At 33.9% G+C, this 57,671-nt stretch carries 51 protein-coding genes and 1 riboswitch (2 of these 52 cut by a window edge); of the genes, 25 read left to right on the top strand and 26 right to left on the bottom strand.

Annotated features, from left to right (window positions below):
• Positions 1-146: the start of a c-type cytochrome gene (locus tag AB671_RS08115; RefSeq protein ID WP_066675233.1), read on the bottom strand. The gene continues 148 nt to the left of window position 1, outside the view; the window shows 146 of its 294 coding nt (coding positions 1-146); its start codon is at positions 144-146; its stop codon lies off the left edge, out of view.
• A 133-nt stretch (positions 147-279) separates the two neighbouring features.
• Here AB671_RS08115 and meaB point away from each other — a divergent pair, with 133 nt between their 5' ends.
• On the top strand, positions 280-1,275 hold the full coding sequence (gene meaB / locus AB671_RS08110) for a methylmalonyl Co-A mutase-associated GTPase MeaB (RefSeq protein ID WP_066675230.1): 996 nt from the start codon (positions 280-282) through the stop codon (positions 1,273-1,275).
• A gap of 95 nt (positions 1,276-1,370) precedes the next feature.
• On the opposite strand, the gene AB671_RS08105 is transcribed toward meaB, so the two are convergent.
• The gene (locus AB671_RS08105; protein WP_066675432.1) at positions 1,371-1,916 is read right to left on the bottom strand and encodes a DUF4251 domain-containing protein; all 546 of its coding nucleotides are present in this window, start codon (positions 1,914-1,916) and stop codon (positions 1,371-1,373) included.
• Positions 1,917-2,021: 105 nt separating this feature from the next.
• Here AB671_RS08105 and AB671_RS08100 point away from each other — a divergent pair, with 105 nt between their 5' ends.
• The gene (locus AB671_RS08100; protein ID WP_066675228.1) at positions 2,022-2,828 is read left to right on the top strand and encodes a M48 family metallopeptidase; all 807 of its coding nucleotides are present in this window, start codon (positions 2,022-2,024) and stop codon (positions 2,826-2,828) included.
• 98 nt (positions 2,829-2,926) lie between these two features.
• A complete protein-coding gene (locus AB671_RS08095) occupies positions 2,927-3,244 on the top strand; it encodes a hypothetical protein (RefSeq protein WP_066675225.1) in 318 nt (105 codons plus the stop codon).
• A gap of 34 nt (positions 3,245-3,278) precedes the next feature.
• Here the strand turns inward: AB671_RS08095 and AB671_RS08090 are convergent, their stop codons facing one another.
• The 11 genes from AB671_RS08090 to AB671_RS08040 form a co-directional block, all read right to left on the bottom strand.
• Positions 3,279-3,917 (bottom strand): outer membrane beta-barrel protein, encoded by a 639-nt coding sequence (locus AB671_RS08090; protein WP_066675221.1) that lies wholly within the window; start codon positions 3,915-3,917, stop codon positions 3,279-3,281.
• Positions 3,901-4,716 (bottom strand): ABC transporter ATP-binding protein, encoded by an 816-nt coding sequence (locus AB671_RS08085; RefSeq protein WP_066675216.1) that lies wholly within the window; start codon positions 4,714-4,716, stop codon positions 3,901-3,903. Before AB671_RS08085 ends, AB671_RS08090 begins: the two co-directional genes overlap by 17 nt.
• On the bottom strand, positions 4,716-5,468 hold the full coding sequence (locus AB671_RS08080; protein ID WP_066675213.1) for an MlaE family ABC transporter permease: 753 nt from the start codon (positions 5,466-5,468) through the stop codon (positions 4,716-4,718). Before AB671_RS08080 ends, AB671_RS08085 begins: the two co-directional genes overlap by 1 nt.
• Positions 5,469-5,571: 103 nt before the next feature.
• Positions 5,572-6,942: an exopolysaccharide biosynthesis polyprenyl glycosylphosphotransferase gene (locus tag AB671_RS08075; RefSeq protein ID WP_066675211.1), complete on the bottom strand. Its 1,371-nt coding sequence runs from the start codon at positions 6,940-6,942 to the stop codon at positions 5,572-5,574.
• Positions 6,943-6,976: 34 nt separating this feature from the next.
• Positions 6,977-7,606 (bottom strand): 7-carboxy-7-deazaguanine synthase QueE, encoded by a 630-nt coding sequence (locus tag AB671_RS08070; protein ID WP_066675209.1) that lies wholly within the window; start codon positions 7,604-7,606, stop codon positions 6,977-6,979.
• A gap of 53 nt (positions 7,607-7,659) precedes the next feature.
• Positions 7,660-8,544: a bifunctional 5,10-methylenetetrahydrofolate dehydrogenase/5,10-methenyltetrahydrofolate cyclohydrolase gene (locus tag AB671_RS08065; RefSeq protein ID WP_066675206.1), complete on the bottom strand. Its 885-nt coding sequence runs from the start codon at positions 8,542-8,544 to the stop codon at positions 7,660-7,662.
• Positions 8,545-8,574: 30 nt separating this feature from the next.
• The gene (locus AB671_RS08060) at positions 8,575-8,865 is read right to left on the bottom strand and encodes a type II toxin-antitoxin system RelE/ParE family toxin (RefSeq protein ID WP_066675202.1); all 291 of its coding nucleotides are present in this window, start codon (positions 8,863-8,865) and stop codon (positions 8,575-8,577) included.
• Positions 8,855-9,073 carry a hypothetical protein gene (locus tag AB671_RS08055; protein WP_066675199.1) on the bottom strand — a complete coding sequence of 73 codons (219 nt, stop codon included), beginning with the start codon at positions 9,071-9,073 and terminating at the stop codon, positions 8,855-8,857. Before AB671_RS08055 ends, AB671_RS08060 begins: the two co-directional genes overlap by 11 nt.
• A 40-nt stretch (positions 9,074-9,113) precedes the next feature.
• Positions 9,114-10,754 (bottom strand): glucose-6-phosphate isomerase, encoded by a 1,641-nt coding sequence (pgi, locus tag AB671_RS08050; protein ID WP_066675197.1) that lies wholly within the window; start codon positions 10,752-10,754, stop codon positions 9,114-9,116.
• A 133-nt stretch (positions 10,755-10,887) separates the two neighbouring features.
• Positions 10,888-11,736 carry a hypothetical protein gene (locus AB671_RS08045; RefSeq protein WP_066675195.1) on the bottom strand — a complete coding sequence of 283 codons (849 nt, stop codon included), beginning with the start codon at positions 11,734-11,736 and terminating at the stop codon, positions 10,888-10,890.
• 194 nt (positions 11,737-11,930) lie between these two features.
• Positions 11,931-12,842, bottom strand: coding sequence for a DUF4349 domain-containing protein (locus AB671_RS08040; RefSeq protein ID WP_066675193.1), 912 nt, complete (start codon positions 12,840-12,842; stop codon positions 11,931-11,933).
• Between the two features lie 202 nt (positions 12,843-13,044).
• On the opposite strand from AB671_RS08040, the gene AB671_RS08035 reads away from it, so the two are divergent.
• Entirely contained in the window at positions 13,045-14,403 is a 1,359-nt protein-coding gene (locus AB671_RS08035; protein ID WP_066675192.1) for an acyl-CoA dehydrogenase family protein, read from the top strand.
• Between the two features lie 90 nt (positions 14,404-14,493).
• On the opposite strand, the gene AB671_RS08030 is transcribed toward AB671_RS08035, so the two are convergent.
• The 3 genes from AB671_RS08030 to lon form a co-directional block, all read right to left on the bottom strand.
• Positions 14,494-14,871, bottom strand: a complete 378-nt coding sequence (locus AB671_RS08030; RefSeq protein ID WP_066675189.1) for a MauE/DoxX family redox-associated membrane protein — start codon at positions 14,869-14,871, stop codon at positions 14,494-14,496.
• Positions 14,872-14,981: 110 nt separating this feature from the next.
• Positions 14,982-16,094, bottom strand: a complete 1,113-nt coding sequence (locus tag AB671_RS08025; protein WP_066675187.1) for an AI-2E family transporter — start codon at positions 16,092-16,094, stop codon at positions 14,982-14,984.
• A gap of 75 nt (positions 16,095-16,169) precedes the next feature.
• A complete protein-coding gene (gene lon / locus AB671_RS08020; RefSeq protein WP_066675181.1) occupies positions 16,170-18,578 on the bottom strand; it encodes an endopeptidase La in 2,409 nt (802 codons plus the stop codon).
• A 259-nt stretch (positions 18,579-18,837) separates the two neighbouring features.
• On the opposite strand from lon, the gene AB671_RS08015 reads away from it, so the two are divergent.
• The 11 genes from AB671_RS08015 to serS all read left to right on the top strand — a co-directional run bounded on the left by AB671_RS08015 (position 18,838) and on the right by serS (position 32,671).
• Entirely contained in the window at positions 18,838-20,979 is a 2,142-nt protein-coding gene (locus AB671_RS08015; protein WP_066675177.1) for a peptidylprolyl isomerase, read from the top strand.
• Positions 20,980-21,108: 129 nt separating this feature from the next.
• Positions 21,109-22,059 carry an MlaD family protein gene (locus AB671_RS08010; protein WP_066675175.1) on the top strand — a complete coding sequence of 317 codons (951 nt, stop codon included), beginning with the start codon at positions 21,109-21,111 and terminating at the stop codon, positions 22,057-22,059.
• A 13-nt stretch (positions 22,060-22,072) separates the two neighbouring features.
• Positions 22,073-23,404 (top strand): (Fe-S)-binding protein, encoded by a 1,332-nt coding sequence (locus AB671_RS08005; protein WP_066675173.1) that lies wholly within the window; start codon positions 22,073-22,075, stop codon positions 23,402-23,404.
• 90 nt (positions 23,405-23,494) lie between these two features.
• Positions 23,495-24,280, top strand: coding sequence for a (Fe-S)-binding protein (locus AB671_RS08000; protein ID WP_066675170.1), 786 nt, complete (start codon positions 23,495-23,497; stop codon positions 24,278-24,280).
• Between the two features lie 117 nt (positions 24,281-24,397).
• The gene (locus tag AB671_RS07995; RefSeq protein ID WP_066675168.1) at positions 24,398-25,528 is read left to right on the top strand and encodes a hypothetical protein; all 1,131 of its coding nucleotides are present in this window, start codon (positions 24,398-24,400) and stop codon (positions 25,526-25,528) included.
• 24 nt (positions 25,529-25,552) lie between these two features.
• Positions 25,553-26,041: a hypothetical protein gene (locus AB671_RS07990; protein WP_066675166.1), complete on the top strand. Its 489-nt coding sequence runs from the start codon at positions 25,553-25,555 to the stop codon at positions 26,039-26,041.
• A gap of 80 nt (positions 26,042-26,121) precedes the next feature.
• Positions 26,122-27,264, top strand: a complete 1,143-nt coding sequence (locus tag AB671_RS07985) for a glycosyltransferase (RefSeq protein WP_066675163.1) — start codon at positions 26,122-26,124, stop codon at positions 27,262-27,264.
• Positions 27,261-28,517 (top strand): polysaccharide biosynthesis C-terminal domain-containing protein, encoded by a 1,257-nt coding sequence (locus AB671_RS07980; RefSeq protein WP_066675161.1) that lies wholly within the window; start codon positions 27,261-27,263, stop codon positions 28,515-28,517. Before AB671_RS07985 ends, AB671_RS07980 begins: the two co-directional genes overlap by 4 nt.
• A 340-nt stretch (positions 28,518-28,857) precedes the next feature.
• Positions 28,858-30,759, top strand: coding sequence for an asparagine synthase (glutamine-hydrolyzing) (gene asnB, locus AB671_RS07975; RefSeq protein WP_066675156.1), 1,902 nt, complete (start codon positions 28,858-28,860; stop codon positions 30,757-30,759).
• Positions 30,760-30,793: 34 nt separating this feature from the next.
• Positions 30,794-31,300, top strand: a complete 507-nt coding sequence (locus tag AB671_RS07970; protein ID WP_066675154.1) for a hypothetical protein — start codon at positions 30,794-30,796, stop codon at positions 31,298-31,300.
• Positions 31,301-31,390: 90 nt separating this feature from the next.
• A complete protein-coding gene (serS, locus tag AB671_RS07965) occupies positions 31,391-32,671 on the top strand; it encodes a serine--tRNA ligase (RefSeq protein WP_066675152.1) in 1,281 nt (426 codons plus the stop codon).
• Positions 32,672-32,795: 124 nt separating this feature from the next.
• Here the strand turns inward: serS and AB671_RS07960 are convergent, their stop codons facing one another.
• The gene (locus AB671_RS07960) at positions 32,796-33,359 is read right to left on the bottom strand and encodes a hypothetical protein (protein ID WP_066675145.1); all 564 of its coding nucleotides are present in this window, start codon (positions 33,357-33,359) and stop codon (positions 32,796-32,798) included.
• A 291-nt stretch (positions 33,360-33,650) separates the two neighbouring features.
• Between AB671_RS07960 and AB671_RS07955 the strand changes: the two genes are divergently transcribed.
• Genes AB671_RS07955 through AB671_RS07940 form a run of 4 tightly spaced genes read left to right on the top strand, consistent with a single transcriptional unit; the run spans position 33,651 to position 42,550 of the window.
• Complete coding sequence (locus AB671_RS07955; RefSeq protein ID WP_066675143.1) at positions 33,651-35,285, top strand: T9SS type A sorting domain-containing protein; 1,635 nt, start codon at positions 33,651-33,653, stop codon at positions 35,283-35,285.
• A gap of 5 nt (positions 35,286-35,290) precedes the next feature.
• Complete coding sequence (locus tag AB671_RS07950; protein WP_157444165.1) at positions 35,291-38,473, top strand: hypothetical protein; 3,183 nt, start codon at positions 35,291-35,293, stop codon at positions 38,471-38,473.
• Between the two features lie 5 nt (positions 38,474-38,478).
• Entirely contained in the window at positions 38,479-41,922 is a 3,444-nt protein-coding gene (locus tag AB671_RS07945; RefSeq protein WP_082987261.1) for a DUF6443 domain-containing protein, read from the top strand.
• The gene (locus AB671_RS07940) at positions 41,891-42,550 is read left to right on the top strand and encodes a hypothetical protein (RefSeq protein WP_066675129.1); all 660 of its coding nucleotides are present in this window, start codon (positions 41,891-41,893) and stop codon (positions 42,548-42,550) included. The genes AB671_RS07945 and AB671_RS07940 overlap by 32 nt, the downstream gene beginning before the upstream one ends.
• Positions 42,551-42,921: 371 nt before the next feature.
• On the opposite strand, the gene AB671_RS07935 is transcribed toward AB671_RS07940, so the two are convergent.
• From AB671_RS07935 to AB671_RS07895, 9 genes are all read right to left on the bottom strand, one after another.
• Positions 42,922-43,938 carry an alpha/beta hydrolase fold domain-containing protein gene (locus tag AB671_RS07935; RefSeq protein WP_066675127.1) on the bottom strand — a complete coding sequence of 339 codons (1,017 nt, stop codon included), beginning with the start codon at positions 43,936-43,938 and terminating at the stop codon, positions 42,922-42,924.
• Between the two features lie 12 nt (positions 43,939-43,950).
• Positions 43,951-44,712 carry a sulfite exporter TauE/SafE family protein gene (locus tag AB671_RS07930; RefSeq protein ID WP_066675124.1) on the bottom strand — a complete coding sequence of 254 codons (762 nt, stop codon included), beginning with the start codon at positions 44,710-44,712 and terminating at the stop codon, positions 43,951-43,953.
• The gene (locus AB671_RS07925) at positions 44,703-45,155 is read right to left on the bottom strand and encodes a FixH family protein (RefSeq protein WP_066675123.1); all 453 of its coding nucleotides are present in this window, start codon (positions 45,153-45,155) and stop codon (positions 44,703-44,705) included. The genes AB671_RS07930 and AB671_RS07925 overlap by 10 nt, the downstream gene beginning before the upstream one ends.
• Positions 45,156-45,166: 11 nt before the next feature.
• Positions 45,167-46,621, bottom strand: a complete 1,455-nt coding sequence (gene ccoG / locus AB671_RS07920; RefSeq protein WP_066675121.1) for a cytochrome c oxidase accessory protein CcoG — start codon at positions 46,619-46,621, stop codon at positions 45,167-45,169.
• A gap of 94 nt (positions 46,622-46,715) precedes the next feature.
• Positions 46,716-47,594: a cbb3-type cytochrome c oxidase N-terminal domain-containing protein gene (locus AB671_RS07915; RefSeq protein WP_066675112.1), complete on the bottom strand. Its 879-nt coding sequence runs from the start codon at positions 47,592-47,594 to the stop codon at positions 46,716-46,718.
• Positions 47,595-47,604: 10 nt separating this feature from the next.
• On the bottom strand, positions 47,605-47,802 hold the full coding sequence (locus AB671_RS07910; protein WP_066675109.1) for a cbb3-type cytochrome oxidase subunit 3: 198 nt from the start codon (positions 47,800-47,802) through the stop codon (positions 47,605-47,607).
• A gap of 18 nt (positions 47,803-47,820) precedes the next feature.
• Entirely contained in the window at positions 47,821-50,079 is a 2,259-nt protein-coding gene (gene ccoN, locus AB671_RS07905; protein WP_066675106.1) for a cytochrome-c oxidase, cbb3-type subunit I, read from the bottom strand.
• A 5-nt stretch (positions 50,080-50,084) separates the two neighbouring features.
• On the bottom strand, positions 50,085-50,306 hold the full coding sequence (gene ccoS / locus AB671_RS07900; protein ID WP_066675103.1) for a cbb3-type cytochrome oxidase assembly protein CcoS: 222 nt from the start codon (positions 50,304-50,306) through the stop codon (positions 50,085-50,087).
• A gap of 109 nt (positions 50,307-50,415) precedes the next feature.
• Complete coding sequence (locus tag AB671_RS07895; protein WP_185114059.1) at positions 50,416-52,791, bottom strand: heavy metal translocating P-type ATPase; 2,376 nt, start codon at positions 52,789-52,791, stop codon at positions 50,416-50,418.
• A gap of 89 nt (positions 52,792-52,880) precedes the next feature.
• Here AB671_RS07895 and AB671_RS07890 point away from each other — a divergent pair, with 89 nt between their 5' ends.
• The 6 genes from AB671_RS07890 to thiC all read left to right on the top strand — a co-directional run.
• Complete coding sequence (locus AB671_RS07890; protein ID WP_066675097.1) at positions 52,881-53,594, top strand: Crp/Fnr family transcriptional regulator; 714 nt, start codon at positions 52,881-52,883, stop codon at positions 53,592-53,594.
• Between the two features lie 59 nt (positions 53,595-53,653).
• A complete protein-coding gene (gene panB / locus AB671_RS07885) occupies positions 53,654-54,469 on the top strand; it encodes a 3-methyl-2-oxobutanoate hydroxymethyltransferase (RefSeq protein ID WP_066675094.1) in 816 nt (271 codons plus the stop codon).
• Positions 54,469-54,792 (top strand): hypothetical protein, encoded by a 324-nt coding sequence (locus AB671_RS07880; protein ID WP_066675092.1) that lies wholly within the window; start codon positions 54,469-54,471, stop codon positions 54,790-54,792. Before panB ends, AB671_RS07880 begins: the two co-directional genes overlap by 1 nt.
• Before the next feature lie 6 nt (positions 54,793-54,798).
• Positions 54,799-55,476, top strand: a complete 678-nt coding sequence (locus AB671_RS07875) for an RluA family pseudouridine synthase (RefSeq protein WP_066675089.1) — start codon at positions 54,799-54,801, stop codon at positions 55,474-55,476.
• Between the two features lie 416 nt (positions 55,477-55,892).
• Positions 55,893-55,993: riboswitch (TPP riboswitch) on the top strand.
• Between the two features lie 57 nt (positions 55,994-56,050).
• Positions 56,051-56,257, top strand: a complete 207-nt coding sequence (gene thiS, locus AB671_RS07870; RefSeq protein WP_066675086.1) for a sulfur carrier protein ThiS — start codon at positions 56,051-56,053, stop codon at positions 56,255-56,257.
• Between the two features lie 11 nt (positions 56,258-56,268).
• Positions 56,269-57,671, top strand: the 5' portion of a protein-coding gene (gene thiC, locus AB671_RS07865; protein ID WP_066675083.1) for a phosphomethylpyrimidine synthase ThiC. The gene runs 409 nt beyond the window's last position; the window shows 1,403 of its 1,812 coding nt (coding positions 1-1,403); the start codon lies at positions 56,269-56,271; the stop codon falls past the right edge of the window.

Below are 57,671 nucleotides of genomic sequence, written 5' to 3'. Positions count from 1 at the left end.
GCGGTTTCGAAAATAGTTTTTCCCTGAGCGATCTGTTCTGCGGTACTTGTTGCTGATCTTGGAGCTTCGGCTACCGATGTTGCTTTCGGAGTACAAGATGCTAATAAAATAAGGGCAAATGTTGCTGCTGCAAATAGACTTTTCATATTGTTTTTTAATTGTTTAAAACAAAAATAACGAATTTTGCAGGTGGTTGGTGTTTAGATCTATAATTTAGAAGCATTAAAATTAATGTGCTTTTTCTCGGATTTTGCAGCTTATTTTTATATTTTTGAATGAATGAAAATTTCTACAGAAGACTTTATAGGGGGCATTAAATCAGGCAATAAACGTTTGATCGCAAAAGCGATTACTTTAGTTGAGAGTACAAAACCTGAACATCGAAGCCAGGCAGAAGAACTCTTAAAAAAAATTCTTCCATTAACGGGAAATTCAATTAGAGTGGGGATCACAGGAGTTCCCGGTGCCGGAAAATCTACTTTCATAGAAAACTTCGGAAGATTAGCGATTTCAAATAATAAAAAAGTTGCGGTTTTAGCCATCGATCCGAGTTCTGCGATTAATAAAGGCAGTATTTTGGGTGATAAAACCCGAATGGAAGAGTTGGCAAAAGAAGAAAATGCATTTATTCGTCCTTCGCCAAGTTCAGGTTTTTTGGGAGGAGTTGCCAATACGACTTTTGAAACGATGATGATTTGCGAAGCTGCAGGCTATGATTATATTTTAATCGAAACCGTTGGAGTGGGGCAGTCTGAAGTTTTGGTCTCAGATATTACCGACGTTTTTTTGTTTCTGAAAATTATTGGCGGTGGAGATGAGCTTCAGGGAATAAAGCGTGGAATCATGGAAATGGTGGATATTATTTTCATTAATAAAGTAGAAGAAAGCAATCTGCAAAAAGCTAAAAATACCAGGCTTGAACTGAAACGGGCATTAGATTTTATCCCAGCTAAAGAAAAAGACTGGAAAGTTCCTGTTTTGCTGGGGTCTGCATTGCATAACGAAGGGTTGAAAGAGGTTTATCAAAATATTGATGATTTTATTTCATTAAAAAAGAATACCAATCGCTTTGATGAAGTACGAACACAACAATCTGAAAAACGCTTTGAATATTGGGTTCAGGAATATATTTTAAGTATGATGAAAAAAGATAATTCGGTGGAGGAAGCTTATATTCAGCATAAAAAAAATGCTTCAGACCAGATTTCTAATCCAAGTACTGAAGCAAAATTATTTGTAGAAAAATTTTTAAGAGATTCAAGACCCGAGATTTGAGTTGCGAGTTTCAAGATCCGAGTTTTTGCAATTCGGAAAATATTTAATAATATTTTTTTGTATTTGAACCTCGTATCACGAAACCCGAACCACGATTAAAGCTTCTCTTTTTCTTTCGTTTCTTCGTTTTTAGAAATATATCCATCGTAAGAAATAGGCTGTCTGTCGTTACTTCTTATGGATGTTGATGCTCTTCCGTTTTTATAAATTTCAATATTGATATCAGAAATATTTTTCACATCATTGGGTTTGATTTTGTATACCCAATTTCCTTTTTTACTTTGGGTTTTCGTTACTGCGTAATCTTTTGAAGTAAATCTGTAGCTGTTATCTGAAGAACCGTAAGTTGATGTAAAAGCTCTTCCAAAATAAGGTAGGTTAACTTCCATTACTCCTTTTTTTATTTCGATGCCATAACCTTGTCCTGAAATCTGAAATGTGCGAAGTTGAGCTGCATTTGGCATTGAGTTGACCACATTAATAACATCAAAACTCATAGGATTTGCTTTTTCAGCATAAAAAGTAAACTCATCAGAACTAACCAGATTGTTTACTATTTGTGGATCAACTTTTTGCGATGTACAATTCTGAAAAAGAAATATGAATGCAAAAACAGAGATTATTTTTATATAATTTTTCATAAGATTAAATTTAGTAAATTTATACATCAAAATGTATGCAAAAACGAATTTCAGAATATTTTTTGGAATAGAAATTGTTAAGGTTCATTTATAATAAGCATAATTATGAAAATTACTCATTTATTAGGTATTGGAGCAGCGGCTTTTGTAGTTGCAGCATGTACAACAAACCCGATGACGGGAAGGAAATCTTTACAAATAGGGACTTTAAATTCTGAAATAACATCTACTGCTGTACAACAATATCAGCAGACCTTAAAAGAGTCAAAAGTTGTGACTGGAGCTCAGGCTCAAATGGTAAAAAAAGTTGGAAATAATATAAAGTTAGCCGCAGAGAGATATTACGCAAGTATTGGCAGAGCTGCAGATTTGTCAGGTTATCAATGGGAGTTTAATCTTCTTCAGGATAAACAGGTGAACGCTTGGTGTATGCCGGGTGGAAAAGTTGCGGTTTACACTGGGATTCTTCCCATAACAAAAGATGAGACTGGTCTTGCTGTGGTAATGGGACACGAGGTTTCTCATGCTTTGGCAGGTCACGGTAACGAAAGAATTTCACAGGCAATGGTTGCTCAATATGGAGGAGCTCTTTTAGGAGGAGCTATCAGTAATCAACAAATTGCTAATGTTGTAGCGGAAGCTTATCCTGCAGTTTCTCAGGTTGCTTTGCTTAAATATGGAAGAACTCAGGAGTCTGAGGCAGATGAAATGGGATTAAATTTAATGGCGATTGCAGGATATGATCCACGTCAGGCAATTCCGTTTTGGCAGAGAATGGAAGCCTCATCTTCAGGAGCGAGACAGCCAGAGTTTTTATCTACTCACCCTAGTCCTGCAACAAGAGTTGCAGATATTCAAAAAGATTTGCCTAAAGCTTTAGAGTATTATAAAACTGCTGGAGGAAAAATTTAATGTAAATTTTAGTTTTCAATTCAATTATTTGGGAACTAAATTTTTTTCAAATTTTACTTATATTTAAAAGTTACTATTCACCATCAAAAAACACTATTATGAAAAGTATTTCGATTATAGGGATGATACTTCTTGCAGTATCTGCCTTACTTTTTTATCTGACAACAGATTTTACGGTTGAGAAAATTACACTCTCACATGTAATGGGAGTAATGGCGGGAATTGGTATAGGTTTGATATTTGGCGGAATGATAGGATATGTAAGTAAAGGTAGTGCCATAAAAGCTGAAGCCAAAAGAAAGGAGTTTAAACAACTTCAAAAAGAAAAAGAAGAATTGGAGAAGCAAGCTCTTGAAATTGAAAAACGTCAGGCTGAGCTTGAAAGAGAAAGTATAAATAAAAATCCTCAAATTTAAATTTGAGGATTTTTTTATGATTAAATATTTCTAATTAGAATTTATACCCTAAACCTAACAAAAATAAGCTTGATCTGTTGTCGTAATTGATTTCCTGACTTGACCCCGCAACGTTGTTGATGAATTTTCTCTGATCTTTAGAAAAAGCACCTTCATATCTTGCTGTAAGAATTAGTTTCTTAATCTCACTTTGTACACCCAATTGGTAACCTACAGTAAATTCTTTTGCATCAACTTTCTGTACGAAGTTGTCAAAATTATCACTTTTAGCTAAGTTGAAACTTCCAACTGGTCCTGCATAAGCACTTAATAAATTCCCTAACACATTTACCCCTACCAAAACAGGAATATCTACCCTGCTATTTTTAGCTTTAATGGTAGTTTGCGCTGCATTTACATCATTTTGTACAGTAACTTCATTGCTAAAATTGGTATAATAAATTTCCGGCATTAGATATAATGCAGTTGGTAAATCGATTTTTAAAGATAAACCAACATTAAATCCGGTAATATTTTTTCCTTTTTGCTCTACTGCATTGGTTGCCGCAGATTTTAAATTCTTCCACGAAGCTGAACTTGTAGGAATTACTGCATTGGCTTTTGCCGCCAAAGAAATCTGTGCTGATGCAAAAACTGAAAAGCCTATCAATGCTGCACTAATTAATTTTTTCATTATCGTCTATTTTTGTAATCGTATTTTCAATAGTCTTATTATTCTCCAATAGATATTCTCTCAATTCCTTAAATAATTCTGATGAATAAACGAAATCGATTAGATTTTTATTGCCTGCAGTAATCAGAACGTCTTTATTACCTTCCCATTCTTTTATGCCCAATCTCAGATATACAATTTTCTCGCCAATTGTCATCACCGAGTTCATATCATGGGTATTAATAATGGTTGTAGTATTGTATTCTTTGGTGATTTCAAGCAATAAATCATCAATTACATTAGAAGTATAAGGGTCTAATCCTGAGTTTGGCTCATCACAGAACAAATATTTTGGGTGGTTTACAATCGCTCTTGCTATCGCCACACGTTTTTGCATCCCTCCGGAAATTTCTGATGGAAACTTTCTGTTGGCTTTATCTAAATGTACTCTTCCGATTACCTCAAAAACTCTTCTTTTTTTTTCTCTGAAAGTTAAATTGGTAAACATATCAAGAGGAAACATGATGTTTTCTTCAACAGTTAATGAATCAAACAATGCACTTCCCTGAAATAAGGTTCCGATTTCAGATCGTAGATGTTGTTTTTCTTCGCGGTTCATTACGTTAATGTCTCTTCCATCAAACAAGATTTCTCCCGATGAAGGTTGATACACGTTTAATAAACTTTTAAGGAAAACTGTTTTTCCTGATCCACTTTGCCCGATGATCAGGTTTGTTTTTCCTTTTTCAAAGTTGGTTGAAATTCCTTTAAGCACTTCAACATCACCAAAACTCTTTTTAAGATTTTTTACCTCAATCATCAGCTTAATATTAATTGCGTTAAAATTAATTCGGAAATAATGATAAATACCATCGTCCAAACCACGGCTTGTGTACTTGCTCTACCTACTTCCAATGAGCCACCTTTTACAAAATATCCAAAATAAGAAGGAACGGTAGCAATTACAAATGCAAAAACAATTGTTTTGGCAAATGCATAGAAGATAAATAAATTAGGCATATACATTTGAATACCTGTGATGTAATCTGCCGTCGTCCAGTTACCAGTAAGTATTCCGGCAATATAACCGCCGCCAATACCAAAAACGATACTGATTGCAATCAAAAGAGGGTTGAAAATAAGACAGGCAATGATTTTAGGTAAAATTAAAAAATTGGGAGAGTTTACTCCCATAATATCTAAGGCATCAATCTGTTCTGAAACACGCATTGTCCCAATCGTAGATGCAATGTATGAACCTACTTTGCCAGCTAAAATTAAACTGATAATAGTAGGAGCGAATTCTAATACTAAAACTGCTTTGGTCGCATAACCAACAAATGCAGGAGGAATTGGGAACGATGATGCATCAAAATTGTTAAACATCTGAATGGCAACTACTGCTCCTACGAAGATAGACGTGAAAATAACCAACCCAAATGAGTTGACACCCAAGTCATTGATTTCTCGCATAAATAGCTTCCAAAAAACTCTCATTTTCTGAGGCTTTTGAAGAGATTTACCGATAAGAATCATGTATTCTCCGACGGCTGTAAAAAACTTTTTTAACATTCTGCTAAATTAGGCTATTTTTATTTAATTTGTTTAAGACTAAGGTTACGACTAAGTCTGAGTTTGATGCTAAAATTTTAAATTATTTTAACGTTACCTCGTCTTATTTTGCATTTTTATCTCCGGTTATTACTAGTAAAATGGTCTTTAAAATAATAACGATATCTAAAGTGAAACTCCAGTTTCTGATGTAGAATGCGTCGGCAAGAATTCTCTTGTTCATTTCTATTTCCACATCTCCCGCATCACCTCTTAAGCCATTTACCTGAGCTAAACCAGTAATTCCTGGGTTGGCTAAACTTCTTAAGCTGTATCTTCCTATTTTTGGTTTGTAATAATCATCAACAGCCAACATGTGTGGTCTTGGGCCTACAATAGACATTTCACCTTTCAAAACATTAATAAATTGTGGCATCTCATCAAGGCTCGTTTTCCTTAAAAACTTTCCTATTTTGGTAATTCTTGAATCGTTGGCACTTGTTGTTTTAGATGCAGAATCTTCATTAACTATCATTGTTCTGAATTTAAAACAATTAAAAACCTCCTCATGGAAACCATATCTTTTCTGAACGAAAAATACAGGACCTTTAGAACTTCTTTTAATTAAAATTGCAATAATGGGAAACAACCACGAACAAATGAATAGCAAAACAAAGACCGAAAAGATAATGTCAAAAATTCTCTTAAGTAAAAAATTAGAGTAATAATCTAAAGGATATTTTGCCTGCGTTAAGATTGGTTGGGTTTGAATATATCCTAAATCATAAAAGAAAAAATTGTTTTTCGCAATATTAGGAATCAACGAAATATGTACTTTGTTGGCTTCTGCCAATCTGAAAATTTTATCCTCTGTTTCATTGCTAAACGAGTTTTCCGTATGAATAAATAACGTATGGATTCCATTTTTTTTCCAAAACTCTACAAGATTTTCAATATTTATTTCAGTTGAGCTGTAATTAAATATTTTATACCCAAAATCTTTTCTGTCTTCAATTATTCTTTTTAAAACCTCTGTTGATTTATTTTCACTCAGAAACATCACATTCCTATGGTTGACTCCCATGGTTCTGATGTATCTTATCAAAAAATAGACAGCAGATTTTAAAGTAAATATAAAAACAAAAAGATAAAGCGAAAGCCAGGTTAGTTCTGAACCAAAAAACTGATTGTTGCTCACTTTTCTTATCAATATCAAACCGATGATAAATAAAAGAAAATGAATAATAATACGCTCTACAAAAAGAATATAAGTGAGGTTTCTGGATATATTATAAATCCTAGTTCTTCCACTTAATAAAATCCAGAATAAGATAACAAGAAGTAAAGGAAACGATGTTTCGTACCATAGTTCCCGATTGTGTACCAAATCTGGAGTTGTGTTTAAAAAATAAAATACAAAAACAGTCGCAAGAACAAAAAGGTCGAGCAATATGATAATTGATTTTAGATAACGGGAATATCGTATTCTTTGCATCTTCTAACGAAAGGCAGAGGCTAATATAAACAATTTACGGAATATTCAGGTATTTATGTGTTTGCACCGATGCTTGCCAACGTGGGTTTGCAAGGATGAAATCGGTCATCTTTGGATACATCTCGTCTCGCTTGCTCCATTCGCTCTGAAGATATAATCTGCAGTTTTCGGAAACTTTGCTCGCTTGTTCTTCAGCGAATTTAAAATCATTATTGTTAAAAATAATCATTTTAAGCTCGTGAGCTTTCGCGTAAATTTCTTCTTTTGGAAGCCCCGTTTTCTTTGGTGAAAGAGTAATCCAATCGATTTGTCCGCTCAAAGGATAAGCTCCCGAAGTTTCGATATGAACGGTACATCCTAATTCCTTTAATTTAGAAGTCAAAATATCTAAATTCCACATCAATGGTTCGCCGCCAGTCAAAACAATCGTTTTACAATGTCTTGCGGCAGTTTCTGCAATTTCTTCAGCATTCATCAGGGGATGCAGCGTTGGGTCCCAGCTTTCTTTTACATCACACCAGTGGCAGCCAACGTCACAACCTCCCAGTCTGATAAAGTAAGCCGCTTTTCCTGTATGAGCACCTTCTCCCTGAATAGTATAAAAATGCTCCATCACTGGGAGCATTTTACCTTCTTTTAATAATATATCTTCTTCTTTATTCATTTTAGCTTGTCAAACGTTCAAGGTTTTTAAAACCTTGAACGTTTAATTAAAAATTAATCGTTGTAAACCGAAGTTTTGTAGGCAATGATGGTGTTTTTCATCAACATTGCTCTTGTCATAGGACCTACTCCTCCGGGAACAGGGGTAATCCAGCTTGCTTTCTCTGCACAACTGTCAAAATCTACGTCACCTGCCAAATAATATCCTTTTGGAGAATCGTTATCAACTCTAGTAATTCCTACGTCAACAATTACCGCTCCGTCTTTAATCATTTCACCTTTCAAAAAGTGAGGGTCGCCTAAAGCTGTAATTACGATATCTGCTTTTTTAGTATATTCTTCGATATCTTTGGTGTAAGAGTGCGTCAATGTAACGGTAGAGTTTCCAGGGAAATCTTTTCTTCCCATCAAAATACTCATAGGTCTTCCTACAATCTTACTTCTTCCGATAATAACACAGTCTTTACCTTTTGTTTCGATATTATATCTTTCCAATAAAGTTAAAATTCCGAAAGGTGTTGCAGGCAGGAAAGTGTCCATTTCCAAAGCCATTTTTCCGAAATTTGTAGGGTGGAAGCCATCAACATCTTTTCTTGGATCGATTGCGTTGATGATTTTTTCCTGATCGATTTGGTCTGGTAAAGGCAACTGAACGATAAATCCGTCAACTGCTTTAGATTTATTTAACTCATCGATTTTTTCCAACAATTCAGATTCAGAAACCGTACTTGGAAATTTCACTAAACTCGACTGAAAACCAACTTCTTCACAATCTTTTACTTTAGCGTTTACATAAGCTTTACTTGCACCATTGTTCCCAACAAGAATGGCTACCAAATGAGGAGCTCTTCTTTTGCTTGCAATGATTTTATCAACTTCAACCTTGATTTCTGCTTTTATTTCTTTGGATACTTTTAGTCCGTCAAGAATTTCTGCCATTTTTACTTTTATTACTTTTTATTAGATTTTTTATGGATATTTTTCCGGATTCTGATGGGTGCAGAAAACGGAAAGGATATAAATCATTTTTTCATCTTCATTTATTTCATAGAAAATGATGTAAGGAAATTTCTTTACAAGAAGCGCTCTCACAGATTTAAACCTTTTTTGAAAATATGGATTGCCTATAATTCTGCTTATTGAAAGATCCAGTTGTTTATTGAAATTCTTCAGAACTTTCAATGAAATTTTAGCATAATAATCTGTCGCCTCTTCAATATTTTCTTCAGCAATTGGTAAAAATTTAAAATTAAAGTCCATATTTGGCTCTAATTCTTTTTAACGATTCTTTACCATCTACTGCTGTAGATTTGTCTTGTTTTAAAGCTTCATCAATAACTCTTTTCATTTCATCCGTCAATTCAAAATCATCTTCGTTTTTTTCAAAACTGATTTTCATTTTTTTTAAAAAAGTTTCCACAAAGGTTTCTTCTTCCTTATTGCTTAGGTTAATGATAATCTGTGTCATATCTTTATTTTTGATTAAAATTAATGAAAATTTTCAACAATTATTTGTTTCCTTTATAATAATTAATCAACCCATTCGTAGAACTGTCATGAGAGTTAATTGTCTCATTACTTTCAAGTTCCGGTAAAATTTTATTTGCTAAAACTTTCCCTAATTCCACCCCAAACTGGTCAAAACTAAAAATATTCCAAATGACACCTTGAACGAAAATCTTATGCTCATACAAAGCAATTAACTGTCCCAATGAAAAAGGAGTTAATTCTTTGATTAATAATGAGTTAGTGGGTGTGTTTCCGTGGAAGACTTTATAGTTTAACAAGAAATCTATTTCTTCTTCAGCTTTTCCTGAAGCTTGTAATTCTTCTTCCACTTCTTCTTCGTTTTTACCAAAAGCTAAAGCTTCAGTTTGAGCGAAAAAGTTGGCCAATAATTTATCTTGATGGTCAGAAACTTTGTTCGGGCTTTTTGCATACGCAATAAAATCTGCCGGAATCAATTCTGTTCCTTGGTGAATCAATTGATAAAAAGCGTGTTGTCCGTTTGTTCCCGGTTCACCCCAAATAATTGGACCTGTTTCATATTCTACGAACTCTCCGTTTCTGTCGACACATTTTCCGTTGCTTTCCATATCTCCTTGTTGAAGATAGGCTGCAAATCTGTCTAAATACTGAGAGTAGGGTAAAACAGCATGACTTGTTGCAGCATAAAAATTACGGTACCAGATTCCTAAAAGTCCCATCAAAACAGGAACGTTTTCAGAGAAATCTGCTGTTTGGAAATGTTGGTCTGTATTTTCAGCTCCTTTTAATAATTGTTCAAAATTTTCATATCCAACTGAAAGAACAATGCTTAAACCAATTGCGCTCCACAATGAATATCTTCCACCAACCCAATCCCAGAATTCGAAGATGTTGTCTTCCGCAATCCCAAAGTCTTTAACTGACTGAACATTAGTAGATAAAGCTACAAAATGTTTTGCGACATCTTCCTGTTTTCCTGCTTTTAAAAACCAGTCTTTTGCTGAGTTTGCATTCGTCATTGTCTCCTGAGTCGTAAACGTTTTGGAAGCAATGATGAACAAAGTGGTTTCAGGATTTAAATTTTTCACCACTTCAGCGATATGATTTCCGTCTACGTTTGAAACGAAATGAACATTTAATCTTGTTTTAAAATGTTTTAAAGCTGAAACGACCATTACAGGTCCCAAATCTGAACCTCCAATTCCAATGTTGACAACATCCGTAATTTCTTTTCCGCTAAAACCTTTGTGATCTCCTGAAATAATTTTTTCAGAGAAAGATTTCATGTGATTTAAAACTCTTTTGATTTGAGGCTTAATGTTTTCACCATCAACCAAAATTTCTTTATCAGAAAAATCCCTCAAAGCGGTATGCAAAACTGCCCTTCCTTCTGTCTCGTTGATTTTATCACCCGAAAACATTTTAGAAATAGCATCCTTCAACTGACATTCTTCTGCAAGATTCAAAAGAAGCTCTTTTGTTCTTGAATCGATTAAATTTTTAGAATAATCGAATAAAAAATTGTCTTTTTTGATAGAAAACTCCTCAAAACGGTTTGGATTATATTGAAAAAGAGTTCTTAGCTCAAAATCATTATTTCCAAAGTGTTCGTCGAGGGCTTTCCAGCTTTGAGTATGAGTAGGATTTATTTTAGATAGCATAAATTAAAATTAAGGTTTAAAAAGCTGATTTGTAGAAAAATTAGAGTCGAAATCATTCTCATTCAGACACATAAAGTTTCAATTTGCAAATTTACGGAATTTTCGGGCAATGATGTTAATTGATGGTTAAAAATCAATTGGTAAGTTTTAATTCTATTCCCAAATTTTTGGTTATTTGGCTAGAATTATTTGAACCATTCACAAATATCCAGCCTTCTTGCGATAGATTGCCAAGAATAATATTTTTAGGATTTTCTGTAAGAGAGCCAATCATTGGGTCATGACCAATAGTTTCTTTTTTCTCACCGTTTATCATCATCATTTTCTGATAAGAGTTTTCTTGATTTAAAATCCATTCAAATCCTACAATTATTCCTTCTTTTGGAAGAGTAAATGGTTTGGGAAAGATAAATTCAGTAATCTTTTGCTTTTTAACGCATGTAACTATCACAGATTTGTACAGGTCACCCGGTATTCCGTTTTCATTATAGTAGATGTTAATTTTTATGGTGGCAGATTTTTTAGAAAATAGTCTTGAGTAAAATTTGATTGATTCTATAAATAAGGGGGCTTCTGAGATATCGTTTCTAAGCTCTTTTGCTACCATCCAAATCGTATTGTGTACTCCATAGAAGCTGTTTTCTTTAGATACCTTTCCTATAGTAAATGTTTTAGAAAATTTGGGTTTAGGAATGCGTACTTCATCAATATTTGTGAATTTTGGTTGTAGTAAATAAGTTGGTTGGTTTTGTTGTACTTTAAAATCCTCATATCCAAAAGATTGAATTTCAAATATCTCTTCACTTTTCTCTAAAGTTATTTCTCCGTTTTCTTCTGTATTTTTGTAGTAATGTTTGTCTTTAAAAGTCAGTTTTGCATAAGAAATTGGCTTTTGACTTTCTGCATCTAAAATTTTGATTCGGTTTTGAGAAAAGGCAGTAATACTTAGAATAAAAAGGGTTACAGCTAAAAATTTGGTCATTGTTTTTATTTTGAATGTTTAACGCTTTTTCCTGAGTTTTATTGAATAAGTAAGAGAAAATGTCTCTTAAGATAGATTTATTTTGAATAAAACAAAATTAAAAATTATTGCTAGTAAAAATAAAAAAACCTCCACAAAATGCAGAGGTTCAATACTATTTATATAAATAACCAAAAAAGGTTAGGATGCCACATTTATTCTTTATAGGCTTGAATTGGTTTCTTGTTAGATTTATTTTTACGATAAAAGTAAAATAATACACCTCCAATTAATAGAATCGGCCAAATTACAATGAGCCCAATCACAATTCTCTGAATTAAATAATATCCTTCAACAAAAGCATTTTTTGCACTGTAAAAGAAATCGAATTTATATTTATTATCAATGTTTTCTGAATTGGTAATAGCAATTTCTGCAATTCTAACTTTGGGTTCTTTAATGTAAATATCAATGGTACTGTATTTCAGATTGTCGGTAACATCAAGATTTGCGAGTTGCTGTTGGTTTTCTTCAGACATATTTTCGTCGCTCATTTTTACTTTATCTTTTGTGGTTTTGAGTTCCGAAATATTCTCGCTGGTTTTTTTGATTCTTTTGCCTTCCATTTCAGCGTATTTAATGCTTGAAGTCACATCTTCAGCATTGATAATTCTAGAATTCAGGAAGAGTTTTTTATCATTGATTAAAGTTAAAAGCTCACCCAGTTTTGAGGTGGGTACTCTTACCTGCATCGTGTTTTCGGTCTGATATTTTTTTATAAGCATTGCATTTTCGTCGGAAGTATTATAGGTGTCTTCTGAAATTACTCTGCTTTGTAGATTACTGTGAGTGATAAATCCGCCAAGTTCCTGCACCGATTTTTCGATAGAAATGGTTGTACCGTAAACGTCCTTCACTTCCATATTTACATTCGCCGTTTTGATGAATTGCTTGTCTTTCACAGACATTGTTGCTACCGATGAAACGCTATCGGAAATTTCTACTGAAGCGGAATCTGCAGCTGTTGACATTTCATAATTGCTTACGGTTGCTTCGCCTTTTTTACATGAATAAATTCCCAATAAAAGTGCTGTTGCGATGGTTAACCTGATGTGCGTTGTTTTCATGATATTTATTTTTAATGTTTTGCTTAATCCAAAGTTCCAGCAGAATCGTTTGTAATGTTTGAATATTGCAGGTAAATATTTTGTAAATAATTATTTGAATTTAAAATATTGAATTTCAGATTTTTGTAAAAGAACTAAAGCTGCTTAGATGGTGTTTCGGATTGATTTTTGCTGATGTTTTACAAATTAAATCTCAAATAATATGTCTAAAACTTTTTCCAAAATCAGAAACGCTATAGAATTATTCAGATCAATAGATTTTGATCAGCTAAGTGCCATTTCTCAAAAGGTAGATTTGCCAAAGCTGATGCAGAGTTTTTCAAAATTAGATGATAAACAACTGAAAGGATTGTCGAAAATGCTTGATCCCAACAAAAAGAAAAAGGAACTTCCGCCTATTGATGGTGATTTCTACGATATTTATCACACGTTGACACCGGAGCAAAGAGAAGTACAGCTGAAAGTAAGAGCGTTCATGGAAAAAGAAGTTAAACCTTTGGTGAATCATTATTGGTTGAGAGACGAGTTTCCACATGAGCTGATTTCAAAGTTCCAAAAACTTGATATTTGCGGGGTAACTTATGAAGGTTACGGTTGCAAAGGAATGCCTTTTTTGATGGAAGGAGTGATTGCAATGGAAATGGCACGAATTGATGCTTCAATCGCTACTTTTTTTGGTGTACAATCAGGTTTGGCAATGGGTTCTATTTATATCTGCGGTTCGGAAGAGCAAAAACAAAAATGGCTTCCTCAAATGCAGAAGTTTGAAAAAATTGGCGCATTTGGTTTGACCGAGCCTGAAGTGGGTTCTGGAGCAGCAGGAGGTTTGACGGCAACTTGTAAAAAAACTCCTGAAGGCTGGGTTTTAAATGGTGAAAAAAAATGGATAGGAAATGCCACTTTTGCAGACATAATTATTATCTGGGCAAGAGATCTTGATGATGGCGAAGTAAAAGGTTTTATTGTTGAAAAAGATAATCCCGGATTTTCAGTTGAGAAAATCAAAGGAAAAATGGCGCTTCGAATTGTTCAGAATGGGTTGATCACTTTGAAAGATTGTTTAATCACAGAAGAAAACAGACTTCAAAATGCCAATTCATTTAAAGACACAGCAAAAGTTCTCAGAATGACAAGAGCCGGAGTTGCCTGGATGGCGACAGGTTGTGCAAGAGGAGCCTATGAAAGTGCTTTAGCTTACACAAGAACACGGGAACAGTTTGGAAAACCAATTGCTTCATTTCAAATGATTCAAGGGCATTTGGTAGAAATGTTATCGAATTTGACGGCGATGCAAACCCTGGTTTTCAGACTTTCTGAAATGCAGGACGAAGGAATTCTAAAAGATGAACACGCTTCTTTAGCCAAAGTTTTCTGTACGATGCGTACAAGAGATGTTGTTTCCAGAGCACGGGAAGTGATGGGCGGAAATGGAATTCTGCTCGAATATGATGTGGCAAGATTTGTTGCCGATGCCGAAGCAATCTATTCTTATGAAGGTACAAAAGAAATCAATTCACTGATTGTTGGTCGGTCAATTACAGGTTTCAGCGCATTTGTGTAATTAATGTGAATGGTCAATTGTCAATTCGCTTTGCTTGTCAATTTTAAAATTCACTTGCGAAGCAATATTCACAATTGACCATTGACTTTTTTATTTCACCAAAGCTCTATATTTTTCTTTATTATCGATAATCATCCAAAGATTAATCAGGAAAAGGACTCCCGCAATAGACATTCCCATTGGAGACTTATCCATCATAAAATTATGAATCACAATTCCTACCATTACCGGAAGAATGACAATGGCTCCCAATGCTCTTGTTTTTGGAAAGATAAATAATAACCCGCCAAGAATTTCTACAGCACCAACTAAAGGCAATAACCAGAATATTTTATCAAATGCGGCAAAAAGTTCCATTTGCTCGGGAGTTGGTTTTTCCATGGGCATGTAATTGAGAAACTTGTTTAATCCCGCATTGATAAACATTAAACCGAAAAGAATACTGATAATAAGTTTAATAATTTTCATGAGATGATTTTTTATTAAAATTAAATAAAATTCTTTTTCGTTGTGAAAAAATCAATTAAAATTTAATTTTATCGAAAATTATTCATTGCTTATTACCAATTGCTCATATTTTAATCCATTTCCTTTAAGGTGATATTTTTCGAGATTTTATAGGATTTTTTCTTTTTATGAGGTTTTTCTTCCTCACCCAATAATTTTCCCCATGGTTTTAAGCCATCAACTCTTTCAAAAATAATTTTAATGATTGCAATCGCCGGAATACACAAGAACATTCCTGAAATTCCCCAAAGATGTTCACCTAAAAGAATTCCGATGAAAGAAAATAATGCATTGATCTTTACCTTTGAACCCACCACAAAAGGCAATACAATATTTCCATCGATGGCGTGAACAATAACATAGCCAATTGCTACATAAACGCAAGTGGAAACAGTGCCTGTTGCAAATGCGATAAAACAAGAAATTAATAAAGAGATAGCTATTCCGATGTAAGGAATTACATTTAATAATCCAGTTAAAACACCTAATAAAATTGCATATTTTACGCCTAAAATAGTAAGAACTGCTGTAGCAAGTACAGAAACAATAATTACCTGAAGACAAAGTCCGATGATGTATCTTTTGGTCATAATCCTTACTTCCGAAACGACTTCCTGTACACTTGCTTTATGTTTTTCGTTGAAAACATTAACGATGAAGTTATTTAATATTCTTCTATAATTTAATATAAAAACGAAAAACAAAATAAAGAATGCCAAAAAGCCTAAACTTGTAGAGAATACACCAAAAGTAAATCCTAAAATTATTCCCGAAGAAGATAAAAGTTTGTTCAAACCTTGATCCAGATAATCGAGCTGCTCATGAATTTTCACATTAAAAGTCTGTGATACCCAGGTTTGCAGATTATGAAAAACCAAATTGAACTGTTTGCTTAGGTGTGGAAGGTCTTTGCTGAAACTTGATAGCTGCGATCCGAAGAAGTAAAACATTCCCGTAAGAATAATGAGCATGATCATGACCGAGATGATGGTAGAAAAAGATCTTGGAAATCTTAATTTTCGTTCCATAAAATTAGCCATCGGTAAAAAAAGCATGGCCATTAAAAAAGCCAAAAAAAACGGAGCCAAAATACTTTGCCCCAGTTTAATAAGATAACCAATTCCGATGATGGAAATCACTGCTAATGCGAGTTTTAGGAGAAATGGGAGTTTTATAAAATTCATAATTAATAATCTGCTGCATAAAAATAATAAAACCCCACCGTTTTTGGGTGAGGTTTTATGTTTATTGTTGAAAATTTATTTTTCGATGGCCAGTTCCAGTACTTCTTTCATCCAGCTTACGTAGTTTACTTTCAGGTTTTTCAGGTAATCCTGTTTTATTTCTTCTACATCTTTTCTGTTGGCTTCACAAAGGATCACTTCTTTGATTCCTGCTCTTGTTGCTGCCAATAATTTTTCTTTAATTCCGCCTACAGGAAGTACTTTTCCACGTAACGTAATTTCGCCGGTCATGGCAAGATGAGGTTTTACTTTTTTATTTTTGAATGAAGAAACCATAGAAGTCAGCATTGCAATTCCTGCAGAAGGCCCGTCTTTTGGTGTAGCTCCTTCAGGAACGTGAACGTGAATATTTTTCTTTTCCAGATCGTCTTCACTGATTCCCAGATCTTCATGTTTGGCTTTGATGTACTCCAACGCAATGGTTGCCGATTCTTTCATTACCGTTCCCAGATTTCCTGTCATGGTAAGGTTTCCTTTTCCGTTGCTTGTGATGCTTTCAATAAATAAAATATCTCCGCCAACACTCGTCCAGGCTAATCCTGTAACTACTCCCGGAACATCCGTTAATTCAGATAAGCTTTTAGGTCTTGGAACGCCTAAAATTTCATCCACTTTTTCAACGGTTATTTTGGTATCGTATTCTCTTTCTAAAGCCGTCTGTAAAGCAACCCAACGTGAGATGGCAGCAATTCTTTTTTCTAAAGTTCTTACCCCACTTTCTGAAGTGTGTGCTTCGATGATATGTTTCAGTTCAGGATTTCCAAGTTTGAAAGATTTTGTGGTCAAACCGTTTTCTTCCTGTTGTTTTTTTATTAAATGTCTCTTAGCAATCTCAATTTTCTCCTCTAAAGTATAGCCCGCAATCTGAATGATTTCCATTCTATCTAAAAGCGGAGTTTGGATCGTAGAAAGCGAGTTTGCTGTTGCCAAGAACATTACTTTAGACAAATCATAACCCATTTCAAGGAAGTTATCGTAGAAAGAACTGTTTTGTTCGGGATCCAGAACTTCAAGCAATGCTGAACTCGGATCACCGTGCATTCCTTTTCCTACTTTATCGATTTCGTCTAAAACAATCACAGGGTTTGAAGTCCCCGATTTTTTAATGGACTGAAGAATTCTTCCCGCCATGGCGCCAATGTAGGTTTTTCTATGACCACGAATTTCACTTTCATCGTGAAGTCCGCCTAAAGAAACACGTACATATTTTCTTCCCAAAGCATCGGCAACAGATTTTCCTAAAGATGTTTTACCAACTCCTGGAGGACCTACCAATAGTAAAATGGGGGATTTCATGTTGTTTTTTAATTTTAAAACAGCCATGTGTTCTAAAATTCTTTTCTTGATATCTTCTAAACCAAAATGAGCTTTATCTAAAACTTTTTCTGCTTTTTCAATATCAAAAGTGTCTTTTGTAAAGGTTTCCCACGGTAGATCTGTAAAGAAATCCAAATAATTTCTCTGAACATTATAGTCCGGAGAATTTGGGTTCTGACGTTGCAAACGAGCAATTTCTTTTTGGAAATGCTCTTCAACTTCAGGTTTCCAGTTTTTATCTTGTCCTTTTTTAAGCAGGTCTTCAATATCGCTTTCGGGGCCACCTCCCAATTCATCCTGAATAGTTCTGATCTGTTGATTCAGGAAATATTCTCTCTGTTGTTTATCTAAATCTTTAGAAGTTTTTTGATGAATTTGATTTCTCAATTCAAGCTTTCGGAAATCCTCGTGCATCATTTCGTAGCACTTTTTGGCTCTTTCCATCAGGCTTTTTTCTTCCAAAAGTTTTTGCTTTTCCAAATAAGGGAAATTGGCATTTGTGCTTACAAAATTCAGCAAATCTTCATTGTTGCTGATATTTTTTATGGCAAAATTGGCAGCATTCGGAATATTAGGGTCGAGCTCAATAATTTTTAGAGCTAAATCTTTAATGTTTTCCAATAATGCTTCATATTCGTCTTTGTTTTTAGCCTTTGTATCTTTTAATTTAGTAATCTCAGCTTTGAAATAAGGTTGAGAGTCTACGATTTTTTTAATTTTAAATCGGTGGAATCCTTTGGTAATAGCAGTGATGTTTCCTTCAGGAAGCTTAATGATCTTAATGATCTTGGCTAACGTTCCTGTGTGATAAAGGTCTTTTTCGGTAGGCTGCTCAACGTCAGAGCTTTTCTGACTCACAATTCCTATATAATCGCCATTTTGTTGCGCTTCTTCAAGCAGTTGTATAGAGGTCTTTCTTCCTGCAGTAATAGGAATTACCACATTTGGGAACATTACCATATTTCTTACCGGAAGTATGGGGAAAATGTTTTGCTTAGAGCTTTTCTCATTATCCATTTCCAGGTCAGAAAGGTTGATTTCTTCGGCTACGATATTAAAACCATCGCCAAGAATATCATCAAAATTTATATCTTCAAATTCTGTCATAATAAATCGAATGACAAATTGTCATTTTCAGTTTAAGTCGTTACAATGATAATTTTACATATTGCTTAGAGAAAGCAATATGTATGAACTATATATTAAGTTGACAATATTAATGCCATTTGATAATCGTCAAAAAATACGGTCAAAATTTCCATTTTAACAGTATTTGAATTTTAAAAATTAAAAACACGACTTATATTTCTGTAATTTCTTAAAAATGTGTATTTTCGCACACTGATATAAAAACTATATTTATAAAATGGCAATTTTAGGACAGATTAGGAGTAGACCTTGGCTTTTGATGGGAATGATCGCATTGGCGCTTTTAGCGTTTTTGGTAAACCCGGAAAGCCTTGATAAGGTTTTTGGAAAAAACCCTGATGTTTTAGGAAAAGTAAATGGTGAGAAAATTACTCGTGAAGAGTATAATGACCAGCTTTTTGTACTACAACAGCAAGCAGAACAGCAAGGTCAACCAAAAAACGGACTTGAAGAACAAGCTTGGCAACTACTTGTACAGTCGAAATTGGTAAAACAGCAATTTGAAAAAATGGGCTTTGAAATGACAGATGATTTATTCTGGAATCAGCTTCAGTTTGATCAAATGTTTGCACAAAACCAACAGCTTTTTGATGAAAAAGGTAATTTCAAACTTCAAGAATTAAAAAAAGAAATTGAAACCTTACAAAGTGGAAATCCTGAAGGATACAACCAATGGTTGAAAACTAGAAAAACCATTGAGTACAGAATTATGGCAAGACAGGTCTTTGCTAATGTTTCTGCGGGTATCACTACAGGTAAAAAAGAAGCTGAAGAATTGATGAAAGAAAGAGATCAGCTTGCTGATATCGATTTTGTAAAAGTTGATTACGCTTCTTATCTTCAGAAAAATAAAATCAAAATTACAACTGAAGATTTAAATAATTATATCAAAGCGCATCCGGTAATGTTTAAAACAGAACCAAGCAGAAATTTAGGAATTGCGTTTTTCCCTTCTCAGCCTAGTCCTGCGGATGAAGCTGCAGTACAAAAAGAAATTACAAAAATATTTTCTGGAGGTACTGATGCAAGTGGAGGAAAAGAAAACTTCCAAAACACTACTAATGATTCTATGTTTGTAATGGCAAACTCAGATATGCCATACAACAATACATATGTTCAAGCTAACCAAATGCCTCAAGGGCTACAAGGAAAAATTGAAACTGCTGCAATTGGTCAGGTTTTCGGACCTTACAAGGAGCAGAATCTTTATGTTTTGTCTAAATTAATCGACAAAAAGCCTTCTGATTCTACTTTGTCAAACCATATCTTAATCGCTTACAAAGGTGCTGAAAGATCTACGGCAACAAGAACTAAAGAACAAGCTAAAAAAATTGCTGACAGCTTAATGGCTGGAATTAAAGCGAACCCTGCAAAATTCGCAGAAGGTCTTAAACTTTCTGATGAGCCAGGTGCTGTTGAAAGAAAAGGTAGTGTGGGCTGGACGACTCCTCAAAGTCAGTTCGCTCCAGGATATTTGGCATTTTTGGCGAATAATCCTAAAGGTTCTACAGGTTTAGCTGAAACTGAATTTGGTTACCATATTATCAATGTAGAAGATAAAAAAGCTGGAACAATGGGCTACAAAGTTGCTCATATCGTAAAAACAATCAAGCCTTCTGATGCTACAGAAGCTGAAGTTGATAAAAAAGCAAGAAGATTTATTCAACAAATTCAAGGAAAATCATTCAATGATTTTGTAAATATTGCTAAAAAATCAAACTATCAGTATTCTAACGCTAAATCTGCAAAAAGATTTGACGGTCAGCTTCAAGGTTTAGGAACAGATAAAGACGGTGAAATTATCGCTTGGGCTTTTGATAAGAAAAGAGAGAAAGGTGATACGGAATTCTTTACTGTAGAAGGAACTGGAGATAAAGTAGTTGTTTACTTAAACGGAAAACAAGAAAAAGGTCTTGCAGATCCAGAATCTGTAAGAGATCAGATAGAAACAATCGTTCAAAATAAATTAGCAGCTAAGCAGATTTCTGAAAAAATAGGCACTGCAGGTAGTTTAGATCAGGTTGCTACAAAATTTGCTACAACAAAACAGTCTGCGCAGGTTAATATGCTTAATCCTTCTGTAGCGGGTGCTATGGAACCTAAAGTTGCAGGTGCTGCATTTGGTATCGCAAAAGGAAAAGTTTCAAACCCAATCGAAGGAGGTACAGGTGTTTATGTTATCGTTAAAAAGAATGAGACAATCAATAAGCAACCAGGCGATGTAAAACAATTTACAGAGTCAGTTACTCAGAGAAATGCAGGAATGTTTGGTCAGTCTTGGTTAAAGAGTTTGCAGGATAATGCAGATATCGATGATTACAGAATTGAGATTTGGAGCAAACTGGGAAATCAACAGTAGAATTCTAATCTAAAAAATATAAAAGCGCCAAAATTATTTTGGCGCTTTTTTTGTATTTAACGCAGAGCAATAAAGAGAAACATTAATTTAAAATGTGCTATATTTGCTACATTAGAAAAAATTTACCAAGTGAAATTCAGTAAAGAATTAAAGGCTGGTTTAATCGCGATATTAGCTATTGTTGGCTTCGTGATTTTATTTCAGTTTATGAAAGGCAGAAGCCTTTTTACTACAGACAATATATTTTACGCAAAATATGATAATGTGGAAGGGCTTACACAGTCTTCTCCAGTTTCCATTAATGGTCTGAAGGTAGGGCAGGTTGATAAAATAATTCCTCAGACGACTAGTGACGGAAAAATACATTTCATCGTAAAGATTACCGTAGATGATAATTTTGAATTTTCAAAAAATTCCAATTTAGAAATTTTTGAACCAAGCTTAATGGGCGGTAAAGAAATGAGAGTAAATCTTTTTTATGGTGGTCCTACTGCAAAAGATGGAGATACTTTAAAAGGTGCTTTCAAATTGGGAATGATGAACAGCCTTTCTTCTCAGGTGGGTCCTGTAAAAGATCAGTTGCAAACTGTTTTGCACAGAGTTGATTCTTTGATGGCAAATGCTAATCAGGTGATGAATGCTCAAAACAGAGAAGAGATCAAAGTATTGCTTCATAACTTAAACAAAACGGTTGGAGCATTAGAAACTACAGCGGGAAGCGTTAACAAATTGGTTGGTAATAACGATCCTAAACTTCAGAAAGTTCTTGATGAAGCTAGTTTAACCATGAAAAGTGGTAAGACAACTTTAGACAAATACGGAAATCTTGCCGAAAGTATCGATACAAAACAACTGAATCAAACGATTGCTAATCTTGATGCAACAGTTGGAAAGTTGAATGGTGTAATTTCTGGAATTGACAAAGGCGAAGGTAGTTTAGGGAAGATTATGAAAGATGATCAGTTGTACAACAATCTGAATTCTGCATCTACTAATCTGAACTCTTTGATTGAGGATATGAAAGCGAATCCTAAGAGATATATTAATTTCTCAGTTTTCGGTAAGAACAGTAAAGACTAAAAAAATCTACGATATGCAGTATCTTGATAATGTGTTTTTTCTGATTTTGTTGATTGCTGGCTTCGGACTTTTTGGAAAAAGTCTTCTGAAGATTTACAGAAATATAAGATTAGGAAGAGAAATTAATCGCAGCGACAGAAAAGCTGAGCGCTGGGAAACCATGGCAAGAGTTGCGATGGGACAAAGCAGAATGTCAGCAAGGCCTGTTGCAGGTGTTTTGCACCTTTTTGTGTATGTTGGTTTCGTAATTATTAATATCGAATTAGTCGAAATTATCGTTGACGGGATTTTCGGTACTCACCGTTTCTTATCTACAATTTTCGGACATACTTTCTACAGTTTTTTCACGGCAACATTAGAAGTTTTAGCACTTTTAGTAATTGTTGGAGTGGTACTTTTCTTTATTCGTAGAAATTTTTACGGAGTGAAAAGACTGACGATGAAAGAACTTTTCGGATGGCCAAAAAACGATGCGAATTGGATTTTAATTATTGAATTTGCCTTAATGGTGGCTTTCTTCACAATGAATTCTTCAGATTTCATTTTACAACAAAGAGGAGTTTTGGCTGCACATGGAAGTTTTCCAATCAGTGAAATGACGTTGGTTCCTTTCTTAGAAATTTTTAGTTTTGATAATATATTTTTAGAAATTGTTGAAAGAGGAGCTTGGTGGTTCCACTTTATAGGGATTCTGTTCTTTATGAATTACCTTTATTATTCTAAACATTTACATATTATTCTTGCATTTCCAAGTACTTGGTACGCCAATCTTGATTTGTACGGAAAATTCAATAACCTTGAGTCTGTTACCAAAGAAATCAAATTAATGATGGATCCAAATGCAGATCCTTACGCCGCTCCGGCTGAAGGTGCAGATGAAGCTCCTTCAAAATTTGGTGCAGAAGATGTTTTTGATTTGAACCAGGTTCAGTTATTGAATGCTTATTCTTGTACAGAATGCGGAAGATGTACTTCTGTTTGTCCTGCAAATATCACCGGTAAAAAGCTTTCACCGAGAGCTATTTTAATGAAAACAAGAGACCGTATCGAAGAAGTGGGTAGAAACATTGATAAAAACGGGAAGTTTGAAGACGACGGTAAAAAATTGTTGAACGATTACATTTCGAAGGAAGAACTTTGGGCTTGTACCACTTGTAATGCTTGTACTCAGGCTTGTCCGATACTTTTAGACCCGCTTTCTATTATTTTCGAAATGAGAAGATTCTTGGTGATGGAGCAATCTGCAGCACCACAGGAATTGAATCTGATGATGACCAATGTAGAAAACAATGCTGCACCTTGGCAATACAATCAGGCAGACCGTCTGAACTGGGCAAAAGACTAATTAGATAATTAAACAATTTGAAAATTTGAAAATTGACTAACCTAAGACATTTTCAAATTCTCAAATTCTCACATTTTCAAATTGAACAAAATGGATTTCAATATAAAAACAATGGCGGATTACGCAATGGAAGGCAAATCTCCGGAAGTTCTTTTCTGGGTAGGTTGCGCTGGAAGTTTCGATGACAGAGCCAAAAAAATAACTAAGGCGTTCTGCAAAATTTTAAATAAAATAGGTGTTGAATTCGCTGTTTTAGGACAGGAAGAAAGTTGTACCGGTGATCCCGCAAAACGTGCAGGAAACGAATTTGTTTTTCAAATGATGGCAATGACGAATATTGAAATTCTGAATGCCTATGAAGTGAAAAGAATTGTTACGGCTTGTCCGCACTGTTTCAATACGCTTAAAAATGAATATCCTAATTTAGGTGGAAACTATGAAGTGATTCATCATACCCAATTCTTAAAAGAATTGATGAATGAAGGCAGACTGAAGATTGAAGGCGGAAGTTTCAAAGGTAAAAAAATTACATTCCACGACCCTTGTTATTTAGGAAGAGCCAATGATGAGTATGAAGCTCCAAGAATGCTTTTAGAAAAGCTGGATGCCGAATTGGTTGAGATGAAACGTTGCAAAACCAATGGTCTTTGCTGCGGTGCAGGTGGAGCACAGATGTTTAAAGAACCTGAAAAAGGTAAAAAAGACATTAATGTAGAAAGAACAGAAGAAGCGCTTTCTTTCGAGCCTAAAATCATTGCAACAGGTTGCCCGTTCTGCAACACGATGCTGACCGATGGTGTAAAACATTTCAATAAAAATACGGAAGTTGAAGTAAAAGATATCGTAGAACTTTTGGCGGAAGCTGAAGATTTGTAAATATATATTTCCAGAAAGGATAAATCTTGAGTTATGAAATCGCCGTGATTTTGAAACCTAGATATTGATATAGAAACCACGATTGCATATGTCCTTTAAAAAAAATAAAATCTACATATGAATTTAAAATGGGGTTTATCCTTTCTTTTTTTTATTATAAGTTTAAGTTTTCTTACTTTTTCCTGCTATCAAAATAGGGTTTATGATTGGGATATGCCTGGATATTTAGGCAGTGTTTATTCCTGGGAATTTCCTGATGATGCAAAAAAAGCACAGGAAAAGGTGTATTCTGATATTGAAAAAGAGGCTTCAAAAAAAGAATTCAACGATATTCTTCATTACAATCATGCCAATGAAGTTTTCTACGCAGATTATAAAGCCTTTGGCGAACAATTGCCGTATTATAAGATTAAAATAGGTTTTAATGCTGCAGTTTATGTATTGTATAAACTAGGATTTACAGGACCTCTTTCGGTTCTTATGGTCAATATTTTTTCCTATTTTATTTGTGGTTTACTGATGTTTTATATTTTAAAACTACTGTTTCCCAAAAACTATTTTATTGCACCGCTACTTTCCTTATTTGTATTTTGGTTTCCTCCGGTAAGAGATATGGCGCAAAATCCTACACCGGATATGTTCGTTTTTGTCTTTCTAATGCTTTTTATCATTAGTCTGCTTCAAAAAAAATCAGAATTATTACAATTTATTTTCCTTCTTTGCTGCGTTTTAATCAGGCCAGATTATGTGCTGTTTGCAATGAGTTATCTTTTTGTAGCTTTCGTTTTTAAATATTTTAAAGAAAATAAAAAGATCAATTATAGTTTAATCATTCAAGGATTTTCAATTGCGATTATCTATGTTGCAATCATTAAATATTACAATTACCCAGGTTGGAAAGACCTTTTCTATGACAGCTTCTTTTACAGAAGACCAATAATTTCGGCTGAAAAAGCAGATTTTACTTTTCAGAAATATTTTGATTTTCTGCTATTTAAATTAATCAACTTCAAAAAAATAACTTTAGGTTCCTTGATTTTAGTGGTATCAACCTTTTATTTTTCCAAAGATTGGTGGGTCAGAATTTTGTCTTTATTATTCTTTGTTAATATTTATATCAAGTTTGTATTCTTTCCTGATAGTGCTAATCTGAGATTCTTTTTAGGTTTTGTTCTTCTGCTTTTTATTGTACTTCTGTATGCATTGAGCAAAAAATACAATGGTTTCCAACTCAGGAAAAATGCGTAATTTTACTCTTTAAATTTATTCAGAATGAAAATTGAAGAATCTAATATTGTTGAAGCAAACGATTACAGAGTTATTATATATCCCGCATCAAGACCTTTCACAACAAAAGAAGCCAAAGTGATTACAGAGAAATTATACGATTTCTTGGCAGGCTGGGCAGCCCACGGAAAACCGCTTTCGTCATCTTTTAAAATTGAAAAAAATCAGTTTATCATCATTTGTGTTGATGAGGAAAAAGAAATGGCTTCTGGTTGCAGCATCGATGCTTTAGGCAAAATAATGAGAGAAATCGATGAAGAATACCAGTTGGGATTATTCGACAGAATGAAAGCCAGCTTTGTAGAAAACGGAGAAGTGAAAACCTTAAAGCTTATCGATTTTAAAAATAAAATCAGAAGCGGAGAACTTTCAAAAGACATTGAAGTTTTTGATTTCTCAAAAAACACGTATTTAGAATTTTTAGGAAACTTTTTATTGCCTTTCAGCAAAAGTTGGGCAGTTACCATAAAATAATTCCTTAATAAAATAATGAAAATTCCTCTTGGTTTCTGATTCGTAGAAACTGATGAGGAATTTTTTGAATAAACACTTCTATGCCAAAAATTCTATTCCTCACCACTGCGCATAATTATGATGATGACAGAATCTTTTTTCATCAGGCAAAAGAATTGGTGATTAATGGTTTTGACGTTAAGATTTGTAGTTTAACAGCTGCTTTTAAAGGAAAGGTTGATGGTATTGAGATAGAATCTTTTGATGTTTTAAATCAATCTGTACAAACAAAAATTCAGAAGTTTACGGAAGTCTGTAATTCTTTTCAACCGGATTGTATCATCTGTTCTGAACCGATTGCCGTATTTGCAGCAAACAAATATCGTAAAACGAAGAAAGTAAGCATCGTTTACGATATCACAGAATGGTATCCGGCGATGTCGATGCTTCAGGATTTTAGTTTTCTGATGAAATTTGTTCACGGAATAAAATTTTTCCTGATTCAGCTGTACGCTGGTTTTTTAAGCACTCATTTTATCTTTGGTGAAGAAACCAAAAAGTTTCCATTGGCTTATTTTTTTTCTTTTAAAAAGAAAATTATTTTGCCTTATTATCCTCACGAACGGTTTGTTTCTGAAAATATTAAGGAGGTAAATCCAAACGAAATAATACTTTGTTACACAGGCGCAATTTCAGAAGATAAAGGAATCGGGAATTTTTTCAATGCAGTTGAAGAGCTTCACAAAAGAAATCCTCAGTTAAATATTAAAATATTGATTGTAGGTTCTGCCAGAAAAAAAGCGGACGAAATTTATTTCTCGGATATTCTTGCTCAATCTTCAGTAAAAAATATCGAAATCAGAAAACCGACTTCTTTCGAAGAATTTACAAAAGCTTTTGCTGATGCCGATATTTGTTTTGATTTGAGAGCGTTTAACTTTGAAAATCATCATTCGCTTCCCATCAAATTATTCTATTACATGGGCGCCGGAAAACCGATTATTTATTCAAGCTTGAGAGGAATAAGAAAACACATGGATGTTTCCGGTTTTGGATATTTGGTGAATCCAAATGATTCTAAAAAGATTGCGGATCATATTGAAGCTTATCTTAACGAACCGCAACTATACGATCATCATGCAGCCAATGCCAGAAAAGAATTTATGCAAAATTACAATTGGAATGTCATCAAGAATTCCTTTGTTAACTTTATTAAAAATTCATTACCAAAAAACAGCAAATGAAGCAGCTTAAAGTTGTTCAGACTTTTATTTCGAGGTTCTTGATTTTGATTTTGAGCTTTGGTCTGGTCATCTTTTCTACCAATATGTGGGGAAGTGAAGGAAAAGGCACGATATCAATTGTGATTGCCAATGTTGCTCTGGTTAGTTTTTTCAGCAGTATTTTTTCGGGAAGCAGCACCTCTTATTTTGCAAGAAAATTTAAGGTAGAGCAGGTCTTGGTTTACTCTTATCTTTGGTCGCTCATTGTAGGAACTGCGGTTCCTTTGATATTCAGTTTTGCGGCCATTCAGAATGAATTTTTGTGTTATTTGATTGGTATTTCTGTTCTTTCATCACTTTTATCAACCAATATTAGTCTGTTTATTGGGACGCAGAATATTCGGTTTTTCAATATTTATACTGTTTTACAACAGCTTGTTCATGTTTTATTTATCGCAATTCTGATTTATATTGTTAAACTGAAAGACGTTTCGGTGTACTTTTTAGCTCAGATTTTCTGCTTAGCATTTCTGTTTCTGACGAGTCTTATTCTGATCCTGAAGAAATGTAAATTTTCAGAATTTTCATTTTCAAAATCGGTATTCATCAATATGTTCGAATACGGTTGGAAAACCCAATTGAGCGCATTTATTCAGTTCTTAAATTATAGGCTTTCTTTTTACTTTTTAGAATACTTTGAAGGAATTGCTGTTGTCGGGATATTTTCTATCGGAATCACATTTTCAGAAGCCATATGGACGATTACAAGAAGTATCGCGGTCGTTCTCTATTCTGATGTCGTAAATAGCGAGAGCAGGGAAGAGTCTATTGTTAAAACGAAATCTTCACTTAAGCTTTCATTCACATTGATGTTTGTTTTTGTATTGGGAATTTTGATTATTCCGGATTTTGTGTACCCGTTTATTTTTGGAAAAGAATTTAGTGGAACTAAGCTCATCATGCTTTTATTAGCTCCCGGAATTTTGGCAATTGCAGTAAGTGACATGATTGGCTATTATTTTTCAGGAATTAAAGAGTTGAAAATATTAAATATAAAATCGATTGTAGGATTATTGATAACTATTATTTTTTCGTTTTTTGCCATTCCGAAATGGGGAATTTGGGGCGCCTGTTTTGTAACGACCTTATCGTATGTAGTTTCAGCAAGCATATTATTCTGGAAATTTTATCAGTCTACCGATTTTAAAATTAAAGATTATATTATTTCTAAAGATGAAATCAATACTCTCATTAAAACATTTTCCAGGAAATAAGCGGTTAATGTTCCTGTGTTTTGGAGCGAATTTTTTAAACCGCAAAAGGAGCAAAAGATTTTAACTGATTATAAGTTTTTCAAAAGCTAACAAAACAAATAATATATTCAAAAGTTACATTTTGTAAACTTTTGAATTTTTCTTTTTTCAATCATTTCTTTTGATGCTTTTGCGGTTAAATGGATATTATTTAAGAAATATTTGATTTGAATAAAATTATTTTCTTGCGTTAAATCCTTATTTTTACCAATCAATTAAGGTTCTGAAAATACTCAATAATTTATTTTAGCTACATTGAATTTCAGTCTATCAACTGTCAACTAAAAACCAACAACAACTTATGTGCGGCATCTGCGGTTATTATTCATTTAAGAACGAAATTTCTTCTGAAAATATTTTAGAAATGAATAACGCGATCCGTCATCGCGGTCCGGATGATGAAGGTTTCTGGATTTCTGATGGGTCGAAAGGAAAATCTTTTTCCGGAAATGATTCTACGCAAAAAATTAAAGAAGTTTTCCCTGTTTTAAATAAAACAAATTCGAAAATTGCATTAGGTTTTCGCCGACTTTCAATTGTAGATTTATCTGAAAAAGGGCATCAACCGATGCTTTCTGATGACGAGAAAATTACGATTACCTTCAATGGTGAGATTTATAATTTTAAAAAAATCCGTAAAGAACTTGAAGATTTAGATTATCATTTTAAAAGCAATTCAGATACAGAAGTTATTTTAAAATCGTATAAAGAGTGGGGAACGGAAATGTTTTCCCGATTTGACGGGATGTTTGCGATTGCTTTGGTCGATTTAGAAAAACAAAAATTAATCCTGGGAAGAGACAGGGTTGGTTTGAAGCCTTTGTTTTATTTTAAAAATGAAAATGCTTTAGTTTGGGCTTCCGAAATAAAATCTATTCTAAAAAATGAATACATCAAACCTGAAATCAATTGGAATGGAGTTTACACCAATTTCCTTTTTCAGACCACTTTGGCACCAGAAACATGTTTTCAAAATATATTTTCACTCGAGCCAGCTTCTTTTTTATTGTTTGATTTAAATAATCTTACCTCTTCGAAACATTTTTATTGGAATTTTCCTACTGAAAAATTAGAAAGTATAAGCGAGGAAGAAGCGGTTGAAAAAGTTGATCAGTTATTGTCTGAAAGCGTCAAAGAACAGCTTTTTGCAGATGTTCCCGTAACAAGTATGATGAGCGGCGGAATAGATTCTACTTTGATTACCGCGAAAGCTAAACCATTCAAAAATGACATCAATGCATTTACTATTTCGTATCAGTTTTCGGAAAGCGAAGTGAAAAATGCTTCTTTGATGGCTAAAAAGATTGATATTCAACATGATGTGAAAAAAGTTGCCGATGAAGAGATTTTAAACCAATTAAAAGAAAATATTCAGCATTTTGAAGAACCTTACAGCAGCCTTGAAGTTCTGATGAACGCCGCGGAATTTGCAAAGAATAAAGGATTTAAAGTTGTTTTAAGTGGAAATGGAGCCGATGAACTTTTTGCGGGATATTCTCATTCTTTAAAGCTTAATAAATGGCTTTCGATGAAGAATTTTAATTTTATCCGTCATTTTATTTTCACCAATGATGATTTTTCAAGAAAAGTAAAAAATTATTTTTCTCAGGATGATATGCTTGATTTTTTTAGGCAAAGCCAGGTTGCTATGAAGCCTTTTGAGGCTAAAAATGTTTTTTCTGATGCTATTTTTAATACAGTTAAAACAAATTTAAAAGATAAAAAAGTGTCTGAAAGCAAAAATTATCAAGGACTTTTTGAATATGATATGAAATATTCTCTGTCTTCGCACCATGTTTTCAGAGATGATTTGAGTGCGATGAAGTACGGGGTTGAATTCCGCTATCCTTATCTGAGCAACAATTTGATTGATTATGTTTCGGCTCTTCCGGAAAAATTACGGTACAATGGAATTCAGAATAAACCGCTTTTAAGAAAAGTTGCCGAAAAATATCTTCCTTCGGAAATTTTGAAAATGCCAAAGCGCGGATTTTCTTTTCCACTTGCTCATTTTATTAAAACCGAACCAAAAGTAAGGGCGTTTATTCTTGAAAACTTAAATAGCTTAAAAAAGAGAAATTTTTTCAAACCGGAAGTCATCGATGAATGGTGGAACAACCAAAAAAATGAATACGATTGTGTGAAAATATGGCAATTGGTGACTTTTGAACTTTGGTATCAGAAATATTTTGAAAATCAATAAACTTATTTTTCATTAATAATTTATCTTTGTAGGAATGAAGAAAATATTTCTTGTTTTGACGCTTATCAGTCTCACGCTTCTCAGTTGCGGAAGTGATGATGATTCTCTGCAAAAGATCGATCAACTTTTAGATCTTTATATCAAAGATCCATCTGGAAAAGACCTATTGAAACCTACAAAAATTGGATCTTATACTGGTGTTTCTTTTACTGACCAATTGGCGGAAAAAGATAATGTGAATGTAAACTATAGCCGAAAAATGCTTGCAGATTCTACCTATTATCTTGAGTATCTTGCGGGCGCAACAAGACAGTTTGTAGAAGACACTTCTGATGGAGGTAAAATTTACAGATCTGAAATTCGGGTTTCTTTGACCAAAAAGATATCGGAAACGCAGAATGATCCGATAGTTCAGGATAAGCTCGAAATATTTTACCGTTCCTCACCCACCGTTTTTGAAGTTTCGAGAGTACTTTATAATAACCAATTGGTATTTACAAAAGTTCCCGATCAGCCAAATGTGGCTACAATCATAAAATAATCTTAAATTTGCACGAACGGTTCAAAGTTCAGGGTTCAAAGTTCAATGTAACTCAACCTTAAACCTTAAACTTTTAAACATTAAACATTTATGTTACAGGTTAATTTTTTGCGCGACAATAAAGAACGCGTTTTAGAAGGTCTTCAAAAAAGACAATTCAAGAATCTTGAGTTGGTAGACGAGGCTATCTCTACCGACGAAGAAAGGAAAAAAATTCAGTTTGAATTAGATTCACAACTTTCCGAAGTCAATAAAATTTCCAAAGAAATTGGTATTTTAATGAAAGAAGGAAAAAGAGAAGAAGCTGAAGCATCCAAATCTAAAACAGCACAGTTCAAAGAGTCGAGCGCAGAATTGAAATCTCAACTGGAAGTTATCGAGAAAGCATTGCTTACTATTTTGTATCAGATTCCAAACGTTCCTTACGAATTGGTAAAAGCTGGTGTTTCTGCAGATGACAACGAAATTATTTATCAGTCTCATGATGTGGAAGGTTTAGGTGAAGGAGCAATTCCTCACTGGGAACTGGCAAAAAAATACAACCTGATTGATTTTGAATTGGGTGTAAAAATTGCCGGAGCTGGTTTTCCTGTGTACTTTGGGAAAGGAGCGAGACTTCAGAGAGCTTTAGTACAATATTTCTTAGATAAAAATACAGATGCTGGTTATCTTGAAGTAAATCCGCCACACGTTGCAAATGAAGCTTCAGGATACGGAACTGGACAATTACCAGATAAAGAAGGACAGATGTATGAAATTGCTAATAATACAACTGCGGAAACATTGTTTTTAATTCCTACAGCGGAAGTTCCAGTGACGAATTTATACCGTGATGTTTTGTTGGATGAAAAAGATCTTCCCATTAAAAATACTGCATTCTCCCAATGCTACAGAAGAGAAGCGGGAAGTTACGGAGCTCATGTAAGAGGCCTGAACCGTCTTCACCAGTTTGAAAAAGTAGAAATTGTAAGATTAGAAAAACCTGAGAATTCTTATGCTGTTTTAGAAGAAATGGTAGAGCACATCAAGTCGATTTTAGAAGATCTTGAGTTGCCGTACAGAGTTTTAAGACTTTGTGGTGGTGATACAGGTTTTGCAGCTGCTATGACCTATGATTTTGAAGTGTGGAGTGCTGCTCAGGAAAAATGGTTGGAAGTAAGTTCGGTTTCTAATTTTGAAACCTTCCAGGCAAATCGACTAAAATGTCGTTACAAAGCAGACGGAAAATCTCAGTTGGTGCATACGTTGAATGGTTCTGCAATGGCATTGCCAAGAATTATGGCAGCATTGCTTGAAAATAATCAGACAGCAGAAGGAATTAAGCTTCCTAAAAAGATTGCTGAATATGCGAGATTTGAATTGATTAATTAGAATTTATTTTATATAACGAAACCACCGAAATTCGGTGGTTTTTGTCATTTTGACAGATTGTTTTGATGAGTTATCGCTGTACAGTCGCTGTACTCTTTCTGTACCCTCAATCTGTTTTTACCTGTTATAATGTTTTAGTTTCTTCTGTCAGATTGGCAGGTGTATCAGAAGCTGTTATTGTAATTTTATCTCCGGCCAGATCAGGGTTGGAAGCTGTAGCGGTATAAATCCACTCTGCGCCATTATTTACCGCAGCTCCTTCTTCTACAAATGTTCCATCTTCATTCTCAATTTTCACATTTACAGATACAACTCCCAAATCATCTGTTGCCATAATTTTAATAATATCTCCAGGATTTCCTGTATATCCGGATAGGTTGATTTCTTCAATATCCGGAGCATTCAGAAGATCAGCTACAGCTACGTTATATGTACTCATGCCAATTGAATTGTCTGCCTTTGCATCATATAGCTCTTTCTTAGCAGGATCATTCAAAACTGCTTTCGCATATAGAACTGCTTTCTGAAATTTAAGTTTATGCGCTTTCTGCTTGTCCGACAATTCGCCCGTCCTTTCTTTAGGTGTTTTAGAAACTACAGTTTTTCCGTTTGTTTGGCTGAATACCAATAAGTCTCCTACTTTCCCACTCAAACCGTAGGTTACAATGTTGTTTTTACTTTCTGCCATCTCTTGTGTTTTTAAAGATTAATAATTAATCAAATATATTTTTTTTATATATATCCCGTAATTATTTGACTTATTTTATGTAGATTATCTAATTATGTTAAATCATTTATTCATTATATAATTATTGGGTGTATAAAATATTTAATATAAAACGTCACGTTTTGTCGTGATTGGTATTTATGTTTGCGAAATCAACATGAATCTTATCATATTAATTCTCATTAAAGAGAGGATTTATGAAGTTAAAAAAAGTTAAATTCGCAAAAAAATAATAATCAAAAACTCCAAATCATGAAAAAACTCTACATGAGTGCATTTCTGATATGCACAGCTGCTTTATTTTATGCTCAGGATGTGGTATGGCAAAAAGATATTAAATCCTCTACTCAGGATTTTCTTTCTCAGGTGACCACAACCATTGATCAGCAATATCTTATTACAGGTAGCTCGATTCAATCTAAAAAACTCACTTCCGACAACAAACAGAATAACGGTTACGACTTTCATTTAGTTAAATTAAATCAGCAGGGAGAAGAAGTTTGGGAAAAGTATTTCTCAGGGCAAAACCATGACTTTTTATCGGCAACGGTTGCTACACAGGAGGGAGGATTTCTTTTGGCAGGAACGTCGCATTCAGGAATGGGTCTAGACAAAAAAGAGGCTTCGAAAGGAGGATCCGACATCTGGCTCATCAGAATTAATGAATTCGGAGATGAACTGTGGCAAAAAACATTAGGAACGGCTCAGGATGAAGAAGCAAGATCTGTGATTCAGACCGCAGATTTTGGATTTATGGTCGCCGGAAATGTTCAGAATGCAGTCAACGGATTCGGCTCAAAAGATTTAACCGTAACAAGACTTGACAAAAATGGAAAAGTACTTTCAGAAATAATTTTAGGCGGAAGAGGTTTGGATGAAGTTGAAAAAATGATTCCAACTCCAGATGGAGGAGCGTTGTTGGGAGTTTACTCGAGAAGCAGTGCTTCTACTATTGGTAATAAGCAATCGGTAATGGGTAATACCAATTCGACTGCAAAAGGAGGCTCTTCAGATATTACTAATTACCCATTACCTATTACTCATCCAAAGTCTACAGAAAACTTCGGAGAGGGCGATTACTGGGTAATCAAACTCGACAAAGGCAACAAAGTAGAATGGGAAAAGAATTTCGGAGGTAAAGGAGATGACCATTTGAGAACCATGGCTTTTACGTCTTCAGGATATATTATGGGTGGAGAATCAAGGTCTGAAAAGTCAGGAAATAAAACAGTTGGAATTGAAGAAGGAACTGATATCTGGCTTATCTCTTTAAACACAAAAGGGGATGAACAATGGCAGAAATCGTACAACTTTAAGAATCGCGACATTTTAATGGGAATGAATGTGATCAGCACAAGAGACGGGAAGAATTCTAAAGGTGTTCTATTAGGCGGTTATACTCAGGCTGAAGGAAGAATTGAAGCAGATGATGAGACCTTCTGGATGCTGTATATCGATAATGACGGAAACGAACAATGGCGAAAACATGTAAAAGGAGAATCAAGAAAGAAAGAGGAAAGACTTTCTGATCTGAAAATGAATAAAGATGGTTCGATTGTTTTAGCAGGAACCAGTGCCGAAGAATTAGGAAAAGAAAACTGGAAGATTGTGAAACTTGGTGACAGCCAGATTGACCAATTGATAGAAAAACAGAATATTAAGATTTATCCTAATCCTGTATCAGATTATGCTTATGTGGAAATAGGATTTGATTTTAAAGACGCAGATATTACTCTGTATGATATGGGTGGAAGACAATTACAAAATTTAAAAACTATGAATAAAATTACAAAAATTAATACACAGAACCTTATACAGGGAGCTTATCTGATTGGGATTAAAACTGATACTGAGAAAACAGCGAATGCTAAAATCATTAAAAAATAAAAATTATGAGAAATATATTGTTTTTTTCATCAACTATATTTTTATTGAGTAGCAACCTTTTTTTTGCACAAAATGATATTAATTTTGGCCCGATGGACAAAGAACAAAGTAATATGAGTAGAGAAGAAATTGATGACTCTCAAGAATCTTTTTCTTTGCCAATCTTTACAATTAAAAGTGGAGGCATAACCTATCCTATTAAATTATATTACAATATGTCGGGAATAGGTGTGGATGATGTCGCTTCAGATGTAGGTTTAGGATGGATGTTATCAGAATCATTTGTTCAAAGGGAAACAAAAGATAAAATTGATGTTGATGAAACAGAAGGAGGAACTTTTCCCGCCTGGTCTGCATCTGGATACGAAGGTCAAAACTTTGCAACATATCCTCTTTATAACATAAATAGCTTTATAAAAAAAGGATATCAGCAAGTTAAAAATAATGCTATAATTGAACATTATGATACCAATATAGGGCAATTAGACCACGAACCTGATATTTTTAATATGTATTCTCCTAATTTCATGACAGCTTTTTATTACCCCAATTCATTAACTTCACCTAAAGAATTATACAATAATGATAGTGAAATTACCCAAGAGATTGGAGATGTTGTGTTGGATTTTACAAATAGGAAATTTATACAAAATAACATTGAAAAAGGAACAAACAGAATATTTAAGGATTATAAAAAATTTACATTAAAACAAAATAATGGAATTGTTTCGACCTTTGATCAAGCAAACTATATTTATACTGCAAATTTTGTAAGATATGATGGGGGAACCGTCTCTAGCATTGATTATCAGTATAGCCCTAATGCATTTGATGGATTTACTGTTCCTACTGCTGAAAAATGGCTTGTTTCTAGAATTAATGATCCGAGAACAAATAGGGAAATAAATTTTACATATGATACATATTCTACAGAAGACTCACGTCTTATTTATCATCCTGATTATGTAACTAGAAATAAACCCTATTTCAGAGATGGCTTACATTTTATGTATAACTATAATGCAGCTTCAAATTCATTTTTTACTGATGATTGTTACATTTTTCACGATTACGGGGAAGGTAATAAGATGATGTATGGTAAAGTATACAAAAATTACATTAAAAAGAAAAGAATTACCAAAATAGAGTTTGATTCTGGAAAAATTTTATTCAAGTATGATTTGAATAGAGAGGATTTTCATAATGGCAAAGCTCTTACTCGAATAGAAATTTGGAATATGGAAAATCAGCTGGTTAACAGCTATGATTTTGTATATGGATATTTTGAATCTGAACAATATAGAAATGAATATAGTAAAAGACTAAAACTACTATCAGTAACTCAAAAAGATGGTAGTAAACATTCTTTTGAATACTATGAAAATAACAAAATGCCTCAAATAGGAAGCTATAATAAAGATTTTTATGGTTATTGTAATACTTCAAATGACGATTATATTAACCCAAATGATACCAATACAATCAATTACCCTATTTATTATTATTATCCTGACAAGTATGAATTCTCATTAATGCCATACAATATTAATAATCAAAATAAATTTTTAATAGATGGAATTATTAATAAAGAGCCAAACGAAATGGCAAAAACATGGTCATTAAAGAAAATAAAATATCCAACAGGTGGTTATACAGAATATGATTTAGAAACAAATGTTTTTAACCTTTTGAATGAAAATTTAAAAGGCCCTGGTGTTAGAATAAAATCTAAAAAGATATCTGAATCATCTAATTCTACTCCGCGAATTATTAATTATAACTACAATATAGGAAATGGTAAAAGTTCTGGAAGCATCTATAACTTCCCCCTAGCTGGTTATCCTGTAAAAAAGCTATTCGCTTCTTATGAAGATGACTATGGAAATATAATTTCAGCTGCCTCGAGCTATACTGGTGAAACAAATCTTTATAAATCATTTTTATTATTTCAAGCATTAACAAAGGGAAAAGCAGAAGTGAAATATTCTTTTATACAAAAAGTAGAAGGAGATAAAAGAGTAGATTTTGAATATGAGATACAAAGTAATGCGTCAAAGAGGTATTTTAGGCATTTTTATCAAGGAAATGGTATAAATGACTTTTCTCCACATTGTATTTCTGAGTTTTTATATACAAATAGTGGTGTAGGTAAAGATAATAGTAATTTTATTCTTAGTTATTTAACTAAAAAAAGGCTGTATAATGTTGCTAATTTAGTACAAGAAAAAGAATATCAATATATGAATGTATTTAATAGTGCCGCTACCACTGCTTATAACTATTTTATTAATCATTATGTGAGGAATAGTAATACTTCTTTTGATATTTTTCCGGGTTGGAACTATGAAAATTTAATAATTTCTGATAAACAATATTTTACGCGAAGCAATTATTTAAATAAGGAAACAAAAAAAGATTATTTTAATTCTAACAATATAACAACTACAAAATCATATTTTTATAGAAATTCAGTGTCTGGAAAATCATTAATGTTAGAAAATATTGATATTAGCGATGGTACAGATAACTATTCTACAGAACTACTGCATCCTACAAACCAACATGTAAATTTAGTAAACGCAAATATATTAAATGTTGTATTAGAGCGTATAGAAACAAAAAATAATATTTTAATTTCTCATAATATCACAGACTACAACTCGAGCTTATTTCCAGTGTCTGATATTACTATATCCCCATTGCAAAATATAAAAGGAAAAATAAGCTATGATAATTATGATGATAAGGGAAATTTAGTAGGATTCAAAAAATCAAATGGAATTCCTGTTTCTATTATATATGGTTATAATCAAACATTACCAATTGCCATATTAGAGGGTATCAGTTACTCAGCATTATTGCAAGAAATATATTATACACAAACTGGGACCCCAGCGTCAGATATTAATGATTTAGATATTGTAAAACTTTCAAATTTAGACGTAGATAGTGCTTCAGAGCAAACTCTAATACAAGCATTAGATAATTTTAGAAGTAATGCTATGTTTGATGGTTATCAATGCAAAATTACAACTTATACATATAATACTTTAGTTGGAGTTACATCTGTAACTCCTCCATCTGGTATTCGTGAAATACGTGTATATGATAATTCTAATAAATTAGAAAAAGTAGTTGATGGTAATGGAAAATTATTAAATGAATATAAGTATAATTATAAGCAATAACTGTTATGAAAAAAATTATAAAAATAGTATGTTTGTTATTGACAACAGTTTTTTGTTTTGCTCAAAATCAATTGTCTTTAACAGAAAATTTTGTATATTCAAAAACCTGTCTAGATGCGGATTGTATAAAAAAAGCTGAAACAATTAAATATATGGATGGCTTGGGTAGGCCTAAGCAAATTATTAATGTGAAAGCCACACCGCAGGGAAATGATGTAGCAACATTCTTAGAATATGATCAGTTTGGTAGGCGTGTTAAAGATTATCTCCCTGTACCACAAGGGTTCACGGCCAATGGAAGCATCTTCACTGCGCCACTGGATAGTGCTATCAATCCTTATGCTTATGGTTCTGAGAAAATTTATGCTGAAAAAATTTTAGAAAGCTCTCCGTTGGACAGAATTCTGCAGCAGATACAGGTTGGAAATGATTGGAGCAGTAAACCTGTAAAATTTAATTATGAAGCCAATACCTCATATGACGTGAGAAAATATGTAACCACCACAACAACATGGGTTGGCGGCAGAACAGAATCATCCGTTAAATTGCTCCAAAATTTCCTACCTAATCAACTATATAAAAATACGGTAACCGATGAAGATGGAAATAAAACCATTGAATTTAAAAACGTACAGGGTCAGCTTATTTTGGTTAGAAAAATAATCAACGATGCTGAAGATGGAGCAGATACATATTACGTTTATAATGAATACAATCAATTGGCTTTTGTTATTTCACCTCAAGCTGATTTTAGTTTTATTAGTGAGTATGGAGGAGGTAATGGTGATGAAATACCAGATTCAATTTTAAACACGCTCTGTTATCAATACAGATATGATGAATGGGGTAGATTGGTTGAAAAAAAGCTCCCAGGGAAAGGTTGGGAATATATGGTGTATGACAAAGCAGATCAATTAATTTTCACTCAGGATGCAGTTATGCATCCTTCTGACAAATGGCTTTTTACTAAATATGACAAGTTTGGAAGAGTTATCTATACCGGTATTGTAAGAGGAGAAGGCAGCCGGGAAGCTTTGCAAAATATGATAAACAACTTGGTTATTACGGAAAAAAGGGAAGCCGGAGGTTTTACAAGAAATGGGATGCAAATTTATTATTCTAATATAATGTTTCCTTATCTTGAAACCGTGTTATCAGTAAATTATTACGATACCTATCCTCCATCTACTCCGTCATTTAATCCTACAGTTACTAATTTACCAGTATTGACAGATGACTTAAGTTTACATCTTAATACCAAAAGTTTACCAGTAGCTTCTTATATGAAAAATATTGAAGACGATAATTGGACAAAAAACTATAACTGGTATGACCAGAAAGGAAGAGTGATTGGAAGCCATTCCATCAACCATTTGGGAGGTTATACAAAAGAAGAGTCTGAGCTTGATTTTTCGGGAATCCCAAAGAGGGAAATTACTAGGCACAAAAGGTTGGATAGTGATACTGAAAGGATGATTACGGAAAACTTTACTTATGATCATCAAAACAGACTATTGACCCATACCCATCAGGTTGATAATAATCCGGTGGAATATCTTGCTCAGAATAAATATAACGAGCTTTCACAGCTGGAAAGTAAAAAAGTGGGTGGTGTAAATATAAATTCACCACTACAACAAGTAGATTACCAGTATAATATTCGAGGATGGATGACCCAAATTAATAATCCAAATGATTTAAATAATGGAGATCTTTTCGGATATGCAATAAAATATACGAATCCTGAAAATACTAATTTTTCAACAGGTAGGTTCAACGGTAATATCGCGGAGATTGACTGGAAAACATCAACAAATCCTAATGACAACAGACGCAGATATTCTTATACCTATGACCGACTGAGCAGATTACTGCAGGGAATCTATTCAGAACCCGGATCATCACTTATCAACAATGGTAATTATAATGAGCAACTTACCTATGATCTCAATGGAAATATTGCTACATTAAAAAGATTTTCAAAGCCTTCTTCAGGAACAACAGCCGAAAAAATTGATGATTTAATTTATGATTATACAGGAAACCGTTTGGATAAAATAAGACTTCCTGCAGGGGTTCTTAATAATTTTTCAGGGTACAATGCTTTGCAAAATACTTTTACCTATGATTTAAATGGAAATATGGATAAACATTTAGATAAAGGTATTAACTCTATTAATTATAATTTTCTTAATCTACCAAATGAAGTCGTGGCAAACAGCAGCAATTTTTTTGTAAATTCTTACAAACTGAAGTATAAATACAGAGCGGATGGACAGAAATTGCAAAAGAAGTATCTTACAACCGAAATGGATGTTGTCGGAAATTGGGAAACTGTAGAATTGGCTACCGACTATTTAGATGGTTTTCAGTATTCCCAACATATTTTTCTTTCATCACCTACTCCTCTACAGCTAAAATTTGTACCAACAGCTGAAGGATATTATGATTTTGAGAAAAATAAGTATATTTACAATTATTTAGACCATTTGGGAAATGTAAGATTAAGTTATTTATATAATGGTGGCAGTATACAAGTTCTTGAAGAAAACAACTATTATCCTTTTGGATTGAGACATGAAGGTTATAATGCTTTGATGAATAACCCGTACAAGTACAAGTACAATGGGAAAGAACTACAGGAATCTGGAATGTATGATTATGGTGCAAGATTTTATATGCCAGATATTGGAAGATGGGGAGTAGTAGACCCGCTTGCTGAAGCTGATAGACGTTGGTCGCCATACCGATATGCTTATGATAATCCAATTAGATTTATTGATCCTGATGGAAGACTAGAAGATTGGTATGAAAATAACGAGACAAATGTTATTGAATGGTTTGATGGTAATGGAGATAAAGATGGTTACAAATATTTAGGAGAAACTTATAGAGATGGTAACTTATTTTATGCTGCAGATGCATGGGTATATGATGATTCGCCAGAGGGAGGAGGAAGACGTTATGAAGGTGGACTGACAAGAGGCATTGAAGAAGTAATAATACAAAGAGATGATAGTTTTGATCTTATGAAAGCATTAAGTGGTTTAGGAGATAACAAAGAAACTTTTTATAGTCTTTCAGGAGGAATAAATGAACCTGACCCAGAAACAATGAAAAAAGTAAAACCAGGAGATAAAATAGAAAGCAATGATATGTTTGAGCGAATATTTATGTTCTATGGGAGAAATAGATGGCTTGAGCGTAAAAATATAGGAGATGCTGCAATCCAATTTGGTTTAGATGTAGAAGGAATTGGAAATCCATTTAGTGGTGATGATGATAGTATTTTTATTAGTGAAACTTTAAGATATCCTATACAACATGATACAGTGAAAAAAGTTTCAAGATCAAATGAATTGATTGATAGACAGGATTTTCGTAATAAAGTAGATTCAATAAATAGAGCTGAAGGTAATGAATGGCACAACAAAACATTTGGATGGTAAATCTTTTATTTTACTTTTATTTTTAGCATTTTTTTTAAAAAATTGTCAAAAAAATGAAGAAAGAAATTTTTCTAATTTATTAGAATTAAAGAATTATACTATCAAAAAAACTAAAATTAATGATTCAATAATAGGAATTGTTGGAGAAAATAAAAATTATAAAATAAAAGGACTTTTTAATACTCAATCTAATGAAAAAATAGGTTGGTGGAAAATAGTAGATACTGCTAATGATAATGATTTTGATATTGAATATGTTTCACCAAAATTTCCAAAGGAAAACCAAATGAAAATTTATAAAAAAGGGATTCTACAAAAGGATTTAAGTATGTATTATGATTATACTTTGACCAAGCATAAATTCCTTTTGAAAATTTACTATCCAAAGTCCTCAGAAATAATCGACAAGGTATCTTTCGATTATATAACTGGAGATACAATAAAGAAAATGAGAATTAATGATGGGAAAGTGGAATGTATATTTAAAAATGATTGTTATGAGTGCGAAATTCCAATAAGTGTTGATGAAAATGCAATTTCAGGAATAGCTGCTATTTTTACTTACAAAGAAAATAAAAAAGATGTTACTTTAGGCAATACAAATATGTATGTAAAAACTAAAAAGTAGTTCTCTTGTATATTTGAGCTTTTAGTTAGTGCTTGTAAACAAAGAAAAAACCACTGCAATTTTGCAGTGGTTTTTGTGTTAAATAATGTTCTATTTTTATTATGAAATAGAACTATAATGCAAAATTAATGACACGTTTCCACATTTTACTTATGGTTTGGGTCTGTGTTATGACAATTCACATCATGCACCAAGCTGCACAAAGCCTCTTGACTTTAAGCAAGTAAAATAAACATATCTCAATAGTGATAGTTTTGTGTTTAAAAGTGTTGTACTTTTGTACATCGCTCTCAATTTATATTACATCAAAAAATAAAACTAATCTCAAAAAATTGAAATTTAGTAGAGGAATTTTCAAGTAAAATCATTTGCTACTTCAACGTCCACTCCACAAAATCGTTCATCACTTCTTCCCAATGCGGTTTTTGATGATTGATTTTTCCATTTTCAACTTCAAAGAAATTGTGTTCGAGGTTTAAATATCTTTTCAGCGTGAGATTATTTTTATTTTCTCTGATAAAATATAGCGGAACTAGATCGTTCAGATCACTTGCAATATCATGAGTTCCATACGCTAAATAAATTGGTTTTTTAAATTGTAACCAATCATCCAATAAAGGTACTGAGAAAGATTTCCAAGCAAGGAGTTCTGGTCTTTCGGTTAACTTTTTCGGATTGTATGCATCTCTGAACATTTGGTATTCGTCTTCAATTCCTTTATTTGCAGCTTCCCAGGTAATTTTTCTTTGCTCTGCATCTTTTCGATAATTTCGGATATTCTGATCAATTCTGCCAAATGGATTTGCTGAAAATAATCCTAGTTTAGAAACATTTTTATTAGCAATGGCGATTTTAGTTGCCACTTTTGAACCTTGAGAAGAACCTGCGACAATCAATTTTGAACGGTCTACCCATTTTTGCTTATTTAAAAATTTCAGGACTTTCTGAGCACGATTTACATAATTTTCTAAATAGTCAGCTTTTTGAAATTCTAACGTTGGCTGATTTTCATTTTTAGAATTTCCGTAATACCAATAAGATTCGTTAATATCTTTCTCATCGGCTATTAAAGGTGTTTTGGGCATTGCAATGATTACTAAATGATAATTTTTCACAATATTTTCTACATCAAAATTGGTAATTCCACCTCCAATGATCCAAAGCCCTTCTTCTTTTGAATTGACATAGATCGGATAGGGTAGTGAACCTTGACACCAAAGAAATACCGGTTTTTTCTGCTCTAATTTAGTATCATAAACAATAAACTCTATAGAATCATTTTTATCTGAAATTTCGAAAGCCGTTGTTTGGTTATTAATTGTTTTTCCCTGTTGAGAGATAAAAAATTGAGATAGAATGATAAATAGAAAACTAATTTTAAGCTTCATAAATAGGATTAATTAATGACAGGTTGCCGGATTATGTTTATGATTCGGGTCTGTGTTGTGACAATTCACATCATGCTCCGGAGAAACCTTCATTGCTTCCGATGGCGGAGAAATGTAAGGGATCCCAAGTTCAAGACCTCTTAGAATAAACAATCCACCAAGGATAATCATTACAACTGGAACGAATTTTAACACTTTAATTCTAAATGCTTGGTTCATCAGATTTCCCACCAAAACAATGGTAAACATAAATGGAAGTGTACCCAATCCGAATAATGCCATAAAAGAAGCACCCTGCCAAATTCCACCACTTGCAAGACTTGCGGTAAGAGCCATATAAACCATTCCGCAAGGTAAAAACCCATTCAGAATTCCGGTGGTGAACCTTGAGCGATAATCTGCTTTCTGAAGCAGCTTTCCGAGGTTCGATTTAACTTTAAAAAGAAATTTAGAGATAAAAGGAGTTTTTGAAGCAAAATCTTTTCCGCCAAATGAAAATAAAGCCATAATAATCAGCAAAATTCCTACTCCAATCGTAAGATATTGCTGAAAACCCGCCATTTCAAATCCCTGACCTACAATTCCTAAAACTGCACCTAGAAAAGCGTAGGTTGCAATTCTTCCAAACTGATAGGTAAGATTTTGAAGATAATAATTGGTTGCCTGCTTTTTGGTCAAACCCATTGATAACGCAATGGGGCCGCACATTCCGATACAGTGAAAACCGGATGCGAAGCCTAGACCAATTGCAGATATGATCAATGCTATTTCCATATCACATCATAATCGAGTCTGTAATCGATTTTATCTTTGATCCAATGAAGTCTTAAGGTATAATTTCCATTTTTTAAAACTGCTGCAGGAATGATGAATGATCGATTTGCATCTAGCTTCACCGTTTTTTTAACATCTAAATTCTGATCATCGGATCTGTTCAATACAAAACTTACCACCGTATTATCATTATTAATGTCTTGTGGTAAAGTTAGTTTTATACCATCCGCTGCTTGTGAGTAAATGGGTTTATCTTTTAACTCGTCTGCACGTTTTTTGGCATCAATCACAGATTGATAAAGAAGTTCTTCTTCGTAATATTTGTCGGTCACCATTTCAGAGTTTTTCTGTCCGTTTGGGAAAAGAAAAATCATCGATAAAATAAATATAATGAATGAGGCTAAAGCTAAAAAAATGCCGTGTCCCCAAGTGAAATTTTTCATAATTTAAAAATTTAAAACTGTAATTTAAAAGGTCCTTCGAAATACGTTTGATAAGAATCAATCAATTTTCCTTTCATATCATAAACGCCGATGGTGATGTTTTGTTTCGACAAATTCATTTCCGATTCTGGGAAGCTGATGTTGATGGTTCCTTTAGAAATTTTGTCACGCTCTACCGTAATTTTGCTTGATGCGCTGTATCCAACTTCTGCATGGGCAGGCTTTATTACTTTGATGGTAACAATTTTTTTGTCGTTTGTTTTATTAAGGAAAGTATAATTGTAGGTATTGATAATCTTTCCTTCTTTTACAAAAAATGTACTTCCTGCCGGTTTGATGAATTTTGCTTCCATCTCGCCACGGCTTGAAAGTAAATATCCTAAAAAGCCTACCAACAAAACCAAAACGAGGGCAAAGCCTTTCATTCTACCGGTAAATTTGTATGGAGCTCCGGTTTCTATTTCTTTTTCTGATGCATAACGTACTAAACCTTTTGGTAAGCCTACTTTTTCCATTACTTCGTCACAAGCATCGATACAGGCTGTACAATTTACGCATTCCAGCTGTTGGCCGTCTCTGATGTCAATTCCGGTAGGGCAAACTACAACACATTGGTGACAATCTATACAATCTCCTTTTCCTTCCGCTTTTCTGTCTTCACCTTTTCTCCATTTAGAACGGTTTTCACCTCTTTTAAAATCGTAAAATACGTTGATGGTTTCTTTATCGATTAAAACACCCTGCAATCTTCCGTATGGGCAAACCAATGTACAAACCTGCTCTCTGAACCATGCAAATACAAAGTAAAAAGCAGCGGTAAAAAGAATCATCACCATAAAATTGGTAGGATGAGTAAATGGGCCTTCAGAAATAATGTTTAATACTTTCTCATAGCCCACAATATACATAAACATAAAATGGGTAATGATAAGAGAAATAATAACATAAATCGACCATTTCAAACTTCTTTTCCAGATTTTCTCTGTATTCCATTCTTGCCTAGCAAGCTTCATTTGCTTATTTCGGTCTCCTTCAATCAGATATTCTATTTTACGAAAGACAGATTCCATAAAAATTGTCTGAGGGCAAATCCACCCGCAGAAAATTCTTCCGAATGCAATCGTAAAAATAATAATGAAAATAAGAGATGCAATAGCACCTAAGGTAAGGATGAAAAAATCTTGCGGATAAAAAGGCTGTCCTGCAATAAAGAATTCTCTATCGATAACGTTAAACAAAAAGAAAGGGTTGCCATTAATTTTAATAAACGGAACGGCAAAATAGACCACGAGCAGAATATAACTTACGAGATTTCTGTAATTGGTGTATTTACCTTTTGGTTTCTTTGGAAAAACCCATTTTCTTTTACCAGATTGTTCCATTGTGCCTATAGAATCTCTATAGGTTTCAGGGTCTAATACCTGTCCCTGTCCACCACGAGCGATGTCTTCATCTATTTTTGACATGTTGATAAGGTTTTAAAAAACGAAAAAACATAATTCGTTACTATTTTTATCTAATAACAAATTATGTTTTTCATATGTTTTATATTTTTTTTAATTACTGTTTTTCCCAATGAGCTTCATCACCATATGGTGGTGCACCGCCTTCTGCAGGAGTAATTGGTTTTTTAAGCTGGTTGATAGAGTAAACGTAAGCTGCAACATTTTGTATGTCTGTACCTGTTAAAACTCCATTTTTACCCCAAGCCTGCATTGCTGTTCCTGTAACCCCATTATCTACAACGTGGAATACGTTTTTGAATAATGTTTTCTCAGGTTGGTTGTGCCAGAAATTATCAGTCAAGTTAGGTCCGATACCTCCTTTACCTCCGTCTGAGTGACAAGATACACAGTTGGTTTTGAAAACTTCTTCACCTGCTGCAATATTATCTTCAGAGAAAACTGCTGATTCTATTGTTACTGGTGGTTGATCTTCAAGATATTTTGCAATACTTGCCTGCTGTTCTTTATATTCTTGATCATATTCGCTTAATGGGTGAGCAAAATCTGTAAAAGCATATGCACAAATATAAACGATACAGAATACAGTTCCGAAATAGAATAAACCTAACCACCATTTTGGTAACTGATTATCTAATTCCATAATCCCATCGAAACCGTGGTCAATAAGAATATCTTTCTCGTGAGAGTCTGACTGTTTCTTGAAAGCTGCATCATACTGTCTTCTAAGAAAAGGAATTTTCTTTTCAGCTAAGTAAGCCGCTTTTTCTTCAGCAGTTAATTTTTTAAATTTATTGTTCTCAATCAAATCTCCGATGGCACCGTGAATATATGCTAAAATAGCACTGATTACAACAGTTCCCCAGAAATATGGTGAAGCTAAAAACGAGTAGCTCTGAACAAATAAATAATAAAATATTACTAATAATACTGTTATTATTAAAATGTTTACAACAACCGGTGTTCTTTGTCTCATAATAAATAGTTTAATTTTTTAAATTAAAATCATCTTCGTCATCCCCAAGTGGAGCGTGCTCTTCTTCTTTGTAATATTTTTTAGGCCTGCTAAAAACATAGATTATCAAAGCTACGAAAAACAACATAAAGAAAATCAGAGCCAATGTTTGATACAAACCTGCATTTTCAGTATTGGATAATATATCTTTAAAGTTTTGAGGAATCATAGTAAGCTTTTAATTTTATTAGTTACTAGCTGTTTTTATTTCTGTCGTTTTAATATCAGTACCCAATCTCTGAAGGTAAGCGATAAGAGCGATAATCTCTTTTTTCTCTAATTCTCCTTTAGGTTTGTTTTCGTACACTTTTTTCACGTCAGCCGCTTCTACGAAGATATCTTTTACAATTTTCGCTGCCTGATTGTCTGCCCATTTATCTGCAGTATCGATCTGAGCTTTTGTATAAGGTACATCGTAGGTGTTTTTCATAAACTTGATTTTGTCTACCATTTGAGAACGATCAAGATTATTTGAAATCAACCAAGGGTAACGTGGCATAATAGAACCTGCAGACGTTTGTCTTGGGTTATACATATGCTTGTAGTGCCAAGAACTTGGGTTTTTACCACCTTCTCTATGTAAATCTGGTCCTGTTCTCTTAGATCCCCAAAGGAATGGTCTGTCGTAAACAAATTCTCCAGCTTTAGAGTACTGTCCGTTTTTACCGTTAAATCTTACAATCTCGTCTCTGAATGGTCTTACCATTTGTGAGTGACAAGCGTTACAACCTTCACGGATATATAAATCTCTACCTTCTAATTCTAATGGTGAATAAGGTTTCACCGCAGAAATTGTAGGTACACTTTTCTTTAATGATAAAGTAGGAATAATTTCTACCATACTACCTACAGAAATTGTAAGCAATGATAAAACAGTCATCAAGATTGGCGTTCTTTCTAACCAAAGGTGAAGACCTTCTCCTTCTTTACGTCTGTTGCTGATATTAGCTAAAGCAGGTGCTTCTGCTGGAACTTCTTTTTGGAATGATCCTTTTTTGATTGTCATGTAAACATTCACCACCATCAAAAGACCTCCTGAAAGGTAGAATAATCCACCTACGAATCTCATTTTAAAGTAAGGAATAATTGCAGTAACGGTATCTAACCAGTTTTTCCACAATAATGTTCCGTCCGGGTTAAATTGTTTCCACATCAAACCTTGAGTAAATCCAGCGATATACATTGGTACTGCGTAGAAAATAATCCCTAAAGTACCTAACCAGAAATGCCAGTTTGCTAATTTCACAGACCACATTTTGGTTCTCCACATGATTGGTACCAAATAATAGATTACACCGAATGCCATGAAACCATTCCATCCTAATGCTCCTAAATGTACGTGACCGATAACCCAGTCTGTAAAGTGACCAATTTTATTGATGTTTTTTGTAGCCAAAAGAGGTCCTTCAAATGTTGCCATACCATAACAAGTAACTGCAACTACGAAGAATTTCAAAATAGGATTTTCTCTTACTTTATCCCAAGCTCCTCTTAAGGTAAGTAGACCATTCAGCATACCTCCCCAAGATGGTGCGATAAGCATAATTGAGAAACCTGTTCCCACTGCTTGTGCCCATGCCGGTAATGCTGTATACTGAAGGTGGTGAGGACCAGCCCAGATATATACGAAAATCAATGACCAAAAGTGAATGATTGATAGTTTGTATGAGAATACAGGTCTGTCAGCCGCTTTAGGTAAGAAATAATACATTAAACCTAAAACAGGTGTTGTCAATACGAATGCTACCGCATTGTGACCATACCACCATTGTACGATGGCATCTTTTGCTCCTGCATAAGCAGAATAAGATTTCCAACCAGAGAACGTTAAAGGTACCTCTAAGTTGTTGAATATGTGAAGCATCGCTACAGCAACCCAAGTTCCAAGATAGAACCAAATGGCTACGTAAAGATGTCTTACTCTTCTTTTTGCAATCGTTAAAATCATGTTCGCTCCGAAAATGATCCACGAAACTGCGATTAATATATCGATTGGCCACTCATGCTCAGCATATTCTTTTGAGGTGTTGATCCCCATAAAGAATGTGATAAACGTAGCAACAATCATAAATTGCCATGTCCAGAAATGAATCCACGATAAAGTATCGCTGTACATTCTTGTTTTTAATAATCTTTGAGTAGAGTAATAAACCCCTACATAAACGATATTACATACGAATGCAAAGATTACCGTGTTGGTGTGTAGCATTCTTATTCTACCAAACCCTAACGCACCGTTGGTATTAATTAACCCTTGTATGTTTCCTGATGCAAGACTGTTGATTGTTGTATCGTCAGTTCCAAACAAAAACTCAGGAAGCTCAGGATAGAAAAGCATCAATGCTGCCGTAAGTCCAAACACGAAACCTATAATTCCAAAAACTATGGTCGCGTATAGGAATGCACGAACAATACTGTTGTCATAACTAAACTTTTGTGTCTCCATATTAACTATTCACTTTTTTCTTCAAATTTATTATTATCTCCTTTTTTCTTATCGTTGTTGTTGCCAGTGCCTTCTTTTTCCTTTATTTCACCGGAATCAAAAAGTATTCTTACAGCTGGAGACTCGTCGTCCTCAAACTGCCCTTTTCTGGCGAAAACTATAAATACGACCAGAAAAACTACAGCCAAAGAAACGCTGCATAAGATCATTAAATATAGAATATCCATTTGACAACAAAATTAACCTATTTTCGGGGTTCAAAATTAGTGAAAAATAATGACAATTATCACGAAATACTAGGTTTGGCTAATTTAAAATCAGTCTAAATAAGAGCTTTTAAAGCTGTTTTTTGAAATATTTCCTCCCAAGAATCCAGGTGGAAATCGTTGTGAATGAAATAACGGTAATCGAACTTGCAGGCATAATTAAAGCTGCAAATAAGGGACTCATATTTCCGGTGACAGCAAACGTTAAACCAACAACATTGTACAGAAAGCTAATCAGGAAGGTGAGTTTTACGATTGTAATCGAGCCTTTGCAAACGTTCAGATAGTTGTCTAGTTGCGATACTTTTTCTCCATTCATAATGACATCCGAAGATGGTGTAAAGCTGTTACTGTCGTCAGAAATTGCGATTCCTACGTTACTTTGTTTTAAAGCTCCAGCATCATTTAAACCGTCACCAAGCATGATTACTTTTAAACCTTTATCCTGAAGCTCTTTGATGTAATTCAGTTTGTCTTCAGGGTTTTGGTTAAATGCCATCGCGCTGTAGTTTGGGATAATCTCCTTAAGTTGGTTTTCTTCAGAGGCATTGTCGCCGCTCAAAATGAAAATTTTATAATGGGTCAGTTTTGCAAAAAGGTTTTTAAGATTTTCTCGGTACTCATTTTTAAATATGAATTTTCCGATAAACTCATTGTTTTTACTGATGTAAACTGCGGTTTCAAGATTTTTAGATTCTTGATTGTTGTATTTTGCAGAACCAATTTTATAGATATTCCCTCGTACACTTGCTTCGTAACCCTTTCCTGAGATTTCTTCAAAGTTGTCAACAGGGAAATAGTCGTCTTGTACTTCCAAAAATTCATAAAGTGATTTTGAAAGCGGGTGATTGGAGTTTTTAACTAAACTTTTAATGTTTAATAAATCAAATTCTGAAATCTCAGAACCTTCATATCTGATGTTTGATTTTTTTCTGTGGGTAATTGTTCCGGTTTTATCGAAAACTAAAGCGTCAACTTTTGCAATTTTCTCAATCGTTATAGTATCTTTTACGTAAAATTTATTTCGGCCTAAAATTCTCATAATGTGACCGAAAGTAAATGGAGAAGACAATGCCAAAGCGCATGGGCAGGCAATGATTAAAACGGCAGAAATAACCTGGAACATGGTTTCAAGATCAATAAAATACCAGTAAATTCCTGCTACAAGCGCAATTCCCAAAATAATAAAGGTGAAATATTTACTGATGTCGTTGATTAAAGTGTCAAGTCCAGTCTCGTGTTTTTTGAAAGCTTCTTTGTTCCAAAGTTGGGTAAGGTAACTTTGGTCGACGTTTTTAATAACTTCAAGCTCCAAAGATGAACCAATCTGTTTTCCTCCTGCAAAGATTTTATCCCCCGGATTTTTAGAAATACTTTCACTTTCGCCTGTGATGAAGCTATTGTCAATATTTCCGTTTCCGCTAATCAAAATAGCATCGACGGGAATGATCTCGTGATTTCTTACTAAAATTCTATCGCCGATTTTAATCTCTGAAAGTAGAATGTTTTCCTGCTTTCCGTTAAAATCAACTTTGGTTACTGCAATCGGATAGAATGATTTGTAATCTCGGTCATAAGAAAGCGAGCTGTACGTTCTTTTCTGGAAAATTTTCCCTAAAAGCATGAAAAACAGAAGTCCGCACAAAGTATCAAAATATCCGGGACCGTAATCAGTAGCGATTTCATAAATACTTCTTCCGAACAAAACAAAAATTCCTAAAACAATAGGAACGTCAATGTTGACGATTTTGTTTTTTAAACCATACCAAGCTGATTTATAATAGTCTGATGCAGAATAAAAAACAACAGGAACTGAAAGTAAGAACATTAAAACTCTGAAAAGTCCTTTATAATGTTCCATCCAATAATCTTCACCGCCGATATATTCTGGGAAGGCTAAAAACATTCCGTTTCCAAAAGCGAATCCTGCAATCGCAAGCTTTATCAATAAAGATTTGTCTAGATTGTCTTCGTTCTTATCAACCGTCTCAAGGCTAATCGCGGGTTTGTATCCAAGATTGGTTAAGAATTTAGCTAATTCGCTTAATTTTAATTCGTTATGATTGAAAGAAACCTGTAAGGTCTTCCTTGTAAAGTTTACCTGAGAATAATGAATATCTTTATGTAAAGTATGAAGGCTTTCTAATAACCAAATACAAGAAGAGCAGTGGATTACCGGAATCCTGAACGTTACAAGACTTGTATTGCCTTCAGAAAAATCTGTAACTCTGTCAAAAATTTCTTTGGTGTCGAGATAGTCAAATTGTGAAGAGTTTTCTTCAGGTCTTATGCCCGCTTTTTTATTTAATTCGTAAAAATTACTAAGATTATTAGTATTCAGAATTTCATAAACAGATTTGCAGCCCGTACAGCAGAAAATTTTTTCGTCAAAAGAAATTCTTTCCTTTTCTATCCCTTGTCCGCAATGAAAACAGTTCTCGCTCACCTTCATAAATTATTGACTTACAAAATTATAACATTTTTTTTTTGTTTATCGATTTAAAATGTTCTATTTTTGTGACAAATGTCATAAAAATGTCGCAGGAACAACAAATTGCTATTGAGGATAGATTTGCAAGAGTTTTTAATGATAAATCGTTTAAAGAAAGGCTGAATAGCGCAGATTTTGAAAAGTATTTTAAAGCTCAAAAAAGCTTGAAATTTCAGAAGAACGATATTATTTTTGAGGATGGAGAAACGCCAAGAGGAGTTTATTTTTTAGAAAAAGGTGCTGCAAAGCTATCAAAATCAGGAGCTTTTGGTAAAGATCAGATCTTGAGATTTATTAAAGAAGGAGATATCATTGGATACAGATCTTTGCTGTGTGGGGAAAATTTTCAGGCTAAAGCTGAAGCGATGACTGATATTGAAGCTACTTTTTTACCTGCAGAAGTTTTTATGTATTTGCTTGAAGTAGATTCACAATTATCTTTTGTAATGCTTCAAAAAATAGCATACGAATTGGGAGAATCTTCCAATACGATTACTTTCTTGGCTCAAAAAACAGTAAGAGAAAGACTGGCGGAAATTCTAATTCTTTTAGAACAAAAATTAGGAACAGATCCTGAAGGTTTTATTAAAATTTCTTTAACGAGAGAAGAAATTGCAAACATTATCGGAACGGCTACTGAAAGTGCCATCCGATTGATTTCAGAATTCAAAGGTGATAGTCTCATCGAAGTAGACGGCAGAAATATCAAAATTCTCAACCACGATAAATTAATGAAACTAGGACACGTAGTTTTGTAAAATCAAAATATCTAAGTCGGCGAAAGCCGACTTTTTAACTTAAAACAATCATATACATTATGTCTGTTCATTCCGAAATTAAAAGAGTTACTACAGAAACCTTGCGAAAAATGAAATTCGATAAGGAGAAAATAACAATGCTTACCGCTTACGATTTTACGACGGCAAAGATGGTTGACGCCGGAGGTGTCGATACCATTCTTATTGGCGATTCTGCGGCGAATGTAATGGCGGGTTTTGAAACAACACTTCCTATTACTTTAGATCAGATGATTTATCATACTCAAAGTGTGGTGAGAGGGGTAGAAAGAGCATTGGTAATTGCAGATCTTCCTTTCGGAACCTACCAAAGTAATCCTGATATTGCATTAGAATCTGCGGTAAGAATGATGAAAGAAGGTGGCGCTCATGCGATTAAAATTGAAGGTGGAAAAGAAATTTCGAAATCAATTAAAAAGATCATCAATGCCGGAATTCCTATTATGGGACATTTGGGATTAACGCCGCAGTCTATTTATCAATTTGGAACCTATAAAGTAAGAGCTAAAGAAGAAGCTGAAGCTGAAAAACTAATCAATGATGCAAAATTGCTTGAAGAATTAGGTTGTTTTGGAGTTGTTCTTGAAAAAATTCCTGCAGATCTGGCGAAAAGAGTAACGGAAAGTATCTCAATTCCAACAATCGGAATTGGAGCCGGACCTCATTGTGACGGACAGGTTTTGGTATATCATGATATGGTGGGAATGAACAAAGGTTTCTCTCCAAAATTCTTAAGAAGATACCTAGATTTATATACAGAAATTACGGGAGCAGTTTCTCAATACGTGAAAGACGTGAAAAATGCTGATTTCCCTAACCAAAATGAAAGCTATTAATGAAAAGTAATTTACAGGCAACACAAGGAATTTTATCAATTTTAGCAATCGTTTGTTTAGCAGCGGGTTGGTTTAAAATTTTCCCGGATAATATTAACTATCTTCTTTCGGCAAGATTATTTTATATTTTAATTGGAATCAGCTTTATCGTTCAGGGAAGAATGTTGATGCATACTAAATTTATGTATCCTATGTATGCAGCTGCAGGTTTGTGTATCATCGGAGCATTTTTACCGATGGATTCAAGTCTTAACATCATAAAAACGATTGGTCTTTTAGGTGGAGTAGTTATTTCTTTTGTGAGCAGATCGCAGAATCGTTAAGGTAGTATGGAAGAGCAGATTGTTTTTGAGGATAATCACCTTTTAGTTATCAATAAAAAAGTAGGGCAGCTCGTTCAGGGCGATAAAACCGGTGACGAACCTTTACTCGATTCCATTAAAGATTTCATCAAAAAAAGAGATAATAAACCCGGAAATGTTTTTCTGGGTTTGGTACATCGTATCGATCGCCCAACTTCTGGTTTGGTGATTTATGCTAAAACTTCAAAAGCGCTTTCAAGATTAACTCAAATGGTGAAAAACCGTGAAATCAAGAAAACGTATTGGGCGGTTGTTGCTAAAGAAATGATTCCACAGAGCCAAAGATTGGTTCATTATTTACAGAAGAACGAAAAAAATAATAAAGCAATTGTTTTTCCTAAGGTTACCGAAGGGGCAAAAGAAGCAATTCTTACTTATAATATCATTAAAGCGTTAGATAATTATCTGCTTTTGGAAATTGATTTGGAAACCGGTAGGCATCATCAAATCAGGGCACAGTTATCAAAAACCGGAGTTCCTATTAAAGGTGATTTAAAATACGGTGCGCCTCGTTCAAATCCCGATGGCGGAATAAATCTTCACGCCAGAAAACTTCAGTTTATACATCCTGTTACAAAAGAGGAGGTGACAATTGTTGCTCCCGTTCCACAGAATGACGCAATTTGGAGAGCATGTGAAGAATAAATATTAAATATAGAAATAAGTAAAAAAATGGAAACTGGAGATCATCTTGTTTCCATTTTTATTTTCTTATGAATGCAAATTTTCTCTTTTTTAGGAGCTTTTTCCCGCTTTCCACTATATCTTTTGGGTTACGGCTCCGCTTCGCTCCGCCGCAACTCAAAAGGATGCCGTTACAATCGGGGCTAGGTTTGAATTCAATTATTTAAATGTATGATAATCAAATATAAAGATTGTCATCTTATAAGAATTTCAACTCGAATTTTTCCAGTAAAAATTAAAAGAACATCTGTGTAATCTGCAAAATCAGCGAGATATAAAAAACAATATTTTCAAGCATTTAAAACTTCCAATCTCCAAAACCCGACTTCCATCTCTTTCAAAAAATTTTGCATATTTCAAAAAAATAGTTACCTTCGTCGCAACTTTAGGGGTGTCTGTTGACAAAACAGGCTGAGACTTTACCCTTTGAACCTGATTTCTAGATCATACTAGCGTAGGAAAAAGTGAGATGACTTTGCTGTACATTCTATTGTACAATGATGGGCATTCCTAAAGTGTATTTTAAAATTTAGGAATGGAGCTCACAATCAATCACACACTAAGAAATTTTGATGTACTTCCCAAAACGCTGGAAGCACTTATCGCTATGGAATTACCTGAAAAGAAAAAAGGAATTGCCGTAGCGCTCAACAATCGTATTATTCTGCAGTCATTCTGGGCGGAAACTATTCTCAACAACCAAGATTCAATTTTAATCATTACTGCTACTCAAGGCGGTTAAAAAATATTTTTATGGCTCATAAAATCACACGTTCGCCGTTTCCGAATTCAAAAAAGATCTATGTTGAAGGAAAAATTCATCCAATCAATGTAGCGATGCGCGAAATACAATTAAGTCCGACAAAACTCACCAACGGAACTTTAGAACATAATCTACCTGTTACAGTGTATGATACTTCAGGATCTTACACCGATGAAAATTCTGAAATTAATATCGAAAAAGGGCTTCCAAGAATTCGTGAACAATGGATTTTGGATAGAAATGACGTCGAAGTTTTAGATGGAATTACGTCAGAATATGGAAAAGCAAGACTAGCTGATCCAAAATTAGATGAATTACGATTTTCTTACAATCACAAACCGAAAGTAGCAAAAGAAGGACAAGAAGTTACCCAATTATACTACGCAAAACAGGGCATCATCACTCCCGAAATGGAATATATTGCCATCAGAGAAAATCAAAGAATCGAGCAACTGGATTCTGTTTCAAAAGACATGGCTTTTCAACATCAGGGAAACAATTTTGGGGCAAGAACTCCGAAAAGCAAAATTACTCCCGAGTTTGTAAGAGATGAAATTGCAGCGGGAAGAGCAATTATTCCCAATAATATCAACCATCCTGAAAGCGAACCGATGATCATCGGGCGAAATTTTTTGGTTAAAATTAATGCAAACATCGGAAACAGTGCCGTTTCATCGAGTATTGAAGAAGAAGTAGAGAAAGCAGTTTGGGCTTGTCGATGGGGAGCTGATACAATTATGGATTTGTCAACCGGAAAAAACATTCACGAAACCAGAGAATGGATTATCAGAAACAGTCCGGTTCCTATTGGTACCGTCCCGATTTACCAGGCATTGGAAAAAGTAAAAGGTGTTGCAGAAGATCTGACTTGGGAAATTTTTAAAGATACTTTGATCGAACAGGCAGAACAGGGAGTTTCGTACTTTACCATTCACGCTGGAGTTTTATTAAGATATATTCATCTAACCGCAAAACGAGTCACAGGAATTGTTTCCAGAGGTGGTTCTATCATGGCTAAATGGTGTTTGTTTCATCATAAAGAAAACTTTTTGTACACCCATTTCGAGGAAATTTGCGAGATCATGAAAAAATACGATGTAGCTTTTTCTTTAGGAGACGGTCTTCGCCCGGGTTCAATTGCCGATGCCAATGATGAAGCGCAATTTGCAGAATTAGAAACTTTAGGTGAACTGACAAAAATTGCCTGGAAACATAATGTTCAGGTAATGATTGAAGGTCCTGGTCACGTTCCGATGCATATGATCAAAGAAAATATGGAGAAGCAATTAGAAGTTTGTGACGAAGCACCGTTTTACACATTAGGTCCTTTAACGACGGATATTGCGCCGGGTTACGATCACATTACTTCAGGAATTGGCGCTGCCATGATTGG

Source organism: Chryseobacterium sp. BGARF1 (assembly GCF_001677955.1).
In the GTDB taxonomy this organism is placed as follows: Bacteria; Bacteroidota; Bacteroidia; order Flavobacteriales; family Weeksellaceae; genus Chryseobacterium.
Note: the sequence above shows the minus strand (reverse complement) of the source record. Positions and strands in the feature narration are given on the sequence as shown.

Bases quoted from the DNA above. Each gene is read 5' to 3' on its own strand.
- AB671_RS08075 (WP_066675211.1), bottom strand. From the start codon at position 6,942: ATGCAAAGAATACGATATTCCCGTTATCTAAAATCAATTATCATATTG.
- AB671_RS07995 (WP_066675168.1), top strand. From the start codon at position 24,398: ATGAATTTAAAATGGGGTTTATCCTTTCTTTTTTTTATTATAAGTTTA.
- AB671_RS07945 (WP_082987261.1), top strand. From the start codon at position 38,479: ATGAAAAAAATTATAAAAATAGTATGTTTGTTATTGACAACAGTTTTT.
- ccoS (WP_066675103.1), bottom strand. From the start codon at position 50,306: ATGGATATTCTATATTTAATGATCTTATGCAGCGTTTCTTTGGCTGTA.
- ccoN (WP_066675106.1), bottom strand. From the start codon at position 50,079: ATGGAGACACAAAAGTTTAGTTATGACAACAGTATTGTTCGTGCATTC.
- AB671_RS07890 (WP_066675097.1), top strand. From the start codon at position 52,881: ATGTCGCAGGAACAACAAATTGCTATTGAGGATAGATTTGCAAGAGTT.
- AB671_RS07985 (WP_066675163.1), top strand. From the start codon at position 26,122: ATGCCAAAAATTCTATTCCTCACCACTGCGCATAATTATGATGATGAC.
- AB671_RS08090 (WP_066675221.1), bottom strand. From the start codon at position 3,917: ATGAAAAAATTAATTAGTGCAGCATTGATAGGCTTTTCAGTTTTTGCA.
- AB671_RS08040 (WP_066675193.1), bottom strand. From the start codon at position 12,842: ATGAAAACAACGCACATCAGGTTAACCATCGCAACAGCACTTTTATTG.
- AB671_RS08035 (WP_066675192.1), top strand. From the start codon at position 13,045: ATGTCTAAAACTTTTTCCAAAATCAGAAACGCTATAGAATTATTCAGA.
- AB671_RS08015 (WP_066675177.1), top strand. From the start codon at position 18,838: ATGGCAATTTTAGGACAGATTAGGAGTAGACCTTGGCTTTTGATGGGA.
- AB671_RS08105 (WP_066675432.1), bottom strand. From the start codon at position 1,916: ATGAAAAATTATATAAAAATAATCTCTGTTTTTGCATTCATATTTCTT.
- AB671_RS08000 (WP_066675170.1), top strand. From the start codon at position 23,495: ATGGATTTCAATATAAAAACAATGGCGGATTACGCAATGGAAGGCAAA.
- AB671_RS07980 (WP_066675161.1), top strand. From the start codon at position 27,261: ATGAAGCAGCTTAAAGTTGTTCAGACTTTTATTTCGAGGTTCTTGATT.
- AB671_RS08080 (WP_066675213.1), bottom strand. From the start codon at position 5,468: ATGTTAAAAAAGTTTTTTACAGCCGTCGGAGAATACATGATTCTTATC.
- serS (WP_066675152.1), top strand. From the start codon at position 31,391: ATGTTACAGGTTAATTTTTTGCGCGACAATAAAGAACGCGTTTTAGAA.
- AB671_RS07950 (WP_157444165.1), top strand. From the start codon at position 35,291: ATGAGAAATATATTGTTTTTTTCATCAACTATATTTTTATTGAGTAGC.
- AB671_RS07875 (WP_066675089.1), top strand. From the start codon at position 54,799: ATGGAAGAGCAGATTGTTTTTGAGGATAATCACCTTTTAGTTATCAAT.
- AB671_RS08065 (WP_066675206.1), bottom strand. From the start codon at position 8,544: ATGGCAGAAATTCTTGACGGACTAAAAGTATCCAAAGAAATAAAAGCA.
- meaB (WP_066675230.1), top strand. From the start codon at position 280: ATGAAAATTTCTACAGAAGACTTTATAGGGGGCATTAAATCAGGCAAT.
- AB671_RS08005 (WP_066675173.1), top strand. From the start codon at position 22,073: ATGCAGTATCTTGATAATGTGTTTTTTCTGATTTTGTTGATTGCTGGC.
- AB671_RS07990 (WP_066675166.1), top strand. From the start codon at position 25,553: ATGAAAATTGAAGAATCTAATATTGTTGAAGCAAACGATTACAGAGTT.
- AB671_RS08100 (WP_066675228.1), top strand. From the start codon at position 2,022: ATGAAAATTACTCATTTATTAGGTATTGGAGCAGCGGCTTTTGTAGTT.
- ccoG (WP_066675121.1), bottom strand. From the start codon at position 46,621: ATGTCAAAAATAGATGAAGACATCGCTCGTGGTGGACAGGGACAGGTA.
- AB671_RS08070 (WP_066675209.1), bottom strand. From the start codon at position 7,606: ATGAATAAAGAAGAAGATATATTATTAAAAGAAGGTAAAATGCTCCCA.
- AB671_RS07955 (WP_066675143.1), top strand. From the start codon at position 33,651: ATGAAAAAACTCTACATGAGTGCATTTCTGATATGCACAGCTGCTTTA.
- lon (WP_066675181.1), bottom strand. From the start codon at position 18,578: ATGACAGAATTTGAAGATATAAATTTTGATGATATTCTTGGCGATGGT.
- panB (WP_066675094.1), top strand. From the start codon at position 53,654: ATGTCTGTTCATTCCGAAATTAAAAGAGTTACTACAGAAACCTTGCGA.
- AB671_RS08045 (WP_066675195.1), bottom strand. From the start codon at position 11,736: ATGACCAAATTTTTAGCTGTAACCCTTTTTATTCTAAGTATTACTGCC.
- pgi (WP_066675197.1), bottom strand. From the start codon at position 10,754: ATGCTATCTAAAATAAATCCTACTCATACTCAAAGCTGGAAAGCCCTC.
- AB671_RS08095 (WP_066675225.1), top strand. From the start codon at position 2,927: ATGAAAAGTATTTCGATTATAGGGATGATACTTCTTGCAGTATCTGCC.
- AB671_RS08055 (WP_066675199.1), bottom strand. From the start codon at position 9,073: ATGACACAGATTATCATTAACCTAAGCAATAAGGAAGAAGAAACCTTT.
- AB671_RS07935 (WP_066675127.1), bottom strand. From the start codon at position 43,938: ATGAAGCTTAAAATTAGTTTTCTATTTATCATTCTATCTCAATTTTTT.
- AB671_RS07910 (WP_066675109.1), bottom strand. From the start codon at position 47,802: ATGATTCCTCAAAACTTTAAAGATATATTATCCAATACTGAAAATGCA.
- AB671_RS07925 (WP_066675123.1), bottom strand. From the start codon at position 45,155: ATGAAAAATTTCACTTGGGGACACGGCATTTTTTTAGCTTTAGCCTCA.
- AB671_RS08060 (WP_066675202.1), bottom strand. From the start codon at position 8,865: ATGGACTTTAATTTTAAATTTTTACCAATTGCTGAAGAAAATATTGAA.
- AB671_RS07940 (WP_066675129.1), top strand. From the start codon at position 41,891: ATGAATGGCACAACAAAACATTTGGATGGTAAATCTTTTATTTTACTT.
- AB671_RS08025 (WP_066675187.1), bottom strand. From the start codon at position 16,094: ATGAATTTTATAAAACTCCCATTTCTCCTAAAACTCGCATTAGCAGTG.
- AB671_RS07960 (WP_066675145.1), bottom strand. From the start codon at position 33,359: ATGGCAGAAAGTAAAAACAACATTGTAACCTACGGTTTGAGTGGGAAA.
- AB671_RS07880 (WP_066675092.1), top strand. From the start codon at position 54,469: ATGAAAAGTAATTTACAGGCAACACAAGGAATTTTATCAATTTTAGCA.
- AB671_RS07930 (WP_066675124.1), bottom strand. From the start codon at position 44,712: ATGGAAATAGCATTGATCATATCTGCAATTGGTCTAGGCTTCGCATCC.
- AB671_RS07915 (WP_066675112.1), bottom strand. From the start codon at position 47,594: ATGAGACAAAGAACACCGGTTGTTGTAAACATTTTAATAATAACAGTA.
- AB671_RS07970 (WP_066675154.1), top strand. From the start codon at position 30,794: ATGAAGAAAATATTTCTTGTTTTGACGCTTATCAGTCTCACGCTTCTC.
- AB671_RS08030 (WP_066675189.1), bottom strand. From the start codon at position 14,871: ATGAAAATTATTAAACTTATTATCAGTATTCTTTTCGGTTTAATGTTT.
- asnB (WP_066675156.1), top strand. From the start codon at position 28,858: ATGTGCGGCATCTGCGGTTATTATTCATTTAAGAACGAAATTTCTTCT.
- thiS (WP_066675086.1), top strand. From the start codon at position 56,051: ATGGAGCTCACAATCAATCACACACTAAGAAATTTTGATGTACTTCCC.
- AB671_RS08085 (WP_066675216.1), bottom strand. From the start codon at position 4,716: ATGATTGAGGTAAAAAATCTTAAAAAGAGTTTTGGTGATGTTGAAGTG.